Source organism: Streptomyces sp. NPDC002669, assembly GCF_042889165.1.
GTDB lineage: Bacteria > Actinomycetota > Actinomycetes > Streptomycetales > Streptomycetaceae > Streptomyces.
The window spans coordinates 342770-397989 of sequence record NZ_JBIAQQ010000004.1 but is presented as its reverse complement, the minus strand read 5'-3'; the positions used below and the strand labels follow the sequence as shown (position 1 = coordinate 397989).

The 55220-nt window shown below is 71.5% G+C and carries 55 protein-coding genes and 4 pseudogenes (2 of these 59 running past the window's edge); 34 read left to right on the top strand and 25 right to left on the bottom strand.

Annotated elements, in window-relative coordinates; genetic code table 11:
* On the top strand, positions 1–615 hold the 3' portion of the coding sequence (locus ACFYW1_RS08710; protein WP_388989135.1) for a TetR/AcrR family transcriptional regulator. 9 nt of this gene lie to the left of the window's left edge; 615 of the gene's 624 nt are visible here — the last part of the coding sequence; its start codon lies off the left edge, out of view; the stop codon is at positions 613–615.
* A 122-nt stretch (positions 616–737) separates the two neighbouring features.
* Here ACFYW1_RS08710 and ACFYW1_RS08705 read toward each other — a convergent pair whose 3' ends face one another.
* Positions 738–1370, bottom strand: coding sequence for a TetR family transcriptional regulator (locus ACFYW1_RS08705; RefSeq protein ID WP_388989132.1), 633 nt, complete (start codon positions 1368–1370; stop codon positions 738–740).
* A gap of 75 nt (positions 1371–1445) precedes the next feature.
* Here ACFYW1_RS08705 and ACFYW1_RS08700 point away from each other — a divergent pair, with 75 nt between their 5' ends.
* From ACFYW1_RS08700 to ACFYW1_RS08690, 3 genes are read left to right on the top strand one after another with little or no spacing between them, the layout of a single operon-like run.
* Positions 1446–2138, top strand: coding sequence for an NAD(P)-dependent oxidoreductase (locus ACFYW1_RS08700; protein ID WP_388989129.1), 693 nt, complete (start codon positions 1446–1448; stop codon positions 2136–2138).
* A complete protein-coding gene (locus ACFYW1_RS08695) occupies positions 2135–2539 on the top strand; it encodes a pyridoxamine 5'-phosphate oxidase family protein (protein ID WP_388989126.1) in 405 nt (134 codons plus the stop codon). The genes ACFYW1_RS08700 and ACFYW1_RS08695 overlap by 4 nt, the downstream gene beginning before the upstream one ends.
* A 35-nt stretch (positions 2540–2574) precedes the next feature.
* Complete coding sequence (locus ACFYW1_RS08690) at positions 2575–3474, top strand: haloalkane dehalogenase (RefSeq protein WP_388989123.1); 900 nt, start codon at positions 2575–2577, stop codon at positions 3472–3474.
* 85 nt (positions 3475–3559) lie between these two features.
* On the opposite strand, the gene ACFYW1_RS08685 is transcribed toward ACFYW1_RS08690, so the two are convergent.
* The 5 genes from ACFYW1_RS08685 to ACFYW1_RS08665 all read right to left on the bottom strand — a co-directional run bounded on the left by ACFYW1_RS08685 (position 3560) and on the right by ACFYW1_RS08665 (position 7958).
* On the bottom strand, positions 3560–4360 hold the full coding sequence (locus tag ACFYW1_RS08685) for a GNAT family N-acetyltransferase (protein ID WP_388989120.1): 801 nt from the start codon (positions 4358–4360) through the stop codon (positions 3560–3562).
* A gap of 157 nt (positions 4361–4517) precedes the next feature.
* Positions 4518–5798, bottom strand: a complete 1281-nt coding sequence (glsA, locus tag ACFYW1_RS08680; protein ID WP_388989117.1) for a glutaminase A — start codon at positions 5796–5798, stop codon at positions 4518–4520.
* A gap of 146 nt (positions 5799–5944) precedes the next feature.
* Positions 5945–6559 carry a hypothetical protein gene (locus ACFYW1_RS08675; RefSeq protein ID WP_388989114.1) on the bottom strand — a complete coding sequence of 205 codons (615 nt, stop codon included), beginning with the start codon at positions 6557–6559 and terminating at the stop codon, positions 5945–5947.
* Between the two features lie 79 nt (positions 6560–6638).
* Positions 6639–7418, bottom strand: a complete 780-nt coding sequence (locus tag ACFYW1_RS08670; protein WP_388989112.1) for a polysaccharide deacetylase family protein — start codon at positions 7416–7418, stop codon at positions 6639–6641.
* A 210-nt stretch (positions 7419–7628) separates the two neighbouring features.
* Positions 7629–7958, bottom strand: a complete 330-nt coding sequence (locus ACFYW1_RS08665) for an SCO4225 family membrane protein (RefSeq protein ID WP_388989109.1) — start codon at positions 7956–7958, stop codon at positions 7629–7631.
* Positions 7959–8228: 270 nt separating this feature from the next.
* On the opposite strand from ACFYW1_RS08665, the gene ACFYW1_RS08660 reads away from it, so the two are divergent.
* A complete protein-coding gene (locus tag ACFYW1_RS08660) occupies positions 8229–8573 on the top strand; it encodes a hypothetical protein (RefSeq protein ID WP_388989106.1) in 345 nt (114 codons plus the stop codon).
* Between the two features lie 106 nt (positions 8574–8679).
* Here the strand turns inward: ACFYW1_RS08660 and ACFYW1_RS08655 are convergent, their stop codons facing one another.
* A complete protein-coding gene (locus ACFYW1_RS08655; protein WP_388989103.1) occupies positions 8680–9609 on the bottom strand; it encodes an alpha/beta fold hydrolase in 930 nt (309 codons plus the stop codon).
* Positions 9610–9835: 226 nt separating this feature from the next.
* Here ACFYW1_RS08655 and ACFYW1_RS08650 point away from each other — a divergent pair, with 226 nt between their 5' ends.
* Positions 9836–10453, top strand: coding sequence for a TetR/AcrR family transcriptional regulator (locus tag ACFYW1_RS08650; RefSeq protein WP_388989100.1), 618 nt, complete (start codon positions 9836–9838; stop codon positions 10451–10453).
* 31 nt (positions 10454–10484) lie between these two features.
* Here ACFYW1_RS08650 and ACFYW1_RS08645 read toward each other — a convergent pair whose 3' ends face one another.
* The gene (locus ACFYW1_RS08645) at positions 10485–12518 is read right to left on the bottom strand and encodes a bifunctional serine/threonine-protein kinase/transporter substrate-binding domain-containing protein (RefSeq protein ID WP_388989097.1); all 2034 of its coding nucleotides are present in this window, start codon (positions 12516–12518) and stop codon (positions 10485–10487) included.
* Positions 12519–12804: 286 nt separating this feature from the next.
* Here ACFYW1_RS08645 and ACFYW1_RS08640 point away from each other — a divergent pair, with 286 nt between their 5' ends.
* Positions 12805–13728, top strand: coding sequence for a hypothetical protein (locus tag ACFYW1_RS08640; protein ID WP_388989094.1), 924 nt, complete (start codon positions 12805–12807; stop codon positions 13726–13728).
* A 457-nt stretch (positions 13729–14185) separates the two neighbouring features.
* On the opposite strand, the gene ACFYW1_RS08635 is transcribed toward ACFYW1_RS08640, so the two are convergent.
* Positions 14186–14377: a hypothetical protein gene (locus ACFYW1_RS08635; RefSeq protein WP_388989091.1), complete on the bottom strand. Its 192-nt coding sequence runs from the start codon at positions 14375–14377 to the stop codon at positions 14186–14188.
* On the opposite strand from ACFYW1_RS08635, the gene ACFYW1_RS08630 reads away from it, so the two are divergent.
* The 7 genes from ACFYW1_RS08630 to ACFYW1_RS08600 all read left to right on the top strand — a co-directional run bounded on the left by ACFYW1_RS08630 (position 14378) and on the right by ACFYW1_RS08600 (position 20730).
* The gene (locus ACFYW1_RS08630) at positions 14378–15481 is read left to right on the top strand and encodes an ATP-binding protein (protein ID WP_388989088.1); all 1104 of its coding nucleotides are present in this window, start codon (positions 14378–14380) and stop codon (positions 15479–15481) included.
* Entirely contained in the window at positions 15478–15888 is a 411-nt protein-coding gene (locus ACFYW1_RS08625; RefSeq protein WP_388989085.1) for a roadblock/LC7 domain-containing protein, read from the top strand. The genes ACFYW1_RS08630 and ACFYW1_RS08625 overlap by 4 nt, the downstream gene beginning before the upstream one ends.
* A complete protein-coding gene (locus ACFYW1_RS08620) occupies positions 15885–16259 on the top strand; it encodes a DUF742 domain-containing protein (RefSeq protein ID WP_388989082.1) in 375 nt (124 codons plus the stop codon). The genes ACFYW1_RS08625 and ACFYW1_RS08620 overlap by 4 nt, the downstream gene beginning before the upstream one ends.
* Positions 16234–16824: an ATP/GTP-binding protein gene (locus tag ACFYW1_RS08615; protein ID WP_388989079.1), complete on the top strand. Its 591-nt coding sequence runs from the start codon at positions 16234–16236 to the stop codon at positions 16822–16824. Before ACFYW1_RS08620 ends, ACFYW1_RS08615 begins: the two co-directional genes overlap by 26 nt.
* A gap of 202 nt (positions 16825–17026) precedes the next feature.
* On the top strand, positions 17027–18418 hold the full coding sequence (locus ACFYW1_RS08610) for a cytochrome P450 (RefSeq protein WP_388989076.1): 1392 nt from the start codon (positions 17027–17029) through the stop codon (positions 18416–18418).
* Between the two features lie 339 nt (positions 18419–18757).
* A complete protein-coding gene (locus ACFYW1_RS08605; protein ID WP_388989311.1) occupies positions 18758–19888 on the top strand; it encodes a cytochrome P450 in 1131 nt (376 codons plus the stop codon).
* Positions 19885–20730: an enoyl-CoA hydratase/isomerase family protein gene (locus ACFYW1_RS08600; protein WP_388989073.1), complete on the top strand. Its 846-nt coding sequence runs from the start codon at positions 19885–19887 to the stop codon at positions 20728–20730. Before ACFYW1_RS08605 ends, ACFYW1_RS08600 begins: the two co-directional genes overlap by 4 nt.
* Before the next feature lie 43 nt (positions 20731–20773).
* Here ACFYW1_RS08600 and ACFYW1_RS08595 read toward each other — a convergent pair whose 3' ends face one another.
* Complete coding sequence (locus ACFYW1_RS08595; RefSeq protein WP_388989070.1) at positions 20774–23164, bottom strand: MFS transporter; 2391 nt, start codon at positions 23162–23164, stop codon at positions 20774–20776.
* A 527-nt stretch (positions 23165–23691) separates the two neighbouring features.
* On the opposite strand from ACFYW1_RS08595, the gene ACFYW1_RS08590 reads away from it, so the two are divergent.
* The 7 genes and pseudogenes from ACFYW1_RS08590 to ACFYW1_RS08560 all read left to right on the top strand — a co-directional run.
* Complete coding sequence (locus ACFYW1_RS08590; protein ID WP_388989067.1) at positions 23692–24297, top strand: CAP domain-containing protein; 606 nt, start codon at positions 23692–23694, stop codon at positions 24295–24297.
* A gap of 233 nt (positions 24298–24530) precedes the next feature.
* Entirely contained in the window at positions 24531–25856 is a 1326-nt protein-coding gene (locus tag ACFYW1_RS08585) for an FAD-dependent oxidoreductase (protein WP_388989064.1), read from the top strand.
* A gap of 278 nt (positions 25857–26134) precedes the next feature.
* Entirely contained in the window at positions 26135–28342 is a 2208-nt protein-coding gene (locus ACFYW1_RS08580) for an MMPL family transporter (RefSeq protein ID WP_388989061.1), read from the top strand.
* 128 nt (positions 28343–28470) lie between these two features.
* Positions 28471–29718, top strand: coding sequence for a sensor histidine kinase (locus tag ACFYW1_RS08575; protein WP_388989059.1), 1248 nt, complete (start codon positions 28471–28473; stop codon positions 29716–29718).
* Positions 29715–30431, top strand: a complete 717-nt coding sequence (locus ACFYW1_RS08570; RefSeq protein WP_388989056.1) for a response regulator — start codon at positions 29715–29717, stop codon at positions 30429–30431. The genes ACFYW1_RS08575 and ACFYW1_RS08570 overlap by 4 nt, the downstream gene beginning before the upstream one ends.
* Before the next feature lie 170 nt (positions 30432–30601).
* Positions 30602–31396 carry a VOC family protein gene (locus ACFYW1_RS08565; protein ID WP_388989053.1) on the top strand — a complete coding sequence of 265 codons (795 nt, stop codon included), beginning with the start codon at positions 30602–30604 and terminating at the stop codon, positions 31394–31396.
* Between the two features lie 155 nt (positions 31397–31551).
* A pseudogene (locus ACFYW1_RS08560) lies at positions 31552–32187 on the top strand (phosphoribosyltransferase); the annotation flags it as partial.
* A gap of 60 nt (positions 32188–32247) precedes the next feature.
* Here ACFYW1_RS08560 and ACFYW1_RS08555 read toward each other — a convergent pair.
* On the bottom strand, positions 32248–33792 hold the full coding sequence (locus tag ACFYW1_RS08555; protein WP_388989050.1) for an alpha/beta hydrolase: 1545 nt from the start codon (positions 33790–33792) through the stop codon (positions 32248–32250).
* Between the two features lie 117 nt (positions 33793–33909).
* Here ACFYW1_RS08555 and crcB (ACFYW1_RS08550) point away from each other — a divergent pair, with 117 nt between their 5' ends.
* The 3 genes from crcB (ACFYW1_RS08550) to crcB (ACFYW1_RS08540) are packed head-to-tail and all read left to right on the top strand — an operon-like array spanning position 33910 to position 35119.
* A complete protein-coding gene (crcB, locus tag ACFYW1_RS08550) occupies positions 33910–34320 on the top strand; it encodes a fluoride efflux transporter CrcB (protein ID WP_388989047.1) in 411 nt (136 codons plus the stop codon).
* Complete coding sequence (locus ACFYW1_RS08545; protein ID WP_388989044.1) at positions 34317–34748, top strand: DUF190 domain-containing protein; 432 nt, start codon at positions 34317–34319, stop codon at positions 34746–34748. The genes crcB (ACFYW1_RS08550) and ACFYW1_RS08545 overlap by 4 nt, the downstream gene beginning before the upstream one ends.
* Positions 34745–35119, top strand: a complete 375-nt coding sequence (crcB, locus tag ACFYW1_RS08540) for a fluoride efflux transporter CrcB (RefSeq protein ID WP_388989041.1) — start codon at positions 34745–34747, stop codon at positions 35117–35119. The genes ACFYW1_RS08545 and crcB (ACFYW1_RS08540) overlap by 4 nt, the downstream gene beginning before the upstream one ends.
* A gap of 233 nt (positions 35120–35352) precedes the next feature.
* Here crcB (ACFYW1_RS08540) and ACFYW1_RS08535 read toward each other — a convergent pair whose 3' ends face one another.
* The 3 genes from ACFYW1_RS08535 to ACFYW1_RS08525 are packed head-to-tail and all read right to left on the bottom strand — an operon-like array spanning position 35353 to position 36283.
* Entirely contained in the window at positions 35353–35769 is a 417-nt protein-coding gene (locus ACFYW1_RS08535; protein WP_388989038.1) for a hypothetical protein, read from the bottom strand.
* Positions 35766–36020: a hypothetical protein gene (locus ACFYW1_RS08530; protein ID WP_388989035.1), complete on the bottom strand. Its 255-nt coding sequence runs from the start codon at positions 36018–36020 to the stop codon at positions 35766–35768. The genes ACFYW1_RS08535 and ACFYW1_RS08530 overlap by 4 nt, the downstream gene beginning before the upstream one ends.
* 2 nt (positions 36021–36022) lie before the next feature.
* Complete coding sequence (locus ACFYW1_RS08525) at positions 36023–36283, bottom strand: hypothetical protein (RefSeq protein WP_388989033.1); 261 nt, start codon at positions 36281–36283, stop codon at positions 36023–36025.
* Positions 36284–36390: 107 nt separating this feature from the next.
* On the opposite strand from ACFYW1_RS08525, the gene ACFYW1_RS08520 reads away from it, so the two are divergent.
* From ACFYW1_RS08520 to ACFYW1_RS08510, 3 genes are all read left to right on the top strand, one after another.
* Positions 36391–37227 (top strand): Scr1 family TA system antitoxin-like transcriptional regulator, encoded by an 837-nt coding sequence (locus tag ACFYW1_RS08520; protein WP_388989029.1) that lies wholly within the window; start codon positions 36391–36393, stop codon positions 37225–37227.
* Positions 37224–37415 (top strand): DUF397 domain-containing protein, encoded by a 192-nt coding sequence (locus ACFYW1_RS08515; RefSeq protein WP_388989026.1) that lies wholly within the window; start codon positions 37224–37226, stop codon positions 37413–37415. Before ACFYW1_RS08520 ends, ACFYW1_RS08515 begins: the two co-directional genes overlap by 4 nt.
* 198 nt (positions 37416–37613) lie before the next feature.
* Positions 37614–37811 carry a DUF397 domain-containing protein gene (locus tag ACFYW1_RS08510; RefSeq protein ID WP_388989023.1) on the top strand — a complete coding sequence of 66 codons (198 nt, stop codon included), beginning with the start codon at positions 37614–37616 and terminating at the stop codon, positions 37809–37811.
* Between the two features lie 214 nt (positions 37812–38025).
* On the opposite strand, the gene ACFYW1_RS08505 is transcribed toward ACFYW1_RS08510, so the two are convergent.
* The gene (locus tag ACFYW1_RS08505; protein ID WP_388989020.1) at positions 38026–38922 is read right to left on the bottom strand and encodes a LysR family transcriptional regulator; all 897 of its coding nucleotides are present in this window, start codon (positions 38920–38922) and stop codon (positions 38026–38028) included.
* 190 nt (positions 38923–39112) lie between these two features.
* Between ACFYW1_RS08505 and ACFYW1_RS08500 the strand changes: the two genes are divergently transcribed.
* Both ACFYW1_RS08500 and ACFYW1_RS08495 read left to right on the top strand, forming a co-directional pair.
* On the top strand, positions 39113–40630 hold the full coding sequence (locus tag ACFYW1_RS08500) for a serine hydrolase domain-containing protein (protein ID WP_388989017.1): 1518 nt from the start codon (positions 39113–39115) through the stop codon (positions 40628–40630).
* Positions 40631–41048: 418 nt separating this feature from the next.
* Positions 41049–41678, top strand: a complete 630-nt coding sequence (locus ACFYW1_RS08495; RefSeq protein WP_388989014.1) for a hypothetical protein — start codon at positions 41049–41051, stop codon at positions 41676–41678.
* A gap of 171 nt (positions 41679–41849) precedes the next feature.
* Here ACFYW1_RS08495 and ACFYW1_RS08490 read toward each other — a convergent pair.
* Positions 41850–42005: pseudogene (locus ACFYW1_RS08490) on the bottom strand (DUF6879 family protein); the annotation flags it as partial.
* A 771-nt stretch (positions 42006–42776) separates the two neighbouring features.
* On the opposite strand from ACFYW1_RS08490, the gene ACFYW1_RS08485 reads away from it, so the two are divergent.
* On the top strand, positions 42777–43004 hold the full coding sequence (locus tag ACFYW1_RS08485) for a hypothetical protein (RefSeq protein WP_148835841.1): 228 nt from the start codon (positions 42777–42779) through the stop codon (positions 43002–43004).
* A gap of 295 nt (positions 43005–43299) precedes the next feature.
* On the opposite strand, the gene ACFYW1_RS08480 is transcribed toward ACFYW1_RS08485, so the two are convergent.
* Both ACFYW1_RS08480 and ACFYW1_RS08475 read right to left on the bottom strand, forming a co-directional pair.
* Positions 43300–43671 (bottom strand): hypothetical protein, encoded by a 372-nt coding sequence (locus ACFYW1_RS08480; protein WP_148835842.1) that lies wholly within the window; start codon positions 43669–43671, stop codon positions 43300–43302.
* Positions 43672–43924: 253 nt separating this feature from the next.
* Positions 43925–44576, bottom strand: a pseudogene (locus ACFYW1_RS08475) (IS1380 family transposase); the annotation flags it as partial.
* A gap of 352 nt (positions 44577–44928) precedes the next feature.
* On the opposite strand from ACFYW1_RS08475, the gene ACFYW1_RS08470 reads away from it, so the two are divergent.
* Positions 44929–45510: a hypothetical protein gene (locus tag ACFYW1_RS08470; protein ID WP_388989010.1), complete on the top strand. Its 582-nt coding sequence runs from the start codon at positions 44929–44931 to the stop codon at positions 45508–45510.
* A gap of 888 nt (positions 45511–46398) precedes the next feature.
* On the opposite strand, the pseudogene ACFYW1_RS08465 reads toward ACFYW1_RS08470, so the two are convergent.
* From ACFYW1_RS08465 to ACFYW1_RS08455, 3 genes and pseudogenes are all read right to left on the bottom strand, one after another.
* A pseudogene (locus ACFYW1_RS08465) lies at positions 46399–47199 on the bottom strand (transposase); the annotation flags it as partial.
* Positions 47200–47276: 77 nt separating this feature from the next.
* Positions 47277–48206, bottom strand: coding sequence for a MarR family transcriptional regulator (locus tag ACFYW1_RS08460; protein ID WP_388989007.1), 930 nt, complete (start codon positions 48204–48206; stop codon positions 47277–47279).
* A gap of 356 nt (positions 48207–48562) precedes the next feature.
* On the bottom strand, positions 48563–49165 hold the full coding sequence (locus tag ACFYW1_RS08455; protein ID WP_388989004.1) for a DUF6879 family protein: 603 nt from the start codon (positions 49163–49165) through the stop codon (positions 48563–48565).
* Positions 49166–49864: 699 nt separating this feature from the next.
* Here ACFYW1_RS08455 and ACFYW1_RS08450 point away from each other — a divergent pair.
* Positions 49865–50515, top strand: a complete 651-nt coding sequence (locus ACFYW1_RS08450) for a hypothetical protein (protein WP_388989001.1) — start codon at positions 49865–49867, stop codon at positions 50513–50515.
* A 103-nt stretch (positions 50516–50618) separates the two neighbouring features.
* Here the strand turns inward: ACFYW1_RS08450 and ACFYW1_RS08445 are convergent, their stop codons facing one another.
* The 4 genes from ACFYW1_RS08445 to ACFYW1_RS08430 all read right to left on the bottom strand — a co-directional run bounded on the left by ACFYW1_RS08445 (position 50619) and on the right by ACFYW1_RS08430 (position 54266).
* The gene (locus ACFYW1_RS08445) at positions 50619–51125 is read right to left on the bottom strand and encodes a DUF6624 domain-containing protein (protein ID WP_388988998.1); all 507 of its coding nucleotides are present in this window, start codon (positions 51123–51125) and stop codon (positions 50619–50621) included.
* Between the two features lie 372 nt (positions 51126–51497).
* Positions 51498–51977, bottom strand: coding sequence for a nucleoside deaminase (locus ACFYW1_RS08440; RefSeq protein ID WP_388988995.1), 480 nt, complete (start codon positions 51975–51977; stop codon positions 51498–51500).
* Between the two features lie 168 nt (positions 51978–52145).
* Positions 52146–53408 carry a phospholipase D-like domain-containing protein gene (locus ACFYW1_RS08435; protein ID WP_388988992.1) on the bottom strand — a complete coding sequence of 421 codons (1263 nt, stop codon included), beginning with the start codon at positions 53406–53408 and terminating at the stop codon, positions 52146–52148.
* A gap of 216 nt (positions 53409–53624) precedes the next feature.
* Complete coding sequence (locus ACFYW1_RS08430) at positions 53625–54266, bottom strand: HAD family hydrolase (protein ID WP_388988989.1); 642 nt, start codon at positions 54264–54266, stop codon at positions 53625–53627.
* Positions 54267–54614: 348 nt separating this feature from the next.
* On the opposite strand from ACFYW1_RS08430, the gene ACFYW1_RS08425 reads away from it, so the two are divergent.
* Both ACFYW1_RS08425 and ACFYW1_RS08420 read left to right on the top strand, forming a co-directional pair.
* Complete coding sequence (locus ACFYW1_RS08425; RefSeq protein ID WP_388988986.1) at positions 54615–54935, top strand: hypothetical protein; 321 nt, start codon at positions 54615–54617, stop codon at positions 54933–54935.
* Positions 54936–55211: 276 nt separating this feature from the next.
* Positions 55212–55220, top strand: partial view of a hypothetical protein gene (locus ACFYW1_RS08420; RefSeq protein ID WP_388988983.1) — the 5' portion only. Its footprint extends 627 nt past the window's final position; the window shows 9 of its 636 coding nt (coding positions 1–9); its start codon is at positions 55212–55214; the stop codon falls past the right edge of the window.

Below are 55220 nucleotides of genomic sequence, written 5' to 3'. Positions count from 1 at the left end.
CGCTCGGCACGCAAGCACCAGGCGATCCTGGACGCCGGGACCACCGTGTTCCTGGACAAGGGGTACGCGGGGACGAGCATGGACGACATCGCGAAACTGGCCGCGGTCTCCAAGCAGACCGTCTACAAGCACTTCGCCGACAAGGAGAAACTCTTCTCCGAGATCATCCTGGCGACCACCGACCGCATCGACAGCACGATCGATCTGGTGGCCGACGTCCCCGCCACGGCCGACGACCTGGACGAGAACCTGACCCGCCTCGCCCGCGGGCTACTGACGACCCTCACCCGCCCCGAGGTCATCCGGCTGCGCCGACTGATCATCGCCAACGCCGACGCCTTCCCCGCGCTCGGCGCCGCCTGGTACGAGCAGGGCTTCGAGCGGGTCCTGGTCACCCTGGCCGCCACCTTCCGGCGCCTCACCGACCAGGGAGTACTGCGCACCGACGAGCCCGCGCTGGCCGCCCACCACTTCGTGGGGCTCCTGCTGTGGATCCCCGTGAACCAGGCCATGTTCCACGGGAGCGCCCAGCACACGGAAGCCGATCTCGACCTCTACGCGACAGCCGGCGTCCGCACCTTCCTCGCCGCGTACCGCGCGCCGACCACCCTGTGAAAGGCGGCGCTCCTGCTTCTCCCGCCGGTCCGGCACCGGGATCGCCCCGTCCCCGGCCCACGGAGCGATCCGGCTGACGGAAGAGCGCGCCGCAACGCACCGGTGGGTGCGGCCGGCCGGGGTCATGCCCGGATCCGGGTCCCGCCCGTTCCGGGGGGCGCCGCGGTGCGTGGTCTCGGGGCCAGTGCCGCGCGGAGCGCCGGAGCGAGCATGCGGCGGGCCTCGGACGGGGTGAGGGCGGCGGGAGTGGGGAGCGGGTTGAGGTAGCGGGTGTAGATGAGGCCGCCGAGGACCGTCACCACGGCCGTGGCCCGGGCGGTCGCGTCCCGGCCGCCGAGAAATTCAACAAGCCGGGCCAGCAGCTCCTGTTCCAGGTATTCGCGGACGGCCTCGGCCGCCTCGTTCCCGTGGGCGGTGAGCCGCCGGAAGTCGGCGTCCTCCCACAGGTCCGTCACCGCGTCGATCAGGCGGTCGGGGAGGGTGGCCCGGTCGCCGGCGAGGACGTCGTCCACGGTCAGCGCCTGGGCGCACTGAAACTGCATCACCTCCGCGAACAGGCCCTTCTTCGAACCGAAGTGATAGGCGATCAGTGCCGGATCGACCCCGGCGGCTCCGGCGATCGCGCGCAAGGTGGTGCGCCGGTAGCCGTGTTCCAGGAACAGGGACCGGGCCGCCCCGACGATCGAGGCGCGGGTCGGCGGGGCCCCGCGGGGGCGGCCTCGGGTGCGGGCGGGGGCGGGGGCGGCGTTATTCATCGGCGTTGAGCCTGGGTTTCGCGATCAGCACAGTCAAGGGCGTTCCGCGATCCACACGAAGGGATGCCCGACACCATGCGTATCGCAGTCTTCGGCGCCAACGGACCGACCGGCCGCCACCTCACCGACCAGGCCCTCGCCGCCGGGCACGAGGTCGTCGCCGTCACGCGCCGCCCCGGCTCGCTGCCCGAACGGCCCGGCCTGACCGTGGCCGTCGCCGACGCCACCGATCCTGCGGCCGTCGACGCCGCGGTCGGCGGGATGGACGCCGTCCTCTCCGCGCTGGGGGCGCGCTTCAGCAAGGAGACCATCACCACGTACTCGGCGAGCGCCCGGGCCATCACCGGGGCCATGGCACGTCACGGCATCACGCGCCTGCTCGCCGTCAGCTCCAGCATCGCCGACCCGGCGTGGCGGCCGACCGGCGCGCACTTCTTCAACCACGTGCTCGACCCGCTGGTGAACCGGCGCCTCGGCCGGACCCTCCACGAGGACATGCGCCGCATGGAGTCCGTGATCCGTGGGACGCACCTCGACTGGACCCTCGTCCGGCCCTCGGGCCTCTTCGAGCACCCGGCCGTCACGGACTACCGCACCGCCGAGACCAGCGCGGACGGCGTCTTCACCGCCCGCGCGGACCTCGCCGCGAGCATGCTGCGCGAACTGGCGGAAAAGCGGTACGTCCGCACGGCCATGGGGGTCATCACCACGGACGTGAAGCCGAACATCGCCAAGCTGATCTGGAACGAGGGAGTGAAGAAGAAGTGAGACGGGCGACCACCGAACTGCCGCCTGCCGCACGGGCGTTCCTCGCAGAACCGCACACGGCCACCCTCACCACGATCCGCCCCGACGGCACCCTCCACGTCACTCCCGTCCGCTTCACCCTCGACGCCGCCGCCGGCCTGGCCCGCGTGACCACCCGCGCGGGAACCCGCAAGGCCCGGAACGTCGCGGCGGGCGGCCTCGCGGCGCGTGGTGCGCTCTGCCAGGCGGACGGCTTCCGCTGGGTCACCCTCGAAGGCCGGGCCGTGGTCGACGACGGCGAGACGCGCGTCGCCGACGCGGTGCGCCGCTATGCCGACCGCTACCGCGTGCTCCCTCCCGCGCCGCCGGATCTGGTGGTCATCGAGATCTCCGTCGACCGCGTCCTGAGCCTCAACCTCTGAATTCCCCCGAATTCCTCTGTATTCCCCTGAGTTTCTTGCACGGAAAGCGACGTGACACCGCGATGCCCACCCTTCCTGTTCTCGACTCCCACCTCCACCACCGCGAGAGCGGCGATCCCGATGGGCTGCCGTTCGTCTTCCTCCACGGCAACCCCACCTCCTCCCACCTGTGGCGCAACGTCCTGCCCGAGGTCGCCGCGCCCGGCCGCCGCCTCCTCGCTCCCGATCTCATCGGCATGGGCGACTCCGGCAAGCCCGACCTCGCCTACTCCTTCGACGACCACGCCCGTTATCTCGACGCCTGGTTCGACGCGCTCGGCCTCACCGAGGCCGTTCTCGTCGGGCACGACTGGGGCGGCGCGCTCGCCTTCGACCGCGCCGCCCGCCTCCCGGGCAGCGTCCGCGGCATCGCCTTCACCGAGACCATCGTCAAGCCGCTGGTCGGCGATGAATTCCCTTCGGCCGGAAGGAAGTTGTTCACCCTGCTGCGCACCCCCGGGGTGGGCGAGGAGATGATCCTGGAGAAGTCGTTGTTCATCGAAGGGCTCCCCGACACGCTCGCCACCCCGCTCGACCCCGCCGACCTGGCTGCCTACCGCCGCCCCTTCCCGACCCCGCGGAGCCGCCGACCGGTGCTGGCGTGGGCGCGCATGATGCCGTTGGACGCCGAACCCGCCGACGTCGTGGCCCGCATCGAGCGCTACGACGCCTGGCTGGCCGCCAGCCATGACGTCCCCAAGCTGCTGGCCGCGTTCGAGCCGGGCCCGGGCGCGATGACCGACCGGGGAGCCGTGGCCTGGTGCGAGGAGAACATCGCGGGTCTGGAGGTCTCCCGCCACGGCATCGCCGGTCACCACTCCCCGGAGGACCGCCCCGGGGAACTGGCCGCCGCGATCGGCGCGTGGGCCGACCGGCACGGACTGACGCGCCGGTAGCCGCGTACTCCTCGTTCGCGGTACACGCTCGCCCCGGGCCGGGAAGCTGCCGCCGATCGCCTTCGCCGTACCGGCCGGGGCGGTGTCACCGAGCGGAGGCCCACCAGGTCGAGAGCCCCGCGACCGTGTACCCCAGGGACTCGTACAGCGGCCTGCCCGGCTTCGAAGCGGTGAGCGTGTTCGGCAGGTCCGCCAGGTGGGCGAGGGCGCCGAGCATGACGGCCCTCCCCACCCCGCGCGACCGGAAGGCCGGCGAAGTACCGACCCAGTAGTGGCTGCCGACGCCGCCGTCCACGACACCGACGCAGGCTCCCGCGGCCACGCCTTCGTACGAGGCGACGAACACGTCCACGCCCGGCTGCCCGATCAGCGTCATCGGGAACAGTTCGCCGGGGCGGTGGGGCTCGAATCCGGCCAGCTCGAAGCTCTCGATCACGATCCGCTCGGCCGCCCGGAGCTCCTCGGGCCGTCGGGCCCGGATCACGTCCAGTGCCGGTTCGCCCACGGGGCCGGGCCGGCGCAGCATGACCGGCATCCGCCAACTGCGCAGGCCCAGGTGGTTCAGGTCGGTCGCGCTGAACGGGTCCTCGGCGTTCACCGGGCCCGCGGCCCGGTGGACCAGTTCGCTCAACTCGGCCAGTTCGCCCGGGTCGAGGTCGGGCTCCTGGATCAGGATCCGCAGGCCGGCCCGCTCGTCGCCGTCGACCGCGACGAATCCGCGGCGCCGGACGACCTCGTGCCCCCGGCACCGGCCTGCCGCGGCCCAAAAGGCGGCGGAGTTACGGGACTGGCGCAGCGGTGCCTCGGACAGGGCCACGGACACGGGCGGGCCGGCCGACGCGGATGCGGAGGTGGAAGTGGAGGTGGACGTGGATCTCGCGGTCATCAGCCCTACGGTAGTGCGCGGTTGGCCCACCGCACGGGCCACTTCCATGCGAGCCGACTGGGCCATTTCCGGGCCCCTGGCGCTCGTGCGCCATGAGTTCGCCCATGGGCGTCGGGCCGGGCGGCGCACGTGGTGCTCCGCCCGGCCGGTGGGCGGGTCAGGCTTGTCGGCACCAGGCCAGGGCCTCTTCCCGGGTACGGAACATCTCCCAGGTCCGGGGGCGGCCCTCGCCCGCTTCGACGAAGGTCTCCTGAGCGGCGACGACGGTGCGGTGGCCCCGGTCGACGAGGTCGTCCAGGACCGCGGCCAGCCCCGCCGCCGGACCGGGCAGTACCCCGGTGACCGCCGTCAGGTCCACGATCATCCAGCCCGGCGTGGCCGGCGTGACCTCCCGTACGGCGTGCACCAACGCCTCGAACTCCGTGAATTCCAGGATCCCCTGGGCGGACACCACACCGATGGTCCGGCCGTCGTGCTCGAAGCGCTCGGCGCCGGTCACGGTCGTGGCGCGCAGTCCCGGGCCGTGCATGATGTGGAGGCCGAAGCGCTCGGACATCTCGCCGAGGGCCGCCACGGCGCGGACCGGATTGCCGGACCTGTCCAGCGGCGGGCTGTGCACGGCGACGCCGAAGCGGGCGGGGCTGGCGGCGATGAGGCCGCCGGAGACGCCGCTCTTGGCGGGCAGGCCGACGTCGAGGAGCCATTCGCCCGCGCCGTCGTACATGCCGCAGGTGGCCATGACGGCCAGGACGCGGACCGCGTCGGGTTCGGCGACGGCCCGGACGCCGGTGACCGGGTTGCGGCCCCCGTTGGCCAGGGTCGCGGCCATCACCGCCAGATCGACGACGGTGACGCGGACGGAGCACTGGCGGAAGTACGTGTCGGCGGTCTCCTCGGGGTCGGCCCCCAGCGAGCCGGCCGAGTGCATCAGATAGGCCAGGGCACGGTTGCGGTCGCCCGTCGCGGCCTCGCTGGCGTAGACGTCCTCGTCGACGTCGAGGGACCGGCCCGCGAACGCCGACAGGCAGGCGAGGATGCGCCGGAAGCGTTCGGCCGGGCCGTCGGCGCGGACCAGCGCGGTGGTGGCGATCGCTCCGGCGTTGATCATCGGGTTGGCGGGGCGCCCGGTGCCCTGCTCCAGACTGATGGCGTTGAAGGGGTTGCCGCTGGGCTCCACGCCGACGCGGCGCAGCACCTCGTCGGGGCCGAGGTCGCCCAGCGCGAGGGCGTAGACGAAGGGCTTGGACACCGACTGGACGGTGAACGGGTTGTCCGTCTTCCCCGCCCGGTACGTGTGTCCCGCCATGCTGACCAGCGCGATGCCGAAGTCGTCCGGGTCGGCCGTCGCCAGCTGGGGGATGTAGTCGGCGACCTGCCCGTCGCGCAGGCCGCTCAGCCTTCGGTGGACCTCGTTCAGGGAGTCCGTCACCGGATCCATCGCATCGGGCCTTCCTCGCGGGGGTCGAGGTCCAGCCTGCCCCGGGCCGGGCGCGTCCGCCCGGTGCGCCGCGCCCTCGCACCGGACGGATTCCCGCCTTCGCGACATTCACGGCATCCGGTGCGGTCGGCTACGAGGGGGGCGTGTCAGGCGCCGGGGAGGACTCGTCCGCGGTGGTAGCCCAGTTCGAGGTAGCGGGTGCGGGTGCTCCAGGCGCCGAGATCGGGGGTATCGGTCAGGACGTCGTGCCAGGGACGGGCGTCGGGGGCGGTGGCGGACGCGTCCCCCATGACCGCCTTGCCGGGGAGTTCGGCCCGGAGCCGGACTCCGGACCGGGCCTCGGGCTCGGGTACCGGCTCCCACCGGCCCATCGAGAACATGCCGGCGATCTGGTTCACGGCGACGAAGCCGTACACGCCGTCCCCGGAGTCCTCGGGGTCCAGGCGCTCGATGAGGGCGCGCCGCAGCATGTACCCGTCCGGCGGCCGCACCTCGGGCCGGAAGCGGTACGCGGACCGCTCCAGCCTGATCGAGCCGATGTGCGGCAGCTGCAACCGGCCGAGCGGGACGACGAGGTGTTTGCCGCCCTTCCAGGTCAGCGTCCGGTTGCGGCCCCGGTAGCCGGGCTCGCCGAAGAGCGTGACGTGGAGGTGTTCCCTGCGGTCGGGGCGGCGGTTGTGCAGCAGGCCCGCGCCGGTGGCGGCGGCGCCCGCGGCGGCCAGGCCCGCCAGGAGGATTCTTCCGGTTCTGCGCTTCGTCACGATGTCGTACTCCGTTCCCGGGGGGACACGTACCCGAGCCGGGCCGGAGCCCGGCGTCCGTGCGGGCGGGGCCGACGGCTCACCGCACGGGGAAGCCGAAGGAGTAGCCCTCCTGCCTCAGCCAGGGCAGGACCTCGCGCAGGGCCTCCATGGTCTGGGAGCGGTCCCCGCCCGCGTCGTGGAAGAGGACGGTCGGCCCGTTGGTGATCTCGCGCTTGACGGTGGCGACCATGGTGGCCGCGCCGGGACGCTCGAAGTCCCTGCTGTCGACGTTCCAGCCCAGCGGCCGCATGCCGTGGGACGCGGCGAGCTTCCGGCTGTACGGGGTGAAGGCGCCGCCCGGGGCCCGGTAGTACTGCGGCCGGACGCCTCCGGACGCCTTGATGATCATGCGCTCGGCGTCCAGGATCTGCTTGGCCTGGTACTCCTCGGACTTGGTGTCCATGGCGGTGTCGTGGGAGACCGTGTGGTTGCACAGCCGGTGCCCGGCCGCCACGACCTTCTTGACCAGGTCCGGGTACGCCTGGGCCTGCGTGCCCACCATGCAGAACGTGGCCTTCACGTCGTTGTCCTTCAGGAGCTGCAGCACCTGCGGCGTCCAGTTCGGGTCCGGGCCGTCGTCGATGGTGATGTTGACGCCGCGGGGGCCCTTCTCGGAGGCGTGCGCGATGTCCGCCGCCACCTTCTCGACCTGCTCCTGGGACCGTCCGTCCGACGCCGAGGCGCCCGCCTGCGGCTGCCGGGCTCCGGTGGTGTCGGCCTGCGCGGTCCACACCGAGGTGGCAGCGGCCAGCGCCGTGACTCCCAGCGCCGCCCCGAGAAGTCGGGTGTGCCAGCCCTTTCCCTTGTGCTTCGCCACGTCCGCCCGCCCCTTTGCCGTTTCCGCCGATGCCCTGCCCTGCCCCCATCAAGACATACGAACGCCCGTGCGGGATCCCTCTGTTACAGATCGCGGAAGAATCCGCAGAGGACCGGCGACAAACGCAGAGTTCCCGCGACGAATCGGGGCCCGGCGGCCCCGCCCGGGAGCGGCGGTACGGGGCGCTCGACCGGGCAGGAGCGGCGCGGTTCAGCCGCGGCCCGGCCGGGCGATCACCCGGCGCCGGGCGCGCAGGGTCTCCAGGACCGCCCCGAGGGCGAACGACTGGACCAGGGCGGAGAAGACCATCCCGGCGACCAGGAACCAGCCCGGCGACGCGTCGTTCCAGAGGAACTGACCGGCCATCACCGTCACCAGAGAGGTGGGGGCGGTGAGGAGGAACGGCCACACTCCCACGATTCCGGGGTCCGAGAGCAGTGCGGCAGCCACCTCGAACACGACGGACGCGCCGACGATTCCCAGGTAGACGGCCGAAGCGGGGTTGGCGAAGGTCAGGCGATACAGGGCACGGATATTCATTGGTTCCCCCTGGAGTTGTGGTGCTCCCATGCTCCTGGCGGGTCAGGAATCGGTCGTGAGTATCCGTACCCAAATTCGATTCGCGCCTGGCCTGATCCGTTCGGTCGGGGCGGGTCGATTCCGGTTGGGTCCGGGCTCCTCGCGCAGGCCCGTCGGCAGGCATGCGCGCATTCTTCTTCGACTCCCGGAAAGTCGCGAAGTTGAACCACGGAAACGCCGGAACCGCCGGACCCGCCCCTCGGGCCGCGACCGCGCCGTAGCCTCCGGAGCATGCACAACAGCCTGACGGAGCACGCCCGCTGCCTCTACGGGGACGAGTACCGCCCCACGCCGCAATGCGGTCTCGAACACCGGGAGCACTACTTCGTCGAGGAGCTGACGTTCGCCGACGCGGACTCGATCCTCGCCCTGCTGCACGAGCTCTGTCCGAACCTGGTCGACGGTCACCTGCCGGTCTGGGTCCGCAACCTGGCCTACCGGCTGGTGCTCCTCCAGCGGCCGGACGAACCGGCGTTGATGCGGGAGGCGGCCGAACACCTGTGGCTGCACGGCCCCGACTGGGACGGCCTCGCGGCGGACCTGACCGAACGGGCCGACGCCCTGGAAACGCGCTGATCAGGGCATCGGCCGGTGGCCGGCGGAACAGGTGGAACGGGTGAAGCGGGTGAAACGGCCGGGCCAGGCGAAACGGCCGGGCCGGACGCCGACGGCCGGGTGCCGGTCAGGAGCCGGTGGTGCGGGAGTCGGTTTCGTTCAGGAAGGCCAGCATGCGGGCGTTGACCAGGTCGGGGTGGTCGATCTGGGGGCCGTGGCCGGTGGCGGCGATGATCTCGGCCCGGGCGCCGGGGATCAGGCGCGGGACGCGTTCCAGTTGGCGCCGGGGGTGGAGCAGCAGGCTGCGCCTGCCCATGACCAGGTGGAACGGCGTCCGGATGGTGGCCAGTTCCTCGTCGGTCAGGGGGAGCGGGGCGGGGCGGCTGATGCGGAAGGCCCGTACGCCGGAGCGGATCATCGCGCGCAGTTCCGGCACCACGAGGACCGGCTGTTCCAGCCAGGCCGCCAGGCGGGGGCGCAGGGCCTTGGGGGCGGAGGTGGCGAAGAGGCTGGCGAAGATCCAGACGAAGAAGCGCAGGCCGACCTTCTCCAGGCCGCCGGGGTCGAGGGCGGTGACGGAGGCGAGCCTTCCGGGGCGCAGGTGGGCCTGGTTGATGACGAGCCAGCCGCCGTAGGAGGAGCCGACGAGGTGGACCCGGTCCAGGCCGAGGGCGTCGAGGGCCTCGTCCATCCACTGCGCGGCGCGCTCCGGCTGCCACATGGGTTCCCGGTGCACGCTGCGGCCGGGGTCGCCGGGGGTGTCGAGGGCGTAGACGGGGCGTTCGGCGCCGAGTGCCCGGGTGTTGGGGTACCACTGCGCGGAGCAGCCGCCCGATCCGTGGATCAGGACGACCGGGGTACGGGCCTCGACGGCCGGGTCGGTGGAGCCGTACCGGTAGACGTGCGTGGTGCCGAAGGAGGTCTCGACGTCCGTCTCGGAACGGACCGGCGCGCCGAGCGCGTAGACGGCGTCGCAGGCGGCGAAGTACCGGTCGCGCAGGGCGTCGTTGACGTAGCGGCCGATGTCGCGGCGGGCGCGGGTGGTGTTCTCGGGCATGGCGGCACCTCCGTTGAGGACCCGTTGGGGAACCGCCGGGAACCGGTCCCTCGCGGTAGTGATACGACCGTACCACCATGTTGATACGGCGGTATCATGAAAGGGTCCTGCAAGCGCCCCGCCATCCGGGACGAGCGGGACGCCCGGGAACGCGTGGGCACGCCCAGGGACGCATGGGCACGAGCGGACGCGTACGGGCACGAGCGATGGGTGGAGACACGAGAACATGCCGAAGCACGTGGACCACGAGGAACGGCGGCGCCAGATCACCGAGGCGCTCGTCCGGGCCGCCGGGCGGCGCGGGCTGCACGCGGTCGGCATGCGGGACGTCGCGGCCGAGGCCGGCGTCTCGCTGCGGCTCGTGCAGTACTACTTCGGGACCAAGGAGAAGCTGCTGCTGCACGGGCTCCAGCAGCTGACCGACCGGTTCACCGCGCGGGTGGGCGAACGGCTCCGGGCCTGCGGCGCGGACCCCGGCCCGCGCGCGACCGCCGAGGCGCTGCTCCTGGCCTCCCTCCCGACCGACGAGGAGAGCCGGACCTTCCATCTCCTCTACAGCGCGTACGCGATCCTGTCCGTGACCGACGAGGCGCTGGCCGCCCAGCCCTTCATCGACAACCCCGACGCCGCCGAGGACGCCCTGGCCGGTCTGCTGGGACGGGCCCGGGACGCGGGGCTGACCGGCCGGGACATGGACCCGCGCGTCGAGGCCGTCGGCCTGCTCGCCATGGCGGCGGGCATGGGCACCAGCATCCTCGTGGGCCAGCGGCAGCCGGAATCGGCCATCGAGGTGTTGCGCCACCACCTGGACCGCATCTTCACGCCCCCGGCCCCGGAGGCGTGAGCAGGGGGCCGCGTGCCCCGCCCCCGTTCTCCTACTTGCCCCCGTTGACGACCGCCCGGCGCACCGCGCCCTGTTGCACGCCCCACTTCTTGAGGATCTTCGCGTACTCGCCGTTCGCGATGAGGCGGTCGAGTGCGTCCCGCACGGCGTCGCGCAGGTCCGTCCCGGACTTGGCGACCGCGATGCCGCAGGGAGCGGGGTCGAGCTGGTCCCCGATGATTTCGAGGGTGCCGCCGTGCGGGCCGGTCGCGACGGCGTGGGCGAGTACGGGGAAGTCGGCGAGGCCGGCCGCGGAGCGGCCCGTCCTCACGTCCTCGCAGAGTTCGTCCACCGTGTCGAATTCCCGGACCTTCGGGTTTCCGCGGCCGGCCTCGCCCACGTAGTCCCGGGCCAGTCCGCCGCGCTCGACGGCGACCGTTCTGCCGGACAGGTCGCCGGGGCCCCCGACGCCTTCCGGGTTGCCCTTGCGGACGAGGAGGCCGAGGCCGATGCCGAAGTAGTCGATCATGTCGACGCCGCGTCCGGTCCTGGTGCCGTTCGTCCGCCCCTGCTGCCGGTCCCTGGTGTCGGTCATCGCCGACATGACCAGATCGCACCGTCCCGCGTCCAGAGCGGGCAGCAGGGAGTCGAAGTTGGTGTTCTTGAACGTGAACCGCACGCCCAGTTCACGGCCGAGGGCGTTCCCGAGGTCGATGTCGACCCCGACGGTCCTGCCGTCGGGGTCGATGTACTCCATGGGCGGATAGACGGGGTCCAGGCCGACGGTGATGACGCCCCTGTCGCGTATCTCCTTCGGCAGGACGGCCGTCCGGGACTTCTTGCCGGAGCCCCCGCCGGACCCCGAACCGCCCGTGGAACCGCCGAAGCCGTCCGGCCACAGCGTCCAGCCCAGCGCCCCGCCGCCCGCCACGGCCCCGGCCCCGGCCAGCGCGGCGAGCACACGACGCCGGCTCGGCGCCGGAGCCGGGGGCGGGACCGGAGCCGGGGCCGCGGGTTCCTTCGTCACGAAGGCGGTGGGCACGGCGTCGGCGGGCGCCACAGCGGTGGGCACGGCGTCGGCGGGCTCGGAGGAGCCGGACGGGAGCAGTTCGGTCGGGCCCGTCGGTCCGGCCAGCGGGGCGGGCGGCAGCGGCGGGGAGAAACCCATCGGCCGTACGCCCCCGGCCGGGGCGGTCGGCCCGGGCAACAGGCGGTCCAGTTCCCCGGACAGCTCGCGCAGCCGTACGGAGACGGGTTCCGGCAGCCAGTCGGCGTACGGGCCCGGGGTGCCGGCCCGGCTCATCAGGACGGGCAGCGCGGGCCGCCGCCCCGGCTCCCTCGCCAGGCAGTCCGCCGCCAGTTCCCGCAGCCCGTCCGGCAGGCCGTCGAGCCGCGGCTCCTCGTGCACGGTGCGGTACATGAGGACCTGCGGGTCCGCGCTCCCGTACGGGCCGCCGCCCGTCGCCGCGAAGACGATCACCCCGCCGAGCGCGAACACATCTGCCGCGCCCGTGACCTCGGGCCCCGACATGACGAGTTGTTCGGGTGCCATGTAGCCGGGGGTGCCGAGCGCGGTGCCCGTCGCCGTCAGGGCCGTCTCCGCGGCCGAGTACGCGATGCCGAAGTCGATGACGCGCGGGCCCTCGGCCGTGAGCAGGATGTTCGACGGCTTGAGGTCGCGGTGGACCAGGCCCTGGGCGTGCACCGCCGCCAGGGCGTGCAGCAGGCCCGCCGTCAGCAGCCGCACCGCGGGGCCGGGCAGCGGCCCGTCCTCGCGCACGGCGTCGGTCAGGGAGACGCCCGGCACGTAACCGGTCGCCATCCAGGGCACGTCGTCGTGCGGGGCGGCGTCGAGGACGGGGGTGACGAACGGCCCGCTCACCCGCCGGGCGGCGGCCACCTCGCGGGCGAAGCGCGTCCGGAACCCCTGGTCGTCGGCCAGTTCGGAGCGCGCGGTCTTCACCGCCACGGGCCGCCCGTCCGCGGAGTGGCCGAGATAGACCCGCCCCATGCCGCCGCCCCCGAGCAGCCCGTCGATCCGGAACGGGCCGATCTGCTGCGGATCGTGCTTCGACAGCGGTCGCACCGGGTCCCCCTGCTCACGACGGTGATTGAGTACGGCAGTATTCCGCACCCCTCCGAGCCGCCGCCCCGTACCCCGGGCCCCGGGCCCGCGCCCCGTCGTACCCGCACCGCACCGGCGCCGTCGGTACGCGTTGTCAGTGGGCACTGTTAGCTTCCTGCCTGCGCCGCCCAGGAGATCCCAGCCGCCCCCACGGGTCCGGCCCGTCCGGTACCCGAACGTCCGGCGGCGCGCGTACGACCCCGTCCCGGCCCACCGGGGCGGGCAGTGCTCCCATGGAGGAAGAACCTTGTTGAAGAGCAGCATGGCGGGGCGCGGGGCGGCCCGTGCGGCGGCCGTCCTCACGGCGGTGGCCCTGGCGGTGGTGGCGGCCCCGCTGTCGGGCACCGCGCAGGCCCACGAGGCGGTCTCGGGGTCGCTCTCGTTCACCGGCGAGCCCGGCGAGTTCGTCTCGGACGGGCAGTCCCAGCAGTTCGCGGCGGGATCGGTCGAGATGTTCGACGTCACCGGCCCCACGGACGAGAGCGCCGCGGGCATCACGATCGTCACCCCCGAGGGCCGCCGCTGGTCCCTCCACCTCCAGGCCCCCGACGGCCAGAAGCTGACCGAGGGCACCACCTACACCAACGCCTCCCGCTGGCCCGATGCCCGGCCGGAGGACCCGAAGCTGGAGTTCGGCGCGGACGACCGCTGGTGCACCACCAGCACCGGCTCCTTCACCGTCTCCCACATCTCCTACGGCCCCTACGGCTACATCCGCGAGCTCGACGTCACCTTCGAGCAGTACTGCGACGGCTCCACGCTGCCCCTGCGCGGCGAGGCCCATGCCCGCACCGCCGAGCCGCCGGCCGAACTGGCCATCGGCCTGGGCCTGAACTCCGAGGGCCGGCTCGACACCAAGAGCGGCGCGGTCACCGTCGGCGGCACGGCCACCTGCAACAAGCCGGCCCGCATCTCGCTCTCCGGCCTGGTCGCGCAGACCCAGAAGGACGGCGAGGCGGTCGGCCGGTACGAGGGCCAGGTCGTCGACTGCGTCCCCGGCGCCCCGGTCCCGTGGAACGTCACCATCCCCGCCACCGCGATGGAGCCCGGATTCTCCTTCCGTACCGGAACCGCCCTGATGCGCAGCTTCGGCAAGGCGGACGACCGCGACTACCCGGTGACCGTGAACGCCGGTGACAACACGGCGCAGATCACTCTGGTCAAGTCCTGACCCTTCGACACCTTCCGTGCCGCACCGGTACGGAAGACGGCACACCCGGCACGCGACTTCCTGACACGTGTCACGTGCCACACCGGCGCACCCGGCACACCACACGCACCCCGCGCGTGACATACGACACACGCGACACGTGAAATGTGAAATGCGACCGGGGCTTCACGGGCAGTTCACCTGTGGAGTCCCGGTCGCTTTACCACCGGTGCGGGAAAACCGCCACCGTTTGTGAAAATTCAGAGCCAAGCGTGCAACTGGCGCGTCGGTCTTGACAATTGACCGTCTGACCGATGTTAAGATCATCTTACTTCCAGTGGGCTGACGGCATGTGGGGGCATTCCGGGAGGGATGAATTCCTCGGCCACACATCCGGAGGGGCCTTCCTCGGGTGGCGCAGGCAAGGGCTCGACCAGCCCGGAACGTGCGACGCACGAGGGAGCGCAGAGCCGTTTCCCTAGCCATGGCACTTGAAGTGAGTTTCATGACATTTGCACAGGGCCCTCTTTTCTGGGCACTGGTTGTCGTCGCGCTGATCGCCGTGGGTGCCGTTCTGCGCGCTCGCAGGATCAATATCGGACTGCGAAGACAGAACGCCGAAATCCGGGCCGATCGCGATGCGTTGCAGCGCAACCGGGATGAACTGCACATGGCCCACACCGCCTTGACGCACCGCCACTCCTCGGAGCTGGCCGAGGTCCGCAGAGACGCCGAGGAGGAGACCAAGGCCGTCCTCAAGGCGGCCGTGCGCACCCTCCAGGGGCTCGCGGACGAGCAGCAGGTGGTCATCGAGAACGCCCAGAAGAAGCACGGCGACGACCCCGGCATGCTCGCCGACCTGATGGCCGTCGACCACGCCAACAGCCAGTTCGGGCGCCGCGCGCAGGGCATCGCGGTGCTGTGCGGCGGCTGGCTCGGGCGCCGGGAGACCGTCGCCTCGGTCTTCGACGTGGCCCGCAGCGCCCAGGGCCGCATCCGGCAGTTCGACCGGGTGCGGATCAACGGGCAGGTGAACTTCTCGGTCGTCAGCAAGGCCGTGGAGCCCGTCGCGGTCGTCCTCGCCGAGCTGCTGGCCAACGCCACCAACTACTCCGCCCCCGGCACCCCGGTGGAGATCAACATCCAGGCCGTGCCGAAGGGCGTCTGCATCATCGTCGACGACGCCGGCCTCGGCATGGGGCAGGAGGAGAAGGACCGCGCCGCGGCGCTCCTCGCGCCCCAGGCCGCGATCAGCGTCTCCAGTCTGGGCATTCCACCGCAGTTCGGCTTCGCCGTCTCCGGCGTGCTGGCCGCCCGCTACGGTTTCAGGGTCTCGGTGGACTCCGTGTCCCCCTACGGAGGTGTGCGCGCGGTGATCCTGTTGCCCGACGAGTTGCTCACCAACGACGTGCCCGTCGCTCCCCCGGTCGCCGCCGCCCACCACGAGGCGGACGTGGCGGCGTTCCCCCGGCGTCAGGCGCCCGCGCACGCCGCGCCCGCCCAGTCGGCTCCCGCGCAGTCCCCGACCCCGCTGTTCCCGCCGGCCGCCCACCCGGTCGCCACCCCGCAACCCGCCGGACCCGCCGCAGCGCTGCCCACCACCGCCGGCGGCCTGCCCAAGCGTCGTCGCAAGAGCCCCGTCTCAGTGGTGCCGTCGGCCGAACCGGGCCCGGCGCGCAGCAGTGAGGAGACCGCTTCCCGCCTGGGCGCGTTCCAGCGCGGAACGCGGTCCGGGCGCGACATGACGACGACGGAAGGACCCGAGTTCCCGTGAACCCCGATCTGACCTGGGTACTCAACGATGTGATCCAGGTACCCGGCGCCCGGCACGCCATCCTGGTCTCCGCCGACGGCCTGCTGCTGGCCAGCTCCAGTTCCATCGGCCGGGACGACGCGGAGACCGTGGCGGCCGCGATGAGTTCCATGCAGTCGCTGAGCCGGGCCGTCGCCCCCTTCATCGGGGACCAGGCACCGGGCCGCTGGCGCCAGACGCTGCTGGAGTACGAGCACGGCTGGATCTTCCTGATCGCGGCGGGCTCCGGCGCCTACCTGGCCGCAGCCGCGGCTGCCGACGTCGACATGGAGGCCATGTCCTTCCGCATGCAGCAGCAGGTCACGGCGTTGGGGAAGGCGATGACCACACCTCCCCGCCACAACGCGGGGGCGGGAATAGACGCATGACGACGCCGGGCGAGGAACAGTCGGTCAGCAGCGGGTTCGTCCGGTCCTACGTGATCACCGGCGGGCGCGGTCTGCCCGACGCGGGGGACCTCTCCCTGGTCACCCTGGTCACCATCGCGCCGGACCGGCAGCCGCCGGCCAACGCGAGCCCGGAGGTCCGGGCGATCTGGGAACTGTGCTCCGGCGGTTACCTGTCGGTGGCCGAGGTGGCGGGCCACCTCGGCCAGCCGGTCGGAGTGGCCCGGCTGCTGCTGAACGACTTAGCGGAACAGGGTCATCTGATGCGCCGCAAGGCGCCGCCGCCGGCTCAGCTCGTTGACAGGAAGATCCTCGAAGAGGTGTTGCATGGACTCCACGTCCGGTTCGGCTGAGAGCATCTATGTGCCGGACGCGGTGCGGCGCGCGGCGAAGATCCTGGTCGTCGGACACTTCGCCGTGGGCAAGACGACGCTCATCGGCACCCTCTCCGAGATCACTCCGCTGCGCACCGAGGAGCGGATGACGCAGGCGAGTGCCCACGTCGACGACCTGCGGGGCGCGCCCGACAAGGTGACCACCACGGTCGCGCTGGACTTCGGGCGTCTGACGCTGAGCGACGAGCTGGTGCTGTACCTGTTCGGCACGCCCGGGCAGCAGCGCTTCGTCGAGCTGTGGGAGGACATGGCGCGCGGTTCGCTCGGCGCGCTGCTCCTCGTCGACCCGGCCCGTCTCGCCGACACCTTCCCGGTGATCGACCTGATCGAGACGTACGGGCTGGAGTACGCGGTCGCGGTGAACAGCTTCGACCCGTACTCGCAGCACGCCGAGGACGAGCTGCGCGAGGCCCTGGACCTGCTGCCGGACACCCCGGTCGTCTACTGCGACGCCCGGGACGAGAAGTCGTCCGCGCAGGCCCTGATCACCCTGGTCCAGCACCTTCTGACCCGCGTGGCCTGAAGGGGCCCGGCCGGCGGGAGCCGGCCCGGCGCCCCCGGCCGCCCGTTCCGTCGGTGCGGGCGGTCCGGGCCCCGTTTCCGCCCACCGCCCGTCCCGCTCGTTCCGCCCTTTCCGGCCAGCTCGTCGGTACGGGCGGTCCGGGCTCCGTTTTCCGTCCACCCTCCGGGTCCCGCGGGCCCGGACCCACATCGAGGAATGACATATGGACTCGTCGCCGGGAGCCACCCCGTACGGCGCCCCCACCGGGTGCCCGATGCACGGGGAGCGGCAGACGTCGCTCTACGGGCCGGAGTTCGCGTCCGACCCGCAGGGCGTGTACGACGCGTTCCGGGTGCACGGCCCCGCCGCCCCGATCGAGCTCGCGCCCGGGGTGGAGGCCACCCTGATCGTGCAGCACGAGGCCGCGCTCCGGGTGCTGCAGAACCCGTCCTTCTTCGCCCGGGACGCGCGGCGCTGGGCCGCGCTGCGGGAGGGGCGCGTACCGCTCGACAGCCCGGTGCTGCCCATGATGGCGTACCGGCCCAACTGCCTGTTCACGGACGGCACCGAGCACCTCCGGCTGCGCAAGGCCGTCACCGAGAGCCTCGGCCGGCTCAACACCACCCGGCTCAGCCGGGACGTGGAGCGCATCGCCGACTACCTCATCGACCAGTTCATCGAGCGCGGCACCGCCGACCTGCTGGGCGAGTACGCCAAGTTGCTGCCGCTGCTGCTGTTCAACCAGCTCTTCGGCTGCCCCGGTGAGATCGGCGACCGGCTGACCCGCAGCATGTCCGCCATCTTCGACGGCGAGGACGTGCTCCGGGCCAACGACGAGCTGACCGAGTGCCTGATGGAACTCGTCGCGCTCAAGCGGCGCCAGCCCGGCGAGGACATCACCTCCTGGCTCATCCAGCACCCCGCGGGGCTGCGGGACGAGGAGCTGAAGGACCAGCTCGTCATGCTGATGGGCGCGGGCATCGAGCCGGAGCGCAACCTGATCGGCAACGCTCTGCTGCTCATGCTGTCCAGCGACACCGGCTCCGAGCAGCGGCGGGGCACCGGGATGCTGGTCGAGGACGCCCTCGACGACGTGCTGTGGAACAACCCGCCGATCGCCAACTACGCCACGCACTACCCGGTGCAGGACGTCGACCTGGGCGGTGCGACGCTGCGGGCGGAGACCCCCGTACTGATCAGTTTCGCCGCCGCGAACAGCGATCCCGCGCTCACCGACGCCCGTCAGACCCTCAGCAAGGGCGCCCATCTGGCCTGGGGCGCGGGTCCGCACGTCTGCCCGGCGAAGTCCCCCGCGCAGCTCATCGCCCTCACCGCGATCGAGAAGATCCTCAACACCGTGCCCGATCTGACCCTCGCCGTGTCGCCCTCCGGCGTCGAATGGCGGCCGGGTCCGTTCCACCGCGCGCTGGTGTCGCTGCCGGTCCGGTTCAGCCCGAGCCCGGCGCGCGGCGCCCGGACGACGGCGATGAACACGCCCGTTTCGCCCCGGATCTCCGTACCGGGCGAGATGCCCGCACCGCAGCCCGGCCACGCCCAGCAGCCGAAGAAGGCGAAGGGCTGGTGGAGTTCCTTCCTGGACGTCTTCCGCGCCTGACCCGTACGGGACGGGGTGACTTGTCCGTACAAACCGGTGTTTCCCGCCGTCAGGGGCGGGGATTCCGGAGGGAGCCCAGGACACGCCCGACATATGACAAGGGGCCGGGCCCGGGTTTGTCTGTGATAGGAGCAACAGCGATCCACGCATGGTTGCCACATGTGGAGGGGTAGGTTCTGCCGGTAACCAGGAGCCAAGTTCGAGGAACTCTGCGTGAGCGCTATAGGTGGCAAAACCGGACCCCGTGACGGCCGCCGTGCCCTCATACCCCTCCTGCGACGCCTCAGATCGCCGGAGGGGCAGGCAGACCCCTACCCCGTACTGGCCTCGCTGCGCGCCATGGGCGACGTGGTGCGCGCTCCCTGGGACGCGTACTTCGCCACCGGCTTCGACACGTGCAGCGAGGTCCTTCGCGGCCGCAACTGGTTGGCTCCGGACTTCGCCTGGCAGGAACGCCAGGCGGACACCGAGCGCTGGGACGCGGTCGCGACGCGGGAGATGACCAAGACCCTCTCCCGCCTCAACGCCCCCGAGCACACCTGCCAGCGCCGCAGCCTCGGCAACCTCTTCGACCGGTCGACCGTCCAGCGGCTGACCCCGCAGGTCGAGGAGCACGTCACCCGGCTCCTGGACGAGCTGGCCGACAAGATGCGCTGGGGCGAGGCCGACTTCGTCAGCACGGTCAGCGAGCAGCTCCCGATCAGCACCATCGGGAGCTGGCTGGGGATACCGCCCGAGGACTACCCCCACATCCTGGAGATCACCCACGACCAGGTGCACGCCCAGGAACTGCTGCCCACCAAGGAGCAGCTGGCCGTGTCCGCCGAGGCGACCGTCCGGCTGCGGGCGTACTTCACGGAGATGGTGCGCAGGCGCCGGGAGCAGCCCGGCAACGATGTCCTGACGGGCTGGATCCACACCTGGGACGCGCGCGAGCCCGACCGCGAGCGGGCGGACGAGATCCTCTACCGCCTCACCATGTTCGTCACCATCGCCTCGCTGGAGACCACCGCGACGCTGCTGTCGGCCATGGTCGAGCTGCTGCTGAAGGAGCCGGGTCAGTGGGAGTGGCTCGCGGAGCACCCCGGGCACATCGACTCCGCCGTCGACGAGGTGCTGCGGTACGACCCGCCGATCCACATCAACACCCGGATCGCGGCCGAGGACACGGTGCTGGCCGGGGTCCCGATCGCGAAGGACAGCATGGTCCACGTGCTGTACGGGGCCGCCAACCACGACCCGCGGCGCAACGAGAACCCGGACACCTTCGACATCCGGCGCACCGGCACCCACCTCACCTTCGGGGGCGGGGTGCACTACTGCCTGGGCGCGGCCCTCGCCCGCCTGGAGGCGCGCACGCTGCTGACCCAGCTGCTGAACCGTTTCCCCACCCTGCGCACCGTCTCTCCCGCGGTCTACGCGTCCCGGCTGGTCTTCCGGCGGGTCACCTCGCTGGGCGTGGCGGTATGAAGCCCTCCCCCACCGGACCCCGGTCCACGGCCGGCGAAACCGCCGCCGAGCCCCGGCCCGCCCCGGCCCGCCGCCCCGCCGCCCGCCGCTCCTCCCGCAGGCGGCCGGCCGTCCTCGACGTCCGGCGCGAGGGCCCCGTCCTGCACATCGGACTGAACTCCCCCGCCACCGGCAACGCGGTCACCGAGACGATGCTCGACGAGCTGCTGAGGGTCCTGGCGGTGCCGGACCCCGACGTGCGGGTGCTGGTGCTCAGCGGGGCCGGCGACGACTTCTGCCTGGGCGGCGACCGCCACGAGTTCGCGGACTGGCTCGACGAGGACCCCGCCGGGCGGGGCATCCGGATCGCGGGCGACAAGGCCCGCCGGGTCTGCGAGGCGATCTCCACCAGCCAGGCCGTCACCATCGCCCGGGTCCAGGGCAGGGCGATCGGCGCGGGCCTGGCGCTGGCGCTCGCCTGCGACCTGCGGGTCGGTGCCGAGAACGCCGGTTTCCGGCTGCCGGAGCTGGCCCTCGGGCTGCCCACCGCCTGGGGCGGTCTGCTGCCCCGGCTGATCCACGAGGTCGGGGCCGCCCGCGCCCGCGAACTCATCCTGACCGGGCGCGCCTTCGACGCCGCCGAGGCGCACGCGCTGTCGATCCTCCAGCGCGTCGTCCCCGAGGACCGGCTCGACGCGGCGGTCACGGAGTGGGCGAAGCCCGTCGTGCGCCGCCCCGAGGCCGCCCTGCGCGTCACCAAGGCCCTGCTGAACTCCTACGCCGCCCCCACCCGGCTGGCCGACCCGGCCGTACTGGACGCGGAGCTGATGGCCACGGTCGCCGCGGCCACCCGGAGGCGGTAGGACCCCGGGAGGCGGTGGGCCCCCGGGGAGGAACGGCCCGCCCTCAGGAGGAAACGCCCTGGTTCCGGGGAGGGGCCTGGGACCCGGCCGTCATCATCCGGCCGGCGACCGGGCTCGCGACGAGCAGGCAGAGAACCGCCCACCAGGGAGGGCCGTTGAGGGTGCGGTACACCGCCGTGCCGATCTCCTGCCCCACGAACTGGACCATGACCAGGGCACCCGCCGCCGTGCCGGAGTACCGGGGGACGACGTCGGCGGTCGCGGTGGCGAAGAGCGGTGTGAAGACCAGCCCGATGCCCAGGCCCGCGATGAGCACGCCGGGCAGCAGGACCGGGTACGGGGCGTCGGCCCCGATGGCGACGATTCCCAGGGCCAGTCCGAGCGGCGTGACCAGCAGGCCCGCCACGACGACGCGGCGGGGCGGCATGCCGCGCCGCAGCAGGCGGGGGGAGAGCTGGGTGGTGCCGATGACGACCGCGGCGAGCATGGGCAGCATCGGCAGGCCGAACAGGGCCCATGAGGGGGCGAACTCGTCGCCCGTCATGACGGCCAGGGGCGGTATCAGGCAGAGGAGGCCGATGCCGACGAGGAACATGGTCAGGAAGCCGCCCAGGCGGCTGCGGTCCCGGAGGGTGTGCGGCGGGAGGAGCGGGGTCGGTGTTCTGCCCTGCCACCACAGGAAGGACATGAGCAGCACGAGGCCGCCGAGGAGCGCGACGATCACCTGCGGGGAGGCCCAGTCGGCCCGGGGGGCCGGCGCGAGACCGTAGGCGAGGGCGGCCGGCCCGAGGGAGCCGAGCAGCACCCCGGGCAGATCGAAACGGGCGCCGGTACGGTCCGGGCGGTCGTTCGGCAGGACGCGGACCCAGGTCAGTGCGGCCAGGGCGAGGAGCAGGCCGACGATCGGTACCGGGCGCAGGCCCAGGGGGGCGGTCACGAGCAGTCCGAGTACCGGGGCGCAGATGCCGACCGCGGCGTAGAGGCCGAAGGCTCTGTTCCGTTCCTTCGCTCCGGTGAAGCCCGTGACCACCATGGCCAGCGCCGCCGCCGTCACGAGTGCGCCGGAACCGCCCTGCAGGACGCGGGCCAGGACCGCCGCGGGCGTGTCGGAGGAGAGGGAGGAGCCCTGGGCCGCGGCGGCGAGCGGGACGGACGCCGCGAAGCCCACCAGGCCGATGATCAGCGTCCGTCTGCGCCCCACGAGGTCCGCGATGTGGCCGCCGGGCAGCAGCAACCCGACGAAGGCGACCACGAAGGCGTAGGACAGCACCGAACGCTCGCCGTGGGAGTGGAACTCGTCGCCGCTCGCCACTTCGAACAGCACCGCCAGCTGTGCCAGAACGATCGCCCCCAGCCCCCGGGGGCGGCGGGATGCCGGGGCGGGGGCGGTCGGGGTGTACGCGGGGGACGCGGAGGGTTCTCCGGGGGCGGTCGGGGTGTACGCGGGGGTCGCGGAGGGGGTGCCGGGTGGCGCGGAAGGGGCGCCGGGGGCCGTCCGCGTCACGGGGGCGGCGGCGGGTTCCTCGGCCCGCGCCGCAGGCACGTAGTCGAGCAACTGGGCGGCGCGTCGGCCGAGTTGTGCCAGCACCTCACCGGGCAGCCATACGCCGCCGTCGTCCCCGCCGGTGCGGGCGGAGATCTCCGCCGGGGTGGGCCGCCCGGCCGGGTCCTTGTCCAGGCAGGCGCGTACGAGATCGACGAGGGACTCCGGTACGCCGGTCAGGTCGGGCTCGTCCTCGGCGATCTGGAAGAGGTGGGCGTTCAGACCGGTCTCGGTGGCGCCGAAGAGGAGGCGGCCGGTGGCGGCGTACACGAGGACGGCACCGAGGCAGAAGACGTCGCTGGCGGGGGTGAGTTCCCGGCCCCGGACCTGTTCGGGGGACATGAAGCCGGGCGAGCCGATCAGCATGCCGGTGCGGGTGTGCAGGCTGTCGCCGGCCAGGCTGTCCATCGCGCGTGCGATGCCGAAGTCGATGACCCGCGGCCCGTCCACGGTCACCAGGACGTTGGACGGCTTGAGGTCGCGGTGGATCAGCCCCGCCTCGTGCACGGCCCGCAGCGCGAGGGCGAGGCGGTTGGCGAGGACGCGGACCGAGTGCTCGGGCAGCGGTCCGTAGTCGTCGGCGACGACCGTCGTCAGGTCCGGTCCGGGCACGTACTGGGTGGCCACCCAGGGCACTTCGGCCCCGGTGTCGGCGTCCAGGACGTCCGCCGTCCAGTTCCCGCCCACGCGCCGGGCCGCCGCCACCTCGCGGGCGAAGCGCCTGCGGAATTCGGCCTGTGCGGCGTACTCGGCCTGTACGACCTTGACCGCGACCGTACGGCCGACCTCGGAGCGGCCGAGGTAGACCAGTCCCATGCCGCCGGCGCCCAGGCGGGCGATGAGGCGGTAGGGGCCTATGTGGGCGGGGTCTTCGGCGGCCAGTGGGATCACGGCAGGAATCTAGCGAAGGCCGTCCGCCGCGGGGGGAGAAACGGAGGAGATGGACGCCGCCGCGAACATTTCCCGCCGCACCGCGCCGTCGCGCCGACACCCACCGCACTGCCGTCCCACCACGCCGTCGCCAGTGACATCGGCCACAGGGATTTCCGGTGTTCCGCTCGCCGGTTAGTAGACGGCACCCCCGATGGAGCGGCGGTGTTTGTCCGTGTTGATGGAGCCATGTCCGTACATGCTCCGGCGGCGCTCGGGCCGTTTGGCGGACGTGGCCGTTCCGTGCGTGTGCGAACGGTTCTGACGGGGCGACAGTGCCCTTCGGGCCCCGTCGCACCCCACCAGCATGCCCGCGCGCCCGTTTCAAGCGCCGTGCCGGACTACGGGCCGGGGTAGTACTTCCGCCTGTTGCCCCGTTCCGGGGGCCTTCCAACAATGACGACCGCAAGGCGCCCGAAGCCGGGCGCGGAAGCTGCGCGGGACCGGCCGCACGGGGCCGGGCCCGCGGACACCGAGCGAGGTCACACATGAGGAAGCACCGCAGGAAGAGGCCCGGCCGGCGGATAGCCGTCGGCGTCCTGGCCGTGGGCGCCGTGGGAATCCCCTCCGTCGCCATGGCCTGTTTCGACCCCCACGAGAAGCCGGCCGCCGAGACCTCCTGGCGCCACACCGCGCACCGGGGCGCGCCGAAGGCCCACACCGTGCCCGCGAGCGCGCCGAAGCCCGCCGCACCGGCCACGAGCACCCCGGCCACCACCCCCGCCGCGGCCCGCGTACTGGCCCTCGTCAACGGCGAGCGCGACAAGGCGGGTTGCTCCCCGCTGACCCTGAACTCCGAGCTGACGAAGGCCGCCCGGGCCCACAGCGAGGACATGGCCGCGCACCGGAACATGTCCCACACCGGCTCCGACGGCTCGACGCCCGGCGACCGGATCACGGACGCCGGCTACGAGTGGCGCGCGTACGGCGAGAACGTCGCCCACGGCTACGACACCCCCGAGAGCGTCATGGCCGGCTGGATGGACAGCCCCGGCCACCGGCGCAACATCCTCGACTGCTCGTTCAAGGAGATCGGCGTGGGCCTGGCCGGTCCCGGCGACTACTGGACCCAGGACTTCGGCACGGCCCGCTGACCGGCCCCGTACGGGCCTCGCACCGATCGGCCCCGTACGGCCCTCGCACCGATCAACTCCGTACGGTTCCACGGGAGTTTCCCCCACGACCGCCCGCGGAACCGTACGGACCGTCCCGCCGTTCCGCGTGGATCGCCCTGTCGCCCCTCTCGTCACGGCGGGGTCCCGTCCGTACGATTGAAACGTATCAATCGATCGGTCGGAGCCACGGGACACGGAGGCACGGGACTTCCATGCGTACGTACGACGTCGTCGTCATGGGCGGTGGGCCCTCGGGCGTCCCCGCCGCCGTCCAGGCCGCCCGGCTCGGGGCGCGCACCCTGCTGGTGGAGAAGAACGCCGGGCTCGGCGGCACGGCCACCGGCGCCAACATCGCCTTCCCCGGCCTCTTCCACGCCTGGGGGGAGCAGGTGATCGCCGGGATCGGCTGGGAACTGGTGCGCAGGACCGTGGAGTTGAGCGGGGACGAGCTGCCGGACTTCCGTGACGACGAACGCCCGCACCGGCAGCGCCAGGTGCGGGTGAACGCACCCCTGTACGGGGCCCTGCTCCTGGAGGAGGTCCAGGGCAGCGGAGCCGATCTGCGCCTGCACACGATGGCGGCGTCGGCCCGGTGGACCGGTGAGGCGTGGGAGCTCCGGCTGTGCGGCAAGGACGGGCTCGAACCCGTCACCGCCCGGCGGCTCGTCGACTGCACCGGCGACGCGGACATGATCGGCCTGGCGGGGCTGGAGCGCCGCCGCAACCCGGCCCGCCAGCCCGGCACCATCGACATCCGGCTGTCCGGCTACGACGTCGACGCCCTCGACCACGACGAACTCGACCGCAGGCACGCGCGGGCGGTCGAGTCGGGCGCGCTGCTCCCCTCGGACCTCGGCTCCCTCGGGCGCCCCCTGGTGCCGTTCCTGGCGAAGGGCGGCGAGAACGCGATCCACCTCGTCGGGATCGAGGGGGCGACCACCGAGGGCCGCACCGCCGGTGAACTCGCGGGCGGGGCCGCCGTCCTGCGCATCTTCCGCTTCCTGCGCACCCTGCCGGGGCTGGAGGGCGTACGGCTCGACTTCCGGGCCTCGGAGGTCGGGGTCCGCGAGAGCGTCACGATCGCCGCCCGCCGGACCGTGACCGGGCGGGACTACCTGGCGGGGCGCACCTGGGCCGATTCGGTGTGCAACAGCTTCTACCCGATCGACATCCACCGCCCGGACGGCAGCGGGATCGACAAGACCCATCTGCGGCCCGGGGTGGTGCCGACCGTTCCCCGCGACGCGATGGTCCCGGCCGGCAACCCGTACGCCGTCGTCGCGGGCCGGTGCGTCGGCTCCGACCAGGCGGCGAACTCCGCGCTGCGCGTGCAGGCCACGGCCATGGCGACCGGTCAGGCGGCGGGCGCGCTCGCGGCCCTGGCCGCGGACGGGGACACCGATGTCGTCGCCGTGCCGATGGCCGCGCTGCACCGGGAGCTCGTCCGCCACGGCGCGATCGTGCCCACCCTGCCCGCCGGGAACACCGGAACCGCCGGGACCACCGGAAACGCCACCGTCGCCGCCCCCGGAGCCTGACGCCGGACCCGGAGATCCGGAGAGCCGGAGAGCCGGAGGACCGGGGAACGGAAAGCCCCTGGGCGGATGCGACACGCCCCTTCCCTCCTGTCCCGGGAGCAGGGCGGCCCGGTCGCGTACGGCAACGACAGTACGGACGAGTGCATGCGGGCGCACGACGACGATGACGGCCCGTTTCACGAAGGATCGAGGCATTCCTCCGGCCGGGCCACGGGTCCGCCGGAGCGCGGCACGCCCGCCGCCGTCCTGTCGCCCGATCCAGACTGGAGCGCCGCTTCGTGGCTACCTTCCTCTACCGGCTGGGCCGCTTCTCCTTCCGGAGGCGCAGGCTCGTCGCCCTGCTCTGGGCGGTGGTCCTGGCCGCCTGCGCGTTCGCCGCGGTCAAGGCTCCGACCGCCGCCGAGGACGGGTTCTCGATGCCCGGAACGGAGTCGCAGAAGGCGTTCGACCTGCTGGACCGGCGCTTCCCGGGCGGCGGTTCGAACGGCGCCGAGGCCCGCATCGTCTTCGTCGCCCCCGAGGGGCAGAAGGTCACCGCGGGCGCGAACCGGGCGGCCGTCGAGCGGATCGTCGCCGACGTGGCGGCCGGTGACCAGGTCAAGGCCGCCCTCGCCCCGTTCAGCACGCCCGGGGCCGTGAGCAAGGACGGCAGGACCGCGTACTCCACCGTCGCCTACGACGCACCGGGCACCGACCTCACCGACGCCACCACCGGGGCGCTGGAGACCACCGCGAAGGCCGGGCGGGAGGCCGGGCTGACCGTGGAGATCGGCGGTACGGCCCTGGTGCCGGAGAGCGAACTGGGCGGCACGACCGAGCTCGTCGGGGTGGCCGCCGCCGCGGTCGTCCTGCTCATCACCTTCGGGTCGCTCGCCGCGGCGGGCCTCCCGCTGCTCACCGCGCTCGTCGGCATCGGCGTGGGCGTGGCCTCGATCGTCGCCCTCGGGATGTCCACCACGACCACCACGCTCGCCCTGATGCTGGGGCTCGCGGTCGGCATCGACTACGCCCTGTTCATCGTCTCCCGCTACCGCACCGAACGCGCCGGGGGCCACGCCGCCGAGGAGGCCGTGGCCAGGGCCGTGGGCACGGCGGGCTCCGCGGTCGTCTTCGCCGGGCTCACCGTCGTCATCGCACTGGCGGGCCTGGCCGTGGTCGGCATCCCCGTCCTCACCAGGATGGGCCTCGCCGCGGCGGGCACCGTCGTGATCGCCGTGCTCGTCGCGATCACCCTGCTGCCCGCCCTGCTCGGCTTCTGCCGCCGGGCCGTCCTGCCGCGCGCCGCACGCCGGGAGCCTGGTGCGCGGCGGGCCGGGGGCGACCGGCCCGGCGCGGGCACCCGCTGGGCCCGCTTCGTGATCCGCCGGCCGCTCGCGGTCCTGGTGTTCGGCGTCCTCGGTCTCGGCCTGATCTCCGTACCGGCGCTCGATCTCCAGCTCGGCATGCCGGGCGACGAGGCGAAGTCCGTCTCGACCACCCAGCGCCGCGCCTACGACGCCCTGGCCGAGGGTTTCGGCCCCGGTTTCAACGGCCCGCTCACCGTCGTCGTCGACGCCGGGAAGGCGGACGACCCGAAGGCCGCCGCGACCCGGGCCGCGAAGCTGCTCGCCGCCACCGACGGCGTCGTCGCCACCACGCCCCCCGCCTTCAACGAGGCCGGTGACACCGCGGTGCTCACCGCCGTGCCCGCCACCGGCCCCAGCTCCGAGGAGACCACCGACCTCGTCCGCACCATCCGTGACGAGGCACGCGGCCTGCGGGCCGGGACCGGCGCGACGATGCTGGTCACCGGCACGACCGCGGTGAACATCGACGTGTCGCAGAAGGTCACCGGCGCGCTGGTCCCCTACCTCGCGCTCGTCGTCGGCCTGGCCTTCCTGCTCCTGACGGTCGTCTTCCGCTCGCTGCTGGTCCCGCTCAAGGCGGCGCTCGGCTTCCTGCTGTCCGTGACGGCGGCCTTCGGCACGATCGTCGCGGTCTTCCAGTGGGGATGGCTCGCCGACGTCCTCGGCGTCGAGCAGACCGGGCCCGTGATGAGCATGATGCCGATCTTCCTGATCGGCGTGGTCTTCGGGCTGGCCATGGACTACGAGGTCTTCCTCGTGACCCGGATGCGCGAGGCGTACGTCCACGGGGAGCGGCCCGGCGCGGCGGTCGTGACCGGGTTCCGGCACAGCGCCCGGGTCGTCGGCGCCGCGGCCGTCATCATGATCGCGGTGTTCGCCGGGTTCATCGGGATGAGCGAGCCGATGATCAAGATGATGGGCGTCGGTCTCGCCGCGGCCGTCCTGTTCGACGCGTTCGTCGTCCGGATGACGATCGTGCCGGCCGTGCTCGCCCTGCTCGGCGACCGGGCGTGGTGGCTGCCCGGGTGGCTGGCGCGGATCCTGCCCCGGGTGGACGTCGAGGGCGAGGCCCTGACCACCGGCGGGACGGCGGTGCCCGCGCCGACGACGGAACCCGCCCCCGGTCCCGTACGGGTGTGAGCCGCGCCCCGGCCCGGCCGTCCGCCCGCGCGGCAGGACGGCCGGGTCGGCGACCATGGACACCAGCGCATGGGAGCAGCTCGCGGGAAGCAGCTCGTGGAAAGAAACGGAAGAAGAGGAACAGACGCGTGTTCGCCGACTGGTGGCAGCGGGCCCGGCGCCACCCCCGGGCCGTGGACGCGGGGGTGGCCGCGGTGCTGTGGGGCTTCGCGGTCTTCACCAGCACCCTGACCGAGGCCCGGATCGTCCGCCTCCCGCCGCTCGGCTTCTCCCTCGCCGCCCTCGTGCCCTCCGTCGTCCTGCTGCTGGGGCAGCGCCGGTTCCCGCGCACGGTGGTCGTGGTGACGGCGCTGTGCGGCGGCCTCCTGGGCGCCATGAGCAGTCACATCGGCTTCGACCCCAGCCCCAGCGTCGCCGGTGCCGCCCTGGTCGCCCTCTACCTCCTGGCCCTGCACACGGACCTGCGCACGACCTCGGTGTACACGGCCCTGGTGGCCGTCGTCCTCCTCACCCTCTCCGTCGCCCTGGGCCGGGGCGCGCTGCTGCGGCCCGACCAGATCGGCACCCTCGCGTGCGTCCTGCTGGCGGGCGCCGTCGGCGAATCGGTACGGACCCGGCGCGACCACCTGGCGGCCGTGGAGGCGCGGGCCGAACTGGCCGAGCGCACCCGCGAGGAGGAGGCGCGGCGGCGGGTGGGCGAGGAGCGGACCCGGATCGCCCGCGAGCTCCACGACATCGTCGCGCACCACATCACCCTCGCCCACGCCCAGGCGGCCACCGCCGCGTACCTGCTGCGCAGCAGGCCCGACCAGGCGCAGAAGACGCTCGACCAGCTGGCCGGGACCACGTCCTCCGCACTGCGCGAGCTCAAGGCGACCGTGGGGCTGCTGCGCCGCGAGGGCGACCCGGAGACCCCGCTGGAGCCCGCTCCCGGGCTGGCCCGGCTGCCGGAGCTGATCGCCTCGTTCGAGCAGGCCGGGCTGACCGTGTCGGTGTCCGTGGAGGGCGAGACCCGGCCGCTGCCGCCGGGCGCGGACCTGACCGCGTACCGGATCGTGCAGGAGGCGCTGACCAACGTCACCAAGCACTCCGGCGGCGCGACGGCCTCGGTCCGGCTCTGTTACGCGCGCCGGCTGCTCACGCTCACCGTCTCCGACGACGGTCACGCCCCGCCGCCACCGGCGGCGGGCACCTCGGGCTACGGACTCATCGGCATGCGCGAGCGGGCCCTGTCCGCCGGTGGCCGGCTGGCCGCCGGGCACCGGCCGGGCGGCGGCTTCGAGGTGACCACGGAACTCCCCCTGGAGACGACGGGACCCGGTGCGGTTCCCGACGGGCTGCCCGGGGCCGACGACGAGGAGAGGACGGCGCGATGACCATCCGGGTGCTGCTGGCCGACGACCAGGCGCTGTTGGCCGGGACCTTCCGGCTGCTGATCGACTCGAACGACGACATGGAGGTCGTCGGTGTCGCGGCGGACGGCCGGGAGGCGGTGGAGAAGGCCCGCGCCACCGTGCCGGACGTGGTCGTGATGGACATCCGCATGCCCGGCACGGACGGCATCGCGGCGACCGAGGAGATCTGCCGCGACGAGGCGCTGCGGGCGACCCGGGTCCTGATCCTCACCACGTTCGAGATCGACGAGTACGTGGCCCGGGCCCTGCGCGCGGGCGCGAGCGGCTTCCTCGGCAAGGACGCCGGGCCCGAGGAGCTGCTGGACGCCATCCGGACGGTGGCCGCGGGCGACACCCTGCTGTCGCCCACCGCCACCCGGGCCCTGGTCACCCGCTATCTCGCCCGCCCCGAGGGCCGGGTCGCCGCGCCCGGGGCCCTGGACGTCCTGACGGCCCGCGAGCGCGAGGTGATGGCGCAGGCGGCCGAGGGCCTGTCGAACGACGAGATCGCCGGGCTGATGCACGTCAGCCCGCTGACCGTGCGCACGCACATCGGGCGCGCGATGACGAAGCTGGGCGCCCGCCACCGGGCCCAACTGGTCGCCATGGCCTACCAGTCGGGCCTGGTACGGGTGGACCCGCCGCAGGACCGGGAACCGCTCGGCCACCCCCCGTACCCCCCGCGGGACCGGTAGCCGCCCGGCCGTCCCCCGTGCCCGCCGCGGGGCCGGCGGCCGCCCGGGGCCGTCCCCGAGAGCCTGTCGGGTGACCTCCGCCCGCCCCGCCCTCCTTCGCCGCGCGAAGCCGTGCCCGGCTGGTTAGCGTGACAAACCGGACATCCACCGAGTGCGAAGGAGTCAGGGACATGGCCGCACAACCGGAGGGCACACCGTGCTGGGCCGATGCGATGTTCCCCGATGTCGAGGCGGCCAAGAGCTTCTACGGTGACGTCCTGGGCTGGACGTTCGGCGAGGCCGCGACGGAGTTCGGCAGCTACACGCAGGCGTACGCCGACGGCCGGGCGGTCGCCGCCGTGGTGCCCCCGATGCCCGGCCAGGAGGGCCCGGCGGGCTGGTGCCTCTACCTCGCGTCGGACGACGCCGTCGCCACCGCCGAGAAGATCCGGGCGAACGGCGGCGAGACGCTGATGGACCCCATGCGGGTCGACGGCTTCGGCACGATGGTGCTGGCCCGCGACCCCGGCGGGGTCCTGTTCGGCGTGTGGCAGGCGGGCACCCACGAGGGCTTCGGGGCGCAGCGCGTGCCCGGCGCCTACTGCTGGTCCGAGGTCTTCACCCGGGACCCCGAGAAGGCCGACGCCTTCTTCCCCGCCGTCTTCCCGTACGACGTGGTGAAGCTGGAGGACGAGCACGTCGACTTCCGGTTGTACAACCTGGGCGACCGCACGGCCATGGGCCGGATGCGGATGGGCGAGGACTTCCCGCCGGAGATGTCGCCGTTCCTGAACGTGTACTTCACGGTCGCGGACTGCGACGCGGCGGTGGCGCGGGCGACCGAACGCGGCGGGGTGCTCCGGTTCGGCCCGATGAGCATGCCGTTCGGCCGGTTCGCCGCGCTGACCGACCCGCAGGGCGCGGTGTTCTCCGTCATCGACATCGACACCACCGAGGGCGAGCCGCCCCGCATGACCCCGGCGTGACGCCCGGCGGCGTCCCCGCCCGAGTCGCGGGAGCACCCGAGTCGCGGGGACGCCCGAGTTGCGGGGGCGCCGCGCATGGGGTTCTTTCGAAGGAGGGGAGCAGGCGGGGTCCGTACCCGTGCGGCCCGCCCTCCCGTCGCTGGGGGTGAACCTTCGTGCTGTTCGCCGACCGTGTGGACGCGGGGGAGCAGCTGGCCGAGGCGCTCCGCCGCATGGAGCGGGAGAACCCGGTCGTACTGGGACTGCCCCGCGGCGGGGTCCCGGTGGCCTTCGAGGTGGCGCGGACGCTCGGCGCCGAACTCGACGTGATCGTGGTCCGCAAGCTCGGTGTGCCCCACCACGAGGAGGTGGCGTTCGGCGCCATCGGCGAGGGCGGGGTGCGGGTCCTCAACGAGGACGTCGTGGACCGGCTGCGGTCCGCGCGGCAGGATCTCGCGGCGGTCGAGCGGGTCGAGGCGGCCGAGCTGGCCCGGCGGGCCCAGGCGTACCGCGCGGGCCGGCCGCGCATCCCGCTGGCCGGCCGGACGGTGATCGTCGTGGACGACGGCGTCGCGACCGGCGCCACGGCCGAGGCCGCCTGCGAGGTCGTACGGGCACAGCGCCCGGCCCGGGTGGTGGCGGCCGTTCCGGTGGCCCCGCCGGAGGCGGTGGTACGGCTGCGGCGCGGCGCGGACGAGGTGGTGTGCCTGTCCGTGCCGCACGGGTTCCACGCCGTCGGCGAGTGGTACCGGGACTTCTCGCAGACCTCCGACGAGGAGGTCGTCACCCTGCTGGCCGAGGCCGGGCACGACGGACGCGTGCCCCCCGGCAGCGACTGACGCCGCCCGGGGGCCGCACCCGGCCCGGCCCGCTCAGCCCGCGCAGTACGTGTCCCGTGCGGGCCGCTCCCCCGTGGTCAGGAACCTGGTGACCGTGCGGTCGCCGCAGGCGTTGCCGTTGCCCAGGTAGATGCCGTGCCCGCCGTGGTCGACGGTGACCAGCCTGGCCCGGTCGCCGAGGGCCTCGCGCATCTTCAGGGCCCCGAAGTACGGCGTCGACGGGTCCCGCAGGCCCTGGATCATCAGGATGTTGGACGGTCCCTCGTCCGTGATCCTGGTCGGCCGGTCGGCGGGGGCGTCCTTCCAGAAGGCGCACGGGGTGATGTTGGCCGGCAGCCCGGCGGTCAGCGGATGTTCCGCCCGGCTGGTCGCGACGGCCCGCCGGTAGTCGGGCACGGAGGCCGGCCAACGGACGTCGTTGCAGATCACGCCGATCGTGACCGTCGCGGCCTCGTCCGACAGCGGCCGGTCCAGTCCCGGCGGCAGGACCGGCTTCCCCGCCGGGTCCCCGGCCTCCGCGATCAGCCCGGCGAGCCGGGGAAAGGCGTTGTCGCTGTACAGGGCCATCTGGACGGCCTGGAGCAGCCGGCTGCCGGTCAGCGGCGCACCGGGCGTGGTGGTCGGCCTCGGTTCGCGGTCCAGCCGCGCGGCCAGGTCCAGCACCAGCGGCCGTACGTCCCGCGCCTCCCGGGCCAGCCGCAGCCCCTCCGCGTCCCTGGCCGGGTCCGAGGCCCAGCGCGCGAAGTCGGGGAACCGGTCCTCCACGGCCCGCGCCATGTTCTGCATCCAGCCCCGGTTGACCCGCGACGGGTCGGGGTCGCCGCTGCTGTCCAGCACCCAGCGGTCCGTGTGCCGCGGGTACTTCTGCGCGTACACGGCGCCCACGTACGTGCCGTACGAGCTGCCCCAGGCCGACAGTTTCTCCTCGCCCAGCGCCCGCCGGAACCGGTCGATGTCGCGCACCTCGTTGGCCGTGGTCAGGCTCCGCAGCACCGCTCCGCCGTTGCGGGCGCACGCCTCGGCGGTGCGCCGGGACCGCGCCACGTTCTCGGTGATCGAACCGTCGGCGGCGGGCCAGGACCGCAGGTGCACCAGGTCGCGGTCCTCCGGGGCGAGCCCGCAGCTCGCCTTCGTGCTGCCGCCGACCCCGCGAGGGTCGAGGCTCACGATGTCGTACCGGCCGCCCGTCTCCCGTCGCAGCCGCTCCCCCTTCTCCGTCACCAGGGCCACCCCGGAGGAGCCGGGCCCCCCGGGGATCAGCAGCAGCGTCCCGCGCCGCTCCCCGGGGCGGTCGCTGCGGACCCGGGTCACCGCGATCCGGACCCGCGCACCGTCCGGGTCGCGGTAGTCGAGCGGTACGGACAGCTCGGCGCACTCCTGGGCGGCGGGCCCCCCGGCGACGGCACAGGGCCTCCAGTCGAGCGCGGACGGTGCGGACGGCCCGGACGGGGCGGATAAGGCCGCCTGCGCCGAGGGCCCCTCGGCATGGGCGGACGGGGTCACGGTCCCGGCGAGAGCGGCGACGGCGACGGCGGCGGACAGGGCGGCGAGGGCGGTGGAAGCCCGGTGCGTGGTCATGGCACAACCCTGGCCCGGATGGGCCGCCCGGCCCATCCGGGAGGCGGGACACCTCGGGTGGGGACAACCCCCGGCGGCGATAACCTGGTGTCCGGAGCAGGCAGGAGACGAACACCCATGGGAGCCCGGAACCCCCAAGGCCCCGTCCTCGCGGTGGTGGCGCTCGGTGGTGCGCTGGGAGCGTCCGCCCGGTACGGGGCGAGCCTGCTCTGGCCCACCGCCCCGGGCGGCTTCCCCTGGCCGACGCTGTGCGTGAACGCCGTCGGATGCGCGGTGATCGGCGTGTTCATGGTGGTGATCGGCGAGGCGTGGTCGGCGCACCGGCTGGTGCGGCCGTTCTTCGGCACGGGAGTGCTCGGCGGGTTCACCACCTTCTCCACGTACGCGGTGGACATCGAGCGGCTGATCGCCGCCGGCCGGGTCCGCACGGGCCTGGCGTACCTGGGACTGACACTGGTCGCGGCGCTCGCGGCGGTGTGGAGCGCGGCGTGGACGACCCGCCGCGTCCTGGCCTGGAGGCAGCCATGACGACCCCGAACACACCGGACGCGTCGAGCACGTCGAGCACGTCGAATGCGCCGTACACGCCGTATACGGAACGGGCCCTGCGCCTGACGGTCCTCGTCGGCGAGTCCGACGTCTGGCACCACAGGCCGGTGTTCACCGAGATCGTGCACCGGGCCCACCGCGCGGGACTGTCGGGCGCGAGCGTGCTCCGCGGGATCGAGGGCTTCGGCGCCTCGTCGATGATCCACACCCAGCGGCTGCTCTCGCTGAGCGAGGACCTGCCGGTGGCGGTGGTGATCGTGGACGAGGAGGAGCGCGTGCGCGCGTTCCTGCCGCTGATCGCGGAACTGGTCGCGGACGGCGGCCGGGTCGTTCTGGACGCGTGCGAGATCGTGCGCTTCGGCACGGACGGCCGGGAGCGGACCGAGGGACGGGACCGGGACCGGTGAACTGGCTGCTGGTGATCGTCGGCGCCTCGGTCGGGGCGCCGCTGCGCTATCTGACCGACCGCGCGGTGCAGTCCCGGCACGACACCGTCTTCCCGTGGGGAACCTTCGCGGTCAACGTGAGCGGTTCGCTGATCCTGGGGCTGCTGACCGGAGCGGTGGCGGCCGGTGCCGCCTCCTCGCACGTCCAGCTGCTGATCGGTACGGGGCTGTGCGGGGCGCTCACCACGTACTCGACGTTCAGCTACGAGACGCTGCGGCTGATCGAGGACGGCGCCAGGTTCTACGCGGTGGCCAACGTGCTGGCCAGTGTGGTGGCGGGGCTGGGCGCGGTGCTCGTCGGCGTCTCGCTCGCGCAGGCGCTCTGGCCGTAGAGACCTGGGCCGCGTGCGCGACGCGGCACGGTCGGCGTCCCCCGCCACCGCAATGCGAGGCGATGGCGGGGGAACGCCGTTGAGGAGGAACCGCCACCGGACGCCGGGCGATTCAACCCGTTCCGCGTCGACGGCGGTCCGTCAGGCGCCGACGCTAGGCAACCGTTCGCGCCCCGTGCCCGGCACCACGCCGGTCCCCGCCCCGGCACCACCCCAACAGCGGGCGCGCTCCGTCACCCGGCCGGGGGAGCCTCGGGGCGTACGGAGAGGGTGTAGGTGCAGTCGGTGTCGGGGACGACGACGAGGAGCGGGTGGCCGTTCTTGAGGTGGGTGTGGGCGGCGCGCTGTCCCTGCTGGTCCTGGTACCAGGCGCGGAGCTCGGCGCTGTGGTCGGGGCCGGGGGTGCCGGGGGTGTCGGGGAGGCGCATGGAGGGCTGGACCCAGGCGGAGCGGTGGGGGTCGGGGTCGAGCCGGTCCACGATCCACAACGCCTGCCCGCCCAGCCACCGCACCGCGAGCACGGGAGAGATGGTCCGGAAGGTCCCCAGCACGTACCGGGCCGTACGCCCGACCCCGTACACCGGCCCCTCCGCCACCGCCTCGCACCAATAACTCCCCGGCTGCACACGCCCGTTGATCTCGGCGTTCATGCGGGGCCGTCCATCCACATCACCCACGGCCGCTCGACCGTCTCGGCGAAACCGGTGTGATCGGGATTGGCCCGCCAGTGCCCGAACGCCCACTCCTGCGCCCGCGAGGGATCGGCGAACGCGGCGGAATGCGCCCCGCACTCGTCGTCGAAATCATCCAGCGCGACGCACCGGAACCGGTGCGTGACCAGCGGGGCGTCCGGCTCGGTGTCGGGCCGCAGCACCCACTTCACGAACCGGAACCTGCGCACGCTCACAGAATCCGCCCCGCACTGCGGGCATTGCACCGCGCGATCTCGGCCCGCAACCGCTCCATGGGCTCCGGAACCCGTACGTTCGCCGGCTCGGCCTCCCACTCCGTACCGCCGCACACCGGCCGTAACGACCAGTACGGACCGGACACCCCACGGAACTCACCCACCCGGTTCCGATGGCCGGTATCCACCAACAGCGTTCCGGTAAGCGGAACTTGTGGGGGTTCCTGCTGACTCGCGGCAGTATTCTCTTCGGACACCGCCGGCTCCTCTCCGTAACGGTTCCGCTACCAAGGGGGATCAGCGTGGCCTACAGTCCAGAGCGCTTCAACTTGTTGAGCGCGAACGAAAAGTCAGGTGACCGCCGTTGAACCGCAAGGACTTGGACCCCGAGAGCAGCCCGGAGGCCGCCTTCGGGGCACGCATTCGCAGCTCGCGCGAGGCTCGCGGCTGGAAGCAGGAGCAGCTGGGCAAGCACATGGGCTACTCCGGCACGCACGTCTCGGCCGTGGAAACTGGTCGCAAGATGCCGACTCTTCGGTTCTCGCGCAGTGCCGACCAGGTTTTCGGCACGGGAGAAACAGCCGACACGTTCGAACGCCAGTACCGGGAACTCCGGCACGGCTCGCTGCTGGAGGGTTTCCCGCAGTACGTGGGCTACGAGGGGCGTGCGGCAGAGATCCGCCTGTACCAAGTCGGCATCATCCCGGGCCTGTTGCAGACATCGGAGTACGCACGCGCACTGGCGGAAGGCGATGTTTGGCGCGGTTCCATCACGCCCGAGCAAGCGGAGGACCGCGTCTCGTTCCTGGCGGAACGCCAGGCCGCACTGGTGCGCCCCCGCCCTCCGACGATGCTGGTGGTGATGGACGAGAGCTGCATCCGCAGGCAGGTCGGCGGGGCGAAGGTCATGGCTGCCCAGCTGGACCGGCTGCTGGGGTTCGCCGAGCAACCGAACACCGTCCTCCAGATCGCCCCGTTCGACGGGGTGGAGCGCCGCCCATTCAACCTTCCGATGAACCTGCTGACGCTGCCGGACATGACCGCGGTCGCCTACGCGGAATCCCAGATGCGGGGCCATCTGGAGCGCGATACGACCTTGGTGCTCCCCCTGCTGGCGTCCTACCATCAGCTACAGGCCGAATCGCTGTCCCAGGCGGCGTCCGTGGCCATGATCAACGAGGTACGAAAGGGCACCCCGTGACGACCGAATCCCCCCGCTGGTTCAAGTCTTCGTACAGCTCCAACGGCGGCGACTGCATCGAAGTCACCACCGACCTCACCGCCGTCCGCGACTCCAAGACCCCCCACGGCCCGGTGCTGACCACCTCCCCCGCCTCCTTCGCCGCCTTCGTGGCGGGCGTCAAGACCGGAGAGTTCGGCACCGTCTGATCCCGGCAGGTCCGGCGCATCCGACCCGAGAAGCCCCGTCGCACACCGCACGACGGGGCTTCTCGCTGCCCGGCCCAACCCCCAATCACCCTCCCGGGCAGAAGAGTTCAGGCCATCCCGAACCCTCACTCGTTTCCCCCACGCCCCCGGAGGGCACCTGGCACGCGAAGCACCCCCGCCCTCGACAAGGAGCCCGCGATGCCCAGGACCGAGCCCCACAACTGGTTCAAGTCCTCCTACAGCGACAACGGCGGCCAGTGCATCGAGGTCGCCACCGACCTCACCGCCGTCCGCGACTCCAAGACCCCCCACGGCCCGGTCATGCACACCTCCCCCGTCTCCTTCGCCGCCTTCGTGGCAGGCGTCAAGACCGGAGAGTTCGGCACCGCCCGGTAGTGCTTCGTCAGGTTCTGGGGCCACCCCGCAACCGGAGCGGACACAGAACCTGACGAAGCACTACCAGGCAGTTTCTTTTGGATCATCTCGCCGACCGGATGAAGCCGGCGGCGAGGTGGATCCTGGTGGTCAGTCGCCGCGGGAGCGGCCGCGGCTTCGCGCCGTCTCGGCTCTCTTCAGCAGCTGGCCAACGACACAGACGTTGAAGAACAAGTCAGGCGTGTTCGGTGTCGGCGAGGGTGCGCAGGAGGTCGACGAAGGCCCGTACCGGCGAGTCCGCGCCGTCGGCGGGCAGCAGCACGCCGTAGTCCAGGGTGGGGCCGTCTCGCAGGGGGACGAAGGCGATGCCGGGCCGGGCGTGGTACTCGGCGGCGCGTGCTGCCACGATCGACGTGCCGAAGCCGGCGGCGACCTGTACCGGGACCTCGTGCCACGACGCGCAGGACGGTCCGCGCGGGATGAGGCGTCCCATCGGGGTGTGCTGCGGAAAGTGCACGTCCACGGCGGGCCGGGAACGGATGTTGTCGAGCCTGAGCAAGGGCACCTCGGCGAGGTCCTCCATGGACACGGTCGTACCGGCCGCCAGCGGGTGATCAGCGGGCAGCATCAGCGCCCTGGGCTCGCGGAACAGCACCGGTCCGGGGGTGATGCCGGGCTCGAACACCGGGAACTCGGCGATCTGCATGTGGAGTTCGCCCCGGAGCAGCGGACCGTACGGATCGCCGAAGGAGACCTCCCGGGTCCGCACGGACCAGCCCGGGTACGGATCGCGAAAGGCTTCGGTGGCCCGCAGCAGCAGTTCGGCGCACCAGGGTGTGGTGTAGCCGGCGTGCAGTTCGCCCGTTGCTCCGCGGCCGTGGGCGGCGGCGCGTTCCAGGGCGCGGCGGATGCGCTGATGGGCCGGGAGCAGCTCGTCGCGGAGTTCCTCGCCGAGCGGGGTGAGGCGCACGGTGCGTGAGGTGCGGGCGAACAGCGGGGCACCGAAGCGGCGCTCCTGCTTCTTGATGACGTGGCTGACCCGGGAAGGGGTGATGTGCAGTCGTTCGGCGGTCCGGCCGAAGTGCAGTTCCTCCGCGAGGGTCAGGAAGATCTCGATCTCCCTCAGTTCCATCGCCCCTCCAGCCGCTCGTTCGAACGAGAACCTAATGCTCGGCGGCGTGCCGGCACAACGCGCATCGTTGACCCGGGGAGCAACACAGCCTTGCGGGTTTTGCCGTTGATGGCGCCGCGCCGCGGGGCCAGGCTGAACCGACCGCGGCAGCGGTCGTCTCCCACTGCGCAACAGCGAGGACCGCATCTTCATGACCGTTTCCCTGTCCGAGCAGGACCAGTCCGTCCTGCGGACCGCCGCCTACGGCGCCGTCACGCTGATCTCCGCCGCCGACGCCGCCGGTTCGCCGCACAAGGCCGCGACCGAGGGCGCCGCGGCCCTCGCCGCGACGACCGGACCCATCGGCCACGTACTGGCCCGGAATCCCAAAAGAAAAGACCTCACGGGCGCCTCCGTCGCCGAGATCGCCGACCGTGTGCTGCCGGCGTTGACGGAGGCGGTCGTCCTGCTGCGGCGGCAGCTCCCCTCCGAGGCCGAGAACTTCCGCCGGGCCGTCCGGATCGCCGTCACCGCGGCTTCGGCAGGCCGTTCGGGCGAGCCCGGACCGTCGGTGACCGAGATGGCCCGGCGGATCACCGAAGCCCTGGACGCGGCGGACGAGAAGGCGGTGAAGGGGACGGCCGGGGAGGACCCGTCGCACCGGCCCGAACTTCTGGCCGCGGCCCAGGCGTTCGTCGACGCCGGCTTCGGCGGCATCCAGATGAGGGTGCACGACGAGCGCGGGCAGTGGAGCGGCAGCGCCGGGGTGCGTGCGTCGGGCACGACCGCTCCGCCCCCGGCCGACGGGCACTTCTGGATCGGCTCCACCACCAAGACCTTCACCGCGACTCTCGTCCTGCAGTTGGTGGACGAGGGCAGGCTCAGCCTGGACGGGCCGGTCGCCGACCACCTGCCCTCGTTCGGCCTCGACCCGCGGATCACCGTGCGCATGCTGCTCCGGCACACCAGCGGCCTGTACAACTACACCGGCGAACTCACGCCCGAAGGCGAGTTCGAACCGGGCATCGACGCCACCGGCAGGGCCTGGGCCGAGAACCGGCTGCGCGCCTACACGCCGGAGGAGCTGGTGCGCTTCGCCCTCTCCAGGCCGCCCCTCTTCGAGCCCGGCACTGACCAGAGCTACGCCAACACCAACTACACCCTGGCCCTCCTGCTGATCGAGAAGGCCGCCGCCTGCACCTACGCCGAGGCGCTCGAACGGCGGATCGTACGGCCCCTCGGCCTGACCGGCACCATCGCCCCCACCGCGGACACGGTGGACCTGCCCGAGCCGCATTCCCACGGCTACTTCCGTTACCAGGACGGCGAGGAGTGGCGGACGGTCGACGTCACCCGCCAGAACTCCTCGCTCCTCGCCGGCGCGGGCCACCTGATCTCCACCACCCCGGACCTCCAGGTCTTCCTCTCCGCCCTGCTCGGCGGCCGGCTGCTCCCCGCGACGATGCTGGACGAGATGTGCACCCCGCACGGAAAGCTCGGCCTCGGGCTCGGCCTGTGGGTGCAGGAGCTGGACCCGGAGCGCAAGATCACCGTCGTCCACCACAACGGCGGCGCACCGGGCGGCTTCGGTTCGCTGATGGTCGGCACCCCCGACGGCCGCCGGACGCTGACGGCCGGCCTGACCACGGGCGAGTCCGCGACGGATCCGGCATCGGCCTTCCCCGAGGCCCTGGGGGAGCTGCTCGGGACGGTATTCCTCAGTGACTAGTCCGACCGCATAAGTCCGCCGGGTCGGGCTCGCGCGTGTTCGGGGCCTGCCGGAGCATCCGGCCCACACCCGCGAGCCCGTGCCTGGCAGGATCTCCCCCTGCTTGAAGAAAAGCTCGACGCGCTTGCCCAAGCGATGGCCGAGCACATGGCCAGGCCGTTCCCGTCCGGCTTCCGCGGCCTGGACGTCCGGGGCCAGGACATGGTGTTGCTCGACGCGGACATCTATGGCTATGCGGCCGTGGTCGCGTACGTCGTGAGGGGGACCGCTCCACCGGCGGGCTCAGCCGCACGGCGGAAAGAGGTCCCGCCCGGTGACTGACGTGCGCGGAGCGGTTGTTGAGCAGGATCGGTCGTGGCGGAGCGAAGGTTCTCTCGCTCCGGCGCTTCGGTTCCACGACCCCGAATGGAGTTCCGCCGTGTCCGGATTCAAGCTGTCCAACCGCGCCGTCACGTTCCTCGCGGCGACCGCCGTGGTGGTGACCACTGCGGGGGTCGCCTCTGCGTCCACAGCACCCGCGTCCGAGCCCGGCAAGACCGTGCGGGCCTCCGCCCCTTCCGGAGCCCTCACCTCCAGCCTCAAGGGCTGGGGCCGCATGGACTATCCCGACGCCGGTCACGACATCCGGGTCAGCGTCGACGCCCACGCCACCTTCAAGGGCGTGGGCTGGGCCGAGCCCGACAAGTCCTGGGGCACCTTCCGCATCTACCACCGGATGCCGGCCACCGGGGGCGAGCCCGCGAAGGTCAATTGGGGCGACTTCGAGGTCGACTGCCTGACCAGCGGCGGCCCCACCGCCACCGTGACCGGGCGCATCGTGCGCACCGGGGGCAACATCGGCGGCTGGGACGACTATCTGAAGCGGCACATCCGCATGGGGATCAGCTTCTACGTGGGAGAAGGCAAGGGCAGCGGCCCCAGCCGCATCGGACTCTCCGGAGGCACCGACGAGGGCGAGCCGCTGCTGAGCAAGTGCATGGCCCCGGCCGCCGACTCCAAGGTGATCAAGGGCGGCTACGACCTCACGGACAAGGTTCCGGCCGGGTGAGGACCATCCGGAAGCGGCCGGGCCACGACGCCGATCCACCGGACAGCGAGCTGTTCCGGTCGTGCCCGGCTCGGGCGACCGAGCGACCCGAGACACGCGAAGGCCCCTGTTCCTCGCGCACCCTCTGGTGGTCCGCGCTCACCAGTACCCGGCCCGTTCCTCGCGTTCGTCCTACTTGCTCGGCTCTACCCCGAACTCCCGCCGGGGCACCGCCTGTTGCCATGCTGCGTCCCGGACCATGGCGTACCGGACGACTTCCGCCGGCTCGGTGACCAGCTCCACGTCCACGAGGTTGTCGTCGCCGAACCGCAGCAGCGCAACGATTCGGCAGGCGACCTGGGCCGGGCCATCACCCTGCACGAGAAGACCCTCACCGACTCCGAACGGGTACTGAGCCCGGGGCACCCGTTCATCGAGCTGGTGCGTTCAAATCTGGAGCACGCACGGTCCGCCGCACGGGGCCGGCCGCGTGATGACTGATCTCGTGGGTCGGTCGCCCCACCCGAGTCGGAGCTGTTCGGCGACGGGGCTGCCGCAGCCACCCGCGTAGCTCCGGGCGCAGTCGGTCGGCACCGTTGACCTGATCGCCGAGCGGATCGGGCTGCTCCTGGCTGTCGGCCTCCCGGGCGCCGACGGCCATGACGGCCAGACCCCGATCCCGCTCGTGGAGGGCGTACCTCCGGTCCGCTCCCGACGAGGATCCTGTCGGTGTCCACGCCCGCCGCCTCGCTGGCGGAGCCTCCTTGGCCGTGTCCAGATCTTCACGTCCAAGGCTTTCAGGGCATTTCGCCCGCCTATTGCTCCTGCCCGATGTGCGAGGCGAGCCCGGAAGCCGAACAACCCAGGGAGGACAGATTGAAACGGAAACATACGACCCTGCTGCGGGGCGCGGCCCTGCCCGCGTTGGTCGCCGCGCTGCTGATGGGAGCGATGTCGACCCAGGCCGCGGCCGACGGCGGGGACGGCCATGGAGGTGACGGCAACTGCCCGAACGCCTGCCCGCACGGAAAGCCCGGCCCTCCGGGACCTCCCGGGCCTCCTGGACCTCCTGGACCCCCCGGACCGACCCTGCCGACCCAGATCGTCCAGGAAACCCACATGCTGACGTCCGGACTCAACACGGGAACCGCGACCTGCCCCCCGGGAACCGTCATCACGGGCGGCGGAATGAAGACGCCCCTCGGGGGCAACAACCTCACGGTCCAGCCGTACGAGTCCTACCCGTCCGCCGAGAACACCTGGACGCTGTCCTTCAACAACTCGGCCGGTACTTCGGGCTCCTACGTGGTCTATGCCATCTGCCTCCCCGTGACCCCGACGGGCTGACCGCCGGTCGGGTGGCGCATCCTTCACTCCGGCAGCCGGAGGCCACCTGTCGTCATCCAGGATTCGGGCCTGCCGGGCCCCTCCTTCAGAGCCCGCACGCTCACCGGATCGGCCGCGCGCAACGCGACCGGTCCAGGTCACCGCGCGAGCCCGGTCCGCCGAGGAGCCCCGTTCCCGCACCGGCCCGAACCGGGCCCCGAAAAGGGCCTCACCAATCCAGCAGAACATCAATATTCCCGCCCCCGGCCGATTACCGGGGACGGGAATATTTCAGTCGCTAAAAATTACGATCCGATCAGCTCTCGCTGAAGTTGGAGGACTTCACGCACGCGGCGCCGGGAACGCTCCAGCAAAGGTGCATGTAGTACTGCGTGGACCCCACGATGTCGTACGTCTTGCTGTCGCAGCCACTGTCACCGCCATCGGTGATCGTCCACATGATCTTGTTGTCGGAGACGCGGTACAGGCTCATCTGGACGCCGTGACCATCCGCGTTGGTGTCGCATACGGTGAACTTGTCCCCGCTGTCCGTGAAGGTCGCGGTGCCGCGGTTGTTGAGGGTGATGCTCTTGTTCGCCGCGTAGGCCGGGGCCGTACCCAGCGCCAGCACCGTACCCAGCGCGACAGCCAGACCCGCGGTGGACCGGACCACGTTCTTCATCCTCATGAAATCTCCCCCTTGCTCGGTGAAATCGGCGCAGTCGCCCCTTCTCGCCTGCCGCCCCAACCCTCTCGCATTATCAACGCGTGAGCAACGAGTATCCGGCATTCCGGTTGCCACCTTTATGTGAAACCAAATCCCCTGACCCTGCCGGATAAAAAATCAGATGAATTCGCGCCGATCATCGAATAGTGTCAGCAGATTAACCTCAATCTTTCGTGAGGGTCTGCCGACGGAGTCGGTGGGCCTAAGGGCTGTCCCGTAGCCAGACCTTGTTCTGGGTTGCCCGGTGGAGGGGCAGGTTGCGCAGGCCGGTGGATCGGGCGGCCCGGATCCGGTCCTCGGCCCGGGCCCGCAGCCGGTTACGGAGTTCGAGCTCGGCGATCGGCCGGTCAGGGGTGTTGGTCGCGAAGCAGGTGATCCGCATGCCGTCCGCAGCCGTGATCCTCAACTGGGCGCCGGTATGGGGTCGTTCCTTCCGGACGATCAGTCGCATGCCCTTGGGCCTGCGGTGAGGACCTTGCCGGTGAGCTCGGCGCCCCAAGCCCCGTCACATGCCTCGCCGCCGGTCTCGACGGCCGGTGTCCAGGCTGAGGCGGGGGCGCCTTCAGCTTCCAGGTCGCGGCCGCACCTTCCTTCTCGTAGTGGGCAAGTACCAGTACGCCGCCGATATCGACGGTGACCTGGCCGTCGGTGTCCGGGGCCCTCTCCCCGGCCAACGATCAGGCACGATGGCGTACTTCGGACCGTGCGGACCGGATGGACTGCAACGCTTTCTCGCCGGAGGCGGAAAGGGCGTCGATCAGGCGGGAGATGGTCGGGGCGGAAGCGACCGGGCCGAAGACGGCCGGCTCACACCGAAGCATCGCGACGTCCACGAGACAGTCCCCGCCCAGCGCGACCGCCAGTGCTCCAAGTACTGCTGCGTGTACTTGCTTCCCACCTGGTCACTGCTCCTCTGGAACCACTCAGGTCCCAGTCTCCAGGTGTCCACGATCAAGGGAAGATTCATGGACGCTTAAACGACAGTCCTCTCGTTTGACAACGCAAGCCTGGAGTCGTCCTCTGGGAAGAGGACGCACGCGTACGTGCCGCCACTGCAAGCAGTCGAATCCGGCTGCTGAGCTTCAGCTCGTGGCGATTCCAAGAGCCCGACATGAGCTGGCTCGTGGGCTACATCCGTGGGCACAAAAAACCAGCCAGGGCTGGCACCTCGTCGCGGGCACCACCATCAACACACGACTCGAACGGACGGAGAGAAAGATGAGAAAGGTACTCGGACTGGCTGCGTCGGCGGTTTTGGTGGCTGGAGGGGTGGGCCTCACGGCGACTCCGGCATCTGCGGTTCCCACGGCAGCGTGCTCGTTGTCACCTGCGGGCATCGGCCAGTTCACGTTGGACGGCAGCGGATTCCTCGCGAATTCTCCGGTCAACATCTTGAAGAATGGAGCACTTCAGGCAGTTACCACGACGAACGCTGCCGGGTCGTTCACCATAGGGGCGGTGCGCGGCAACTTCACGGCCGTCAGCGGTGGAGCTTCCACGGCATGCGCGGATCCGTTCATCACCGCGGAAGAAGAGAAGACAGAAATCGGGCAAGGCTTCGCACAGGGCTTTGCAGACGGTCAAACCGCAGGCAGGACGGCGGCGCAGAACACGAATTGCGGGACACCGCAAATCCGACAGAGCCTGCGCCAGGACGCCTACGCGGACGGCTACAAGGAAGGGTTCACCAGGGCCTTCGACGCTGCCTGTGCCCAGGGCCAGGGCCAGGGCCAGGGTCAGGGCCAGGGCCAGGGACAAGGCCAGGGTCAGGGACAAGGCCAGGGCCGTCAAAACCGCTGAAGGGGCGGGGGCTGGAAATTGGGCATCAGCCACCTCGCCAGTTCCCGAATACTCGGCTTTGCGCTCCTCGCCACGGCGAGGAGCGCAAAGCCGAGGGCGCGTTTGTGCGACGCCCACCCGCGACACACGGCGTAGTTCGTGGATGAGAGTCCCGGGTCCGCTGTGGTGCTGATGGCCATTCACCTGGGCACCTCGGATGGCACGAACGTGACAGGTGACACAGAGTCAACTGTGATCCTTCGAGAGGTGCAGGCGCCAATGCTGCTGCCCGCCATGTCGGTTATTTCAAGGCAGATACAGCCACCGCAGGATGACTAATACCCCAATCTGGATTCGCGAATTAGGCACGGTACCGAAGATGCGGAGGGAAGAGGTACGGAGGAAAATGTGAGGGGAGGATTCCAGGAGGACCTATGAAGAGGACGAAGCAACGCCTCGCTGTTCTTGGTGCGTCGATCGCTATGACAGGTGTCGGCCTTGCGGCAACAGCACCCCGGGCGAGCGCCGATGCACCGGCTCCCCCTGACCCTGTCAGCGTCAGCGTTTTGCCGGGAATCGGCGTGACAATCACATGGATGCACTCCGACGCGGAGTGGCTTCACAACTACGCAGTCAGCGATGGCAGCACCAGCGAGTTCGTGCCCGCCAGCACTAACACGTACGTTTGGAGAGATATTTCTCCGGGCGAGCGCAAATGTTTCCAAGTGCAAGTTCAAACCGAGAGTGAATACGGTGCCAGCGACTGGTCCGCGCCCGAGTGCATTACGGTGCCGAAGTAACTCTCGGGGCATCTATTGGCCTCGATCTTTCGTGATGGGCCGCCGACCGGGTCGGGGGCCCGTTTCGTTGTCGGTGGCTGAAGCCGGGCAGGTTGAGGGCCCGGGCGTCGTAGGACAACCAGCGTCCGCGCTGGGCGAGCCAGGCCACGAACTCGTGGATGCCGCCCGCGGAATCCCAGCGGATCGGTGTCCACCGTCCCCGCCGGTATTTCTTGGGCAGCTGAGCCAGGGCGAGGCGAGCGGCGGTGATGTGGTCGGCGGCCGTGTTCGAGCCCGCGTTGCCGGGCCGGAGGTGGGATGCGACAGGTTCGCCGATTCCTCCAGGGCCGTGGTCGACGAAGCCCATGAGCGGGTGGTGCCCGTAAGTCTTCTTCCAGGTCGGAGGCGCGTTCTGCTTGTCCGAGTGCGCGACGACCAGGACCCCGTCCAGGTCCACGGTCACCTGCCCGCCGGCATCCGGAGCCCGCTCCTCGGCCGGCTCCCGTACTTTTTCGCGGACATCGGAACGTGCGGCGCGGATCGCGGTCAGCGACTTCTCGCCGGAGGCGGCGAGGGTGCCGATCAACCGGGAGACCGTCGGATCGGAGACGACCGGGCCGAACACACCCGGCTCGGCCCGCAGCATGCCGACGTCGGCCAGGCAGTCACCGCCGAGTGCGACCGCCAGTGCGAGGTCCACGAGCATCTTGCCGGGGTCGTGGACGGCTCGCGGTCTCCGTCAGGGGGTCAGGGCTGCGGATATCACCTGGTCAAGGCCGATCTTGCGGACCATTTCGACCAACAGGACCGAACCGGCTTGCGGGACCACGGCCCGGCCGTCGTCCCGGACAAGGACATGGGGATAGGACCCGAGAGGCCGCTTCCCCTGGAAAGTGCCTCCGACAGGGGCGGGAACAAGGGCCTCAGCAATCCTTGTTCTCGCTGGCCAGGGGCACTTCCTGCTTGCCTGACCGCCTGCCGGACAGCCCGCTTCATGAAAGCGCGAGGCTAACCCTTTCCGACCTGGCCGGAGCCGGTGCCGGGTTCGGGCCGGCGGCAGGGCCTGCACAGGCCGTCGAGGAACGCTTCGGGGCGGCCGGGTGTGCGGCACTCGGTGCACTCGACCAGCATGCGGCGCAGCGGGGCCTCCGACACGGGCCGAGGGGTGGGGGCGGGCAGCCGGGGCGGGAGCTTGTCGCGCAGGCGGCGGCGTACGAACCCGAAGGGCGAACCGACGGCATCGGGAAGCCCGGCAATCAGGGCGCTCGTCAGGTACTCGGCGCCCACGCCCCGTTCGAACCACTCGGCCGCCAACGGCTCCAGCTCCGCGCAGTCCGCCGCCGAAAGCGCCAGCCGGGCATCGGCACGCCCCAGCCGCGCCAGGGCCATGAACGCCTTCGAAGGCCTCTTCTCTTCGTTTGCTTCCGGCTGCGGCTCCGGCTCTGCGGTGCGCTGCTGCGGAACCAACACCGGTACGGGAGCAGCGACTTCGGCAACAACCGTCTCACCAGCCACGGGCGCCGCCCCCGAGCGCTGCCCCTCGGCGGCGAGGAAGGAACCCCACCACTCGTTGTCGCGGGCGATCCGCGACCAGTAGGTCCGGGTGACCCAGCGGACCTGGTCGCCCTCGCCGCTCTGCCCCCGGACACGCCGCAGGTGACCGGCCACGCTCAGGGCCCTCAACGCGCTGCTCACCGCCATCTGCCCGTATAACGGCAGGACCTTGGCCAGCGACTTGACGTCCATCACCGCCCCGTCCGGCAGTGCGTCGATGTAGCCCGCGATGTGCCGCTCACGGTCGGGCAGGAATGCGAAATCGCCTTCGAGCGGCGGACGTTGCTCCGGCACGGAACGCTTCCCGTAACCCGGACGGGCCTTCGGATGGGCGCGCGAGGATGCGGACGCGCACTGGGCAGGGCTAGGGTCTGAAACAGCCACGGGATCGTTTCCTTCGATCGGCGATCTTGCGGTCAGACCCCGGCCGGTGCGCTAACACCGCGTCCGGGGTTGTTTACTTTCGGCACCGTAGACAGCCGTGACCCTTCGCCGCAACTCGGTCACAACTAGTCATACTTGCTGGCCGTTACGGGTCAGGGAGGGGCGGGAGGTGTTCCCCAACCCCCCACCGAACCAACCGCTTGAACAACACAGCTCGAACCCCGACCCTCGAATCCCGAAGCTCAAGCCCCGACCCCGAGCCCCCCTCCAGCACCCCCGAACGAGCGAACACCTCCGCCTCCGGCACTCGACGCCCGACACCCGAAGCCCGAAGCCCGAAGCTCGACTCTGATCGGCTACGGCTTCCCGGCGGCGAAACGGTCGTACGGAACGGCATGGTGCATCGCCGCGTCACGCACGACGCAGTACCGCACGACCTCCGCCGGTTCCGTGACCAGCTCGATGTCCAGCAGGTTGTCGGCGTCATCGAAGCGCAGCAGGGCCACCAGCCGCGAGTCGAAGATCCAGAAGTCTTCGGCAGGCAGCGCGGACCGGCCCGCCTCCTCCCGCCACAGATAACGGATGTCCTCGCCGGCGGAGGCGTTGTGCCGGGCGTAGTCGAGCAGGAACAGCTGTTCCGTGGTGGGAGGGTCGTCGACGATCCGGACCCGTCCCACACTCTTTCCCGCGCCGGTCTGGGCCCGCATGTTGACGAACCAGGGCTCGTCGGGATCGCAGGGCGAGGTACCGGTGTCCAAGAACGCCCGGAAGTCGGGGTCCTGCCGGTCCGAGGCGTAACCACGCCGCGTCTCCAGCCGCCAGGCCGTGTGCTCGAAGGTCTCGAAGAGACGCCGGAAGGTGCCCCGGTCGACGATCTCTCCGGTACCGACGTCCGTGTGCGGGGCGGGGCAGCCATCGGCCCTGCCGGCCGTGCCGACGAGAGGTGATTGACGAGCCATGAAGACTCTCCCTTCCGAGGGTGTCCGTCCCCCAGCATGAACAGAATCCCTGCCCGGCTCCACCACACCGGGCAGGGCCCGGACCGGAAGAGAACACACGGCACACCGGCCTCGCGAGCTTCGCAGAGCACGCTTGCGTCGTACGTCACGGCGTTCTTCCAGGCTATGCGTAGGCCCTCACCAGGAGAGTTCCTGCCTCTTGTCCTTCAGGAGGAGGGATGACCTCGGCTTCGGAGTACTCGAACCCCGAAGAGGTCAGAAGGGCTGACCATTCCGTCGGGTTGTGGTCCCACCTGGTCACCGCCCTGGGCTCTCTCGGAGTGCCGACCGGCTGCATGCCGGCCGTCGGGGGCTTGTGGGAGAAGACCAGTACGCCACTGGCGGTGGTTCAGGTACGGGAGACCGATCTGCGGCAGGACGGGAACCGGCGGCACTGATTCGATCATCTCTTCTCCTGGCAGCGGTGCTTGAGCGACCGAGTGCTGGACGGACCTGGATCCGCGTTCTTGGAGGATGCCAGTGGTGAGCAGCGGATTTTCGAGTCGGCCGGAACGCGCGACAGCCACGGACGAGCCGCAGGACGCGGTACCCGAGGGCTGGCAGGACCGGGCGACGCCCGGGGACGACGCCCCGGAGCCGGAGGACGCCCGACCGGAGAGTGAGCCGCGGGGCTGCATCGGCCGACGGGCCATACTCACCGTGCTGGCGCCTCTGGCCGCCTCGGTAGCCCTCGCGGCCTGGATCCTGCTGCCCGGGGAGCCGTCGCACGCCCCATCCGCCGCCCCGTCGGCAGCCCCCAGCACCCCGGCGGCCCCGGAACATCGGCCTGACCTGACCACCCCCGACCGGCTGAGCGCCTTGGTCGCGGACCTGAAACGGCGTACCGGAGGCACTGAAGTGGTCTTCCTCCACGTGTCGGCCGGCTATGCCTCAGCCACGGTCCCTCTCCCGGGCGACACTTCTGACAAGCCATTCGAGAGCCACACGTACCAGAGCGGGAAGGGGTGGTCCTCCTACCGCAGCCACGGCGGGTCCGACAGCGCCGAGCGCATCCCCGAAGACCTCTCGAAGATCGACTGGAACATCCTCGAAGAGCTGTATCCCAAGGTGAACGAAAAGCTCGCCCTCCCCGGCAAGCCCGAGCGCACCCTGACCCTGAAGGCGGGCCTGAGCGGCGACCGGTACGACTTGTCCTTCAAGGTCCCCGACACCCCCGCCGAACTCACCGTCGAGCTCAACGACGGCACCCGCATCGGCTGGGTCGAGGCACGGACCGACGGCGCCATCACCGAGGCCAACCTGCCCGTGCAGTACGCTTTTTCCCCCCGCCCGACAACCGCATCGCCATGACCTGGGCAGATATCCGGAGCCACCGGCCCCACTGCTACTTAGAGCTGGTCGGGGCGACCGGTACGGGCCGATCGGCCCGAACACGGCCGGGCGGCGCCGGTCGTCAGTTCATCGCGAACTTGGCGACGTACTCGTCGAAGGGCTCGATGCCGGCCTCCGCACGGAGTTCGTCCATGCGCTCCGGCTCCTCGCAGGGCCACGGAACGGGTGCCCCGTCCTTCACACCGGCGATCTGGGTGCCGAAGATCTGCTTCCGGCCCTCGTTGACCAACGTACGGTCGCGCAGGAAGGCCAGCTCGCGCGGGCCGGCCGCGCCCGCCGAGACCGCCTGCTGCATCAGGTGGAGGGCGCGCCGCTGGATGTCGAGCTGCCGGTCGGCGTGCTGGGCGATCAGCCATGCCGCGCTCGCGGCCTCCTCGCCGACCGCTTCCGCCGTCGGCCAGCCGTACTCGTCCATGATCTCGCCGAGCCGGTCGCCGTGCCGGGCGGTCAGCCGCCGCCACTCCAGCTGTTCGGCGAAGTCATCGCTGTGCGCGCGGATCGAGGTCTGCTGATCGGCCGCGGCCATGTCCGTCAGTTCCGCGGCCAGTGCGGCAACGTCGTACGCCACTTTCAACTCCCAGGCTTGATCGGTGATTTGGTTCCGCCGCCTGCAAGCCTAGGAGCACAAATGGTGCGTAAAGATCATTCCGCGGAACGGTGACAGGCACCTTTCCGCGCAGGGATAATGGATCCACCCCCAAAGCCGGAACGAAAGCCGAAGTGCCGCTCCGCCCCCTGATGGGCCAGCCCATGACGGAGGCGAAGAAGCGCGCCGCCGCCTCGTTGTCGACGGCCGGGACGATGGTGTGGTTCAGCGTGATGGGCATGATGTTCGGCGCCGCCTGCCCCCTCGGCAGGTCCGGCGCACGAAACGGGAAGCCCCGTCGCGCGGTGCGCGACGGGGCTTCCCGCCCGTCCGGTCCGCACCGGACCGTCGTGCTCAGAACGCGCCGTGGAAGCGGCGGTGCAGGTCGTGCACCTGCTCCGCGAGGCCGGGAATCGGGCCCTCCACCACGAGGCCGGGGACGACCTCCCGGATCGGCAGGGCGCGCACGGGAGGGGCGGGGACCCCCAGGTCGCGGAGCCAGGACGACAGCTGTTCGGAGGAGCTCACGTACACGATGCGGCCCAGCCCGACCCAGCCGTGCGCGGCGGCGCACATCGGGCAGTGCTCGCCCGAGGTGAAGACGGTCGCCGCCGCTCGCTCCTCGGGGGACATGTTCGCCGCGGCCCAGCGCGCCAGCTCGAACTCCGGGTGCCGGGTCCGGTCCCCCGATGCCACCCGGTTGTGGTCCTCGGCCAGGACGGTCCCGTCGGCGGCGACGAGGACCGAGCCGAACGGCTCGTCGCCCGCCTCCAGGGCCTCGGCCGCGAGTTCCACGCAGCGGCGCAGATGCCGCAGCTCGGCGTCGTTCACCATGTTGCCTCCAGCTCGTGCTCATCAGCGGATGCCCGTGCCCCGGCCGCGTGCCGGAACGGCGCGCGGCCGTACGTGTACGTACACGTACGTACGGGGCGGGCGACGACCGCGACCGTACCGCCGCCGTGGACGACATGGTGATCGGCGCGGCGGCGGGTCCGGTCGTGGTCAGCTCTTGCAGATGGCCACGTTGTCGCTGGTGCCGGGCATGGCGGCGGACCGCGTGGCCTGGAAGTTGGCCTCGAACGCGTCGAAGACCGCCGGCGTGGTGATGCGCAGCATGGCCTCGTCGTTGTTGCGCAGGGCCGGGCCGCTCCAGTTGTGGCTGCCGGTGAACAGCACCTTCTGAACGGTGCCCGCGTACATGCCGTTGACCATCCAGTTCTTCGAGTGCACGATCAGGTTGTTCCCCTTGGGGTCGCCGTCGTCGTGCTGGTAGCAGCGGTTCGTGATGCCGGAGACGCCGTGCAGGGCGGTCCAGGTGCCGGAGTCGCTCTCGCTGTAGACCAGATCGACCAGGCAGCCCTGGCCCGCCAGCGCGCGCAGCTTGTCCGCGACGCCCTGCCGGGTGATCTTCAGCATCGCGGCGTGGATGGTGGTGCGGCGCGCGGTGCCCGCGGAGTCGGTCCAGCGGCAGGTGATGTTGTCCATCGCGTTGACCACGGTGTCCGTGGTCTCGTCGCTGCCCGCGCGGGGGAAGAAGTAGTACTTGTAGTCGCCCGCGTTGCCGTACGTGTAGGACCAGGCGGAGCGGTTCTGGGCCTGGAGACGGGTGAAGTAGTCCGCGTAGCCGTCGTACAGGGCGGTGTTGCCGGCGACGGTCACCGAACTGTTCCAGTAGCGGCTGTAGTTGGACGGCGTCAGGTTCGAGGTGAGCTGGACGACGACGTTCTTCTGGGCGCCCCCGCCGATGCTGCTCGCGAGCAGGAACTTGTTGTGGTTGATGCCCGTCTGCTCCGTGCTGAGGCACGAGCGGTCCTTGGCGCACAGGGCCACCCAGGAGGTGGCGGAGGTGCTGGTGCCGAGGCTGCTCACGAGGAGGTCGTAGGAGGACCGGTACTCCAGGGTGCTCTCGTCGAGGACGACCTTGACGCTGACGCCCCGGGCCTTCGCGGCGCCGAGGTCCGCGGCGATCGTCTCGTCCCACAGGTGGTACATCGCGAGCCGCAGGACCGAGCCGCTGTCCGCGTTCGCGATCACCGAGCGGACCTGGGCGCGGATGGCCTGCTGTTCGGCGGTGGTGCCGGTCGGCTTGTTGAAGACCGGGCCGGCGGGGACGGTCGCCGCTTCGGCGGTCTGCGCGGGCACGAGCAGCGCGGCCACGCAGGCGGTGGCGGCGAACAGCACTCCGGCCGCACGCCTGACCGGTGCGGAGGGCCGCGTGGAGGCGGACCACCGGGACAGGGGCCATGAACGTGTTCTGGCGGGCATCGGCATCATCGTCGGCTTTCCTCTTTCCTCGTGCTTACGCGCGGTGCGCTGTGCGGATCTCTCTGTGCGTCAAACCGGTTCAGCAAAGCACGACTTCAGTGCGAGGTCACCAAGTCCGGGCGCCGGGTTCCCGGGGGGTGTCGTGGCCGGTCGCCGTCGCGGCGGGGCGGGTGCGCGGGGTGGCCGGAGCCGGGTGCGCGGGGCGCGCCTGTTCGCTCAAGGGCGGTGCGCCGGGGCATCGCGGTGGCCGGGGCCGGAGGTCAGGTGGGTCTCGATGCGGGTGATCGTACGGGCGTTGTCCTCGAAGAGGTGCGCCTGCATGCCCGCCGTCCGGGCGGCCTCGACGTTGACCTCGACGTCGTCGATGAACAGGCAGCTTCCCGGCCGCACGTCCAGGGCGGCGCACACGGCCCCGAAGGCGCGCGGGTCCGGCTTCTCGATGCCGATCTCGTGCGAGTAGACGATCCGCTCGACCAGTTCGTCCAAGCGGTGGCGCGACGCCTCCCGCTCCCGGGCACCGACGAAGCTGTTGCTCAGAATGCCCAGCCGGCACCTGCCGCGCAGCCCCCGCACATGGGCGATGAGTTCCTCGTTGGGTGTTCCCAGGTACTCCGTCCACAGGTCCGCCATAAAGGCTTCGCGGCGGGGGATGTCGAGCCCCAGGCGCGCGGTCAGCTGTTCGTGGACCTCCCGCTCGTCGATGTGTCCGAGGCTCCCGGCCCGCCACACGTCGCGCATCCGCTCGTGCACCGTGCCGGGCGGCAGCTCCAGCCGTTCTTCCCACCGTTGCACCCACCCCGTTTCCGGCGTGATCTCCAGTACGCCACCGATGTCGAAGATGACGCAGGTCTCCGCCACGCTTGCTCCCCCTCCTCGTCCTGCCGCGTCGACGAGCGCCCACCGCTCGCCCGGGTGATCCCCGGAGTCACCCTCGCCCCTCCCCCAGGGGCAAGGTCAAAGCACGGGTCGTACCGGGGGGGCGGGCGCGATCGTCGACCGGCATACTGGGCGCCGTCCAGAATGCGGCCGGGGGCGGGTAACGTGAAATTCGAAATATTTCGTATCGGTGCCGGCCTTGCGGCCGCCACCGTGACGGCATTCGCCCCGTCCGCCTGCGAGGCCGAGAAACCCGTCCCCACGCCGAAGGCCGTAACTCATTCCGAATTGGTCGGCCGGTGGAACGGGGAGGGGGAATGCGGATCGCCGGTGCTTCGGCTGCGTGACGATTACACCTTCACCGGCAAGGACGTTCCCGTCGCATGGGACGGCCCCGTACCGGACTCGAAGGTGACACGCCGTTCGTCCGACGGGAAATGGCACGGGGTCAACAAGGACCCCGGTCTGCCGCCCTACCTGGTGCTCAGTTTCAGGAACCACAACGACATCCAGATTCTGCACTTCTTCCTGGAGCACGGAAAGCTGCGGATGGACGGGACCATCCACGCGGACGGCGGGGACCCCTATCCCTACGAATGCACATACAAACGGGTCTCCACCGACCCCGGGGCCCAGGACGCTTCTCGGTAAGAACCTCGACTCCGGAAGCGGCCAACTTCCTGTGTCCGGTGGGGAGATGGGGACGGACGGGCCTGGGGTACCGGCCGCCGGCACCCGGCCCGTCACGCGCCCGAACGGGTACGCCGGCCCGGCACGCGCGCTCATCCTCGGAGCCCATGGGACCGGTGGCGCTCTCCCCCGTGGAGCGGAGCGGGTTCGGTCCGGTGGGCGACGTGCCGGGCGGGGGGCGGCTGTGATCGTTGGTGTCGATCGAGCAAGCGGCATCCGACGGCCCGAGGAGCACACATGACCGCC

Bases quoted from the DNA above. Each gene is read 5' to 3' on its own strand.
- ACFYW1_RS08510 (WP_388989023.1), top strand. From the start codon at position 37,614: ATGCCCAGGACCGAGCCCCACAACTGGTTCAAGTCCTCCTACAGCGAC.
- crcB (WP_388989047.1), top strand. From the start codon at position 33,910: ATGGGAGCCCGGAACCCCCAAGGCCCCGTCCTCGCGGTGGTGGCGCTC.
- ACFYW1_RS08570 (WP_388989056.1), top strand. From the start codon at position 29,715: ATGACCATCCGGGTGCTGCTGGCCGACGACCAGGCGCTGTTGGCCGGG.
- ACFYW1_RS08585 (WP_388989064.1), top strand. From the start codon at position 24,531: ATGCGTACGTACGACGTCGTCGTCATGGGCGGTGGGCCCTCGGGCGTC.
- ACFYW1_RS08620 (WP_388989082.1), top strand. From the start codon at position 15,885: ATGACGACGCCGGGCGAGGAACAGTCGGTCAGCAGCGGGTTCGTCCGG.
- ACFYW1_RS08545 (WP_388989044.1), top strand. From the start codon at position 34,317: ATGACGACCCCGAACACACCGGACGCGTCGAGCACGTCGAGCACGTCG.
- ACFYW1_RS08455 (WP_388989004.1), bottom strand. From the start codon at position 49,165: ATGGCTCGTCAATCACCTCTCGTCGGCACGGCCGGCAGGGCCGATGGC.
- ACFYW1_RS08660 (WP_388989106.1), top strand. From the start codon at position 8,229: ATGCACAACAGCCTGACGGAGCACGCCCGCTGCCTCTACGGGGACGAG.
- ACFYW1_RS08565 (WP_388989053.1), top strand. From the start codon at position 30,602: ATGGCCGCACAACCGGAGGGCACACCGTGCTGGGCCGATGCGATGTTC.
- ACFYW1_RS08615 (WP_388989079.1), top strand. From the start codon at position 16,234: ATGGACTCCACGTCCGGTTCGGCTGAGAGCATCTATGTGCCGGACGCG.
- ACFYW1_RS08535 (WP_388989038.1), bottom strand. From the start codon at position 35,769: ATGAACGCCGAGATCAACGGGCGTGTGCAGCCGGGGAGTTATTGGTGC.
- ACFYW1_RS08705 (WP_388989132.1), bottom strand. From the start codon at position 1,370: ATGAATAACGCCGCCCCCGCCCCCGCCCGCACCCGAGGCCGCCCCCGC.
- ACFYW1_RS08470 (WP_388989010.1), top strand. From the start codon at position 44,929: ATGAGAAAGGTACTCGGACTGGCTGCGTCGGCGGTTTTGGTGGCTGGA.
- ACFYW1_RS08505 (WP_388989020.1), bottom strand. From the start codon at position 38,922: ATGGAACTGAGGGAGATCGAGATCTTCCTGACCCTCGCGGAGGAACTG.
- ACFYW1_RS08555 (WP_388989050.1), bottom strand. From the start codon at position 33,792: ATGACCACGCACCGGGCTTCCACCGCCCTCGCCGCCCTGTCCGCCGCC.
- ACFYW1_RS08630 (WP_388989088.1), top strand. From the start codon at position 14,378: ATGGCCCACACCGCCTTGACGCACCGCCACTCCTCGGAGCTGGCCGAG.
- ACFYW1_RS08650 (WP_388989100.1), top strand. From the start codon at position 9,836: ATGCCGAAGCACGTGGACCACGAGGAACGGCGGCGCCAGATCACCGAG.
- ACFYW1_RS08480 (WP_148835842.1), bottom strand. From the start codon at position 43,671: ATGAGGATGAAGAACGTGGTCCGGTCCACCGCGGGTCTGGCTGTCGCG.
- ACFYW1_RS08590 (WP_388989067.1), top strand. From the start codon at position 23,692: ATGAGGAAGCACCGCAGGAAGAGGCCCGGCCGGCGGATAGCCGTCGGC.
- ACFYW1_RS08600 (WP_388989073.1), top strand. From the start codon at position 19,885: ATGAAGCCCTCCCCCACCGGACCCCGGTCCACGGCCGGCGAAACCGCC.
- ACFYW1_RS08435 (WP_388988992.1), bottom strand. From the start codon at position 53,408: ATGCCCGCCAGAACACGTTCATGGCCCCTGTCCCGGTGGTCCGCCTCC.
- ACFYW1_RS08610 (WP_388989076.1), top strand. From the start codon at position 17,027: ATGGACTCGTCGCCGGGAGCCACCCCGTACGGCGCCCCCACCGGGTGC.
- glsA (WP_388989117.1), bottom strand. From the start codon at position 5,798: ATGGATCCGGTGACGGACTCCCTGAACGAGGTCCACCGAAGGCTGAGC.
- ACFYW1_RS08605 (WP_388989311.1), top strand. From the start codon at position 18,758: ATGGGCGACGTGGTGCGCGCTCCCTGGGACGCGTACTTCGCCACCGGC.
- ACFYW1_RS08500 (WP_388989017.1), top strand. From the start codon at position 39,113: ATGACCGTTTCCCTGTCCGAGCAGGACCAGTCCGTCCTGCGGACCGCC.
- ACFYW1_RS08700 (WP_388989129.1), top strand. From the start codon at position 1,446: ATGCGTATCGCAGTCTTCGGCGCCAACGGACCGACCGGCCGCCACCTC.
- ACFYW1_RS08665 (WP_388989109.1), bottom strand. From the start codon at position 7,958: ATGAATATCCGTGCCCTGTATCGCCTGACCTTCGCCAACCCCGCTTCG.
- ACFYW1_RS08485 (WP_148835841.1), top strand. From the start codon at position 42,777: ATGCTGACGTCCGGACTCAACACGGGAACCGCGACCTGCCCCCCGGGA.
- ACFYW1_RS08440 (WP_388988995.1), bottom strand. From the start codon at position 51,977: ATGGTGAACGACGCCGAGCTGCGGCATCTGCGCCGCTGCGTGGAACTC.
- ACFYW1_RS08655 (WP_388989103.1), bottom strand. From the start codon at position 9,609: ATGCCCGAGAACACCACCCGCGCCCGCCGCGACATCGGCCGCTACGTC.
- ACFYW1_RS08685 (WP_388989120.1), bottom strand. From the start codon at position 4,360: ATGACCGCGAGATCCACGTCCACCTCCACTTCCACCTCCGCATCCGCG.